This is a genomic window from Streptomyces griseoruber (assembly GCF_001514205.1).
Lineage (GTDB): Bacteria > Actinomycetota > Actinomycetes > Streptomycetales > Streptomycetaceae > Streptomyces > Streptomyces griseoruber.
In genome coordinates, this window is sequence record NZ_KQ948769.1 from 307,501 (window position 1) to 364,193 (window position 56,693).

At 73.1% G+C, this 56,693-nt stretch carries 51 protein-coding genes, 1 tRNA gene and 3 pseudogenes (1 of these 55 running past the window's edge); 23 read left to right on the plus strand and 32 right to left on the minus strand.

All coding sequences use genetic code 11. The features are described from left to right. Positions 1-283: 283 nt before the first annotated feature. The 3 genes and pseudogenes from AQJ64_RS20185 to AQJ64_RS20195 form a co-directional block, all read right to left on the minus strand. Positions 284-1,603 (minus strand): annotated as a pseudogene (locus AQJ64_RS20185) (O-antigen ligase family protein); the annotation flags it as partial. Between the two features lie 8 nt (positions 1,604-1,611). Continuing rightward, a complete protein-coding gene (locus tag AQJ64_RS20190; protein WP_211286494.1) occupies positions 1,612-3,042 on the minus strand; it encodes an exopolysaccharide biosynthesis polyprenyl glycosylphosphotransferase in 1,431 nt (476 codons plus the stop codon). Beyond that, positions 3,039-4,214 carry a glycosyltransferase gene (locus AQJ64_RS20195; RefSeq protein WP_059202836.1) on the minus strand — a complete coding sequence of 392 codons (1,176 nt, stop codon included), beginning with the start codon at positions 4,212-4,214 and terminating at the stop codon, positions 3,039-3,041. The genes AQJ64_RS20190 and AQJ64_RS20195 overlap by 4 nt, the downstream gene beginning before the upstream one ends. 447 nt (positions 4,215-4,661) lie before the next feature. Here AQJ64_RS20195 and AQJ64_RS20200 point away from each other — a divergent pair, with 447 nt between their 5' ends. The 7 genes from AQJ64_RS20200 to AQJ64_RS20230 all read left to right on the plus strand — a co-directional run bounded on the left by AQJ64_RS20200 (position 4,662) and on the right by AQJ64_RS20230 (position 8,699). Next, positions 4,662-4,901 (plus strand): chaplin, encoded by a 240-nt coding sequence (locus AQJ64_RS20200; protein ID WP_055635825.1) that lies wholly within the window; start codon positions 4,662-4,664, stop codon positions 4,899-4,901. 101 nt (positions 4,902-5,002) lie between these two features. After that, the gene (locus AQJ64_RS20205) at positions 5,003-5,293 is read left to right on the plus strand and encodes a hypothetical protein (protein WP_055635826.1); all 291 of its coding nucleotides are present in this window, start codon (positions 5,003-5,005) and stop codon (positions 5,291-5,293) included. A gap of 134 nt (positions 5,294-5,427) precedes the next feature. After that, on the plus strand, positions 5,428-5,931 hold the full coding sequence (locus tag AQJ64_RS20210; protein ID WP_055635827.1) for a DUF5949 family protein: 504 nt from the start codon (positions 5,428-5,430) through the stop codon (positions 5,929-5,931). Between the two features lie 5 nt (positions 5,932-5,936). Further along, complete coding sequence (locus tag AQJ64_RS20215) at positions 5,937-6,563, plus strand: vitamin K epoxide reductase family protein (RefSeq protein WP_055635828.1); 627 nt, start codon at positions 5,937-5,939, stop codon at positions 6,561-6,563. A gap of 119 nt (positions 6,564-6,682) precedes the next feature. Further along, positions 6,683-7,201, plus strand: a complete 519-nt coding sequence (locus AQJ64_RS20220) for a hypothetical protein (RefSeq protein ID WP_055635829.1) — start codon at positions 6,683-6,685, stop codon at positions 7,199-7,201. Between the two features lie 144 nt (positions 7,202-7,345). Then, positions 7,346-7,849 (plus strand): tyrosinase cofactor, encoded by a 504-nt coding sequence (locus tag AQJ64_RS20225; RefSeq protein ID WP_055635830.1) that lies wholly within the window; start codon positions 7,346-7,348, stop codon positions 7,847-7,849. After that, positions 7,833-8,699, plus strand: a complete 867-nt coding sequence (locus AQJ64_RS20230) for a tyrosinase family protein (RefSeq protein WP_055635831.1) — start codon at positions 7,833-7,835, stop codon at positions 8,697-8,699. Before AQJ64_RS20225 ends, AQJ64_RS20230 begins: the two co-directional genes overlap by 17 nt. A gap of 75 nt (positions 8,700-8,774) precedes the next feature. On the opposite strand, the gene AQJ64_RS20235 is transcribed toward AQJ64_RS20230, so the two are convergent. From AQJ64_RS20235 to AQJ64_RS20250, 4 genes are all read right to left on the minus strand, one after another. Then, complete coding sequence (locus AQJ64_RS20235; RefSeq protein WP_055635832.1) at positions 8,775-9,122, minus strand: chaplin; 348 nt, start codon at positions 9,120-9,122, stop codon at positions 8,775-8,777. A gap of 140 nt (positions 9,123-9,262) precedes the next feature. After that, on the minus strand, positions 9,263-9,541 hold the full coding sequence (locus tag AQJ64_RS20240; protein WP_055635833.1) for an acyl carrier protein: 279 nt from the start codon (positions 9,539-9,541) through the stop codon (positions 9,263-9,265). Beyond that, positions 9,538-10,623, minus strand: a complete 1,086-nt coding sequence (locus AQJ64_RS20245; protein WP_055635834.1) for an HAD-IIIC family phosphatase — start codon at positions 10,621-10,623, stop codon at positions 9,538-9,540. The genes AQJ64_RS20240 and AQJ64_RS20245 overlap by 4 nt, the downstream gene beginning before the upstream one ends. Beyond that, positions 10,620-12,476 (minus strand): GNAT family N-acetyltransferase, encoded by a 1,857-nt coding sequence (locus tag AQJ64_RS20250; protein WP_244902671.1) that lies wholly within the window; start codon positions 12,474-12,476, stop codon positions 10,620-10,622. Before AQJ64_RS20250 ends, AQJ64_RS20245 begins: the two co-directional genes overlap by 4 nt. Positions 12,477-12,866: 390 nt before the next feature. Between AQJ64_RS20250 and AQJ64_RS20255 the strand changes: the two genes are divergently transcribed. Then, positions 12,867-13,247, plus strand: coding sequence for an S-adenosylmethionine decarboxylase family protein (locus AQJ64_RS20255; protein WP_055639048.1), 381 nt, complete (start codon positions 12,867-12,869; stop codon positions 13,245-13,247). Between the two features lie 29 nt (positions 13,248-13,276). After that, a complete protein-coding gene (locus tag AQJ64_RS20260; protein ID WP_055639049.1) occupies positions 13,277-13,951 on the plus strand; it encodes a 4'-phosphopantetheinyl transferase family protein in 675 nt (224 codons plus the stop codon). A gap of 32 nt (positions 13,952-13,983) precedes the next feature. On the opposite strand, the gene AQJ64_RS20265 is transcribed toward AQJ64_RS20260, so the two are convergent. Beyond that, positions 13,984-14,056: transfer RNA gene (locus tag AQJ64_RS20265), tRNA-Arg, on the minus strand. Positions 14,057-14,377: 321 nt separating this feature from the next. On the opposite strand from AQJ64_RS20265, the gene AQJ64_RS20270 reads away from it, so the two are divergent. The 4 genes from AQJ64_RS20270 (at position 14,378) to AQJ64_RS20285 (ending at position 20,283) form a co-directional block, all read left to right on the plus strand. Further along, positions 14,378-15,985, plus strand: a complete 1,608-nt coding sequence (locus tag AQJ64_RS20270) for a dynamin family protein (protein ID WP_055639050.1) — start codon at positions 14,378-14,380, stop codon at positions 15,983-15,985. 3 nt (positions 15,986-15,988) lie between these two features. Then, complete coding sequence (locus AQJ64_RS20275) at positions 15,989-17,890, plus strand: YfjP family GTPase (protein ID WP_059202837.1); 1,902 nt, start codon at positions 15,989-15,991, stop codon at positions 17,888-17,890. 229 nt (positions 17,891-18,119) lie between these two features. Next, positions 18,120-18,602 carry a single-stranded DNA-binding protein gene (locus AQJ64_RS20280; protein WP_055634493.1) on the plus strand — a complete coding sequence of 161 codons (483 nt, stop codon included), beginning with the start codon at positions 18,120-18,122 and terminating at the stop codon, positions 18,600-18,602. Positions 18,603-18,873: 271 nt separating this feature from the next. Continuing rightward, the gene (locus AQJ64_RS20285) at positions 18,874-20,283 is read left to right on the plus strand and encodes a thioester domain-containing protein (protein WP_055634492.1); all 1,410 of its coding nucleotides are present in this window, start codon (positions 18,874-18,876) and stop codon (positions 20,281-20,283) included. 59 nt (positions 20,284-20,342) lie between these two features. Here the strand turns inward: AQJ64_RS20285 and AQJ64_RS50970 are convergent. Next, positions 20,343-20,600 (minus strand): annotated as a pseudogene (locus AQJ64_RS50970) (AraC family transcriptional regulator); the annotation flags it as partial. A 420-nt stretch (positions 20,601-21,020) separates the two neighbouring features. On the opposite strand from AQJ64_RS50970, the gene AQJ64_RS20295 reads away from it, so the two are divergent. Next, positions 21,021-21,542: a hypothetical protein gene (locus tag AQJ64_RS20295; protein ID WP_055634491.1), complete on the plus strand. Its 522-nt coding sequence runs from the start codon at positions 21,021-21,023 to the stop codon at positions 21,540-21,542. A 298-nt stretch (positions 21,543-21,840) separates the two neighbouring features. Here AQJ64_RS20295 and AQJ64_RS20300 read toward each other — a convergent pair whose 3' ends face one another. Further along, entirely contained in the window at positions 21,841-22,461 is a 621-nt protein-coding gene (locus tag AQJ64_RS20300) for a hypothetical protein (protein WP_055634490.1), read from the minus strand. Positions 22,462-22,957: 496 nt separating this feature from the next. On the opposite strand from AQJ64_RS20300, the gene ettA reads away from it, so the two are divergent. The 3 genes from ettA to AQJ64_RS20315 are packed head-to-tail and all read left to right on the plus strand — an operon-like array spanning position 22,958 to position 25,713. Beyond that, positions 22,958-24,622, plus strand: a complete 1,665-nt coding sequence (gene ettA / locus AQJ64_RS20305) for an energy-dependent translational throttle protein EttA (RefSeq protein ID WP_055634489.1) — start codon at positions 22,958-22,960, stop codon at positions 24,620-24,622. Between the two features lie 6 nt (positions 24,623-24,628). Further along, positions 24,629-25,039: an acyl-CoA thioesterase gene (locus tag AQJ64_RS20310; RefSeq protein ID WP_055634488.1), complete on the plus strand. Its 411-nt coding sequence runs from the start codon at positions 24,629-24,631 to the stop codon at positions 25,037-25,039. Beyond that, on the plus strand, positions 25,036-25,713 hold the full coding sequence (locus AQJ64_RS20315) for a DUF8185 domain-containing protein (protein WP_055634487.1): 678 nt from the start codon (positions 25,036-25,038) through the stop codon (positions 25,711-25,713). The genes AQJ64_RS20310 and AQJ64_RS20315 overlap by 4 nt, the downstream gene beginning before the upstream one ends. 18 nt (positions 25,714-25,731) lie before the next feature. Here AQJ64_RS20315 and AQJ64_RS20320 read toward each other — a convergent pair. Continuing rightward, positions 25,732-25,977 (minus strand): annotated as a pseudogene (locus AQJ64_RS20320) (GntT/GntP/DsdX family permease); the annotation flags it as partial. A gap of 58 nt (positions 25,978-26,035) precedes the next feature. After that, complete coding sequence (locus AQJ64_RS20325) at positions 26,036-26,440, minus strand: globin (protein WP_055634494.1); 405 nt, start codon at positions 26,438-26,440, stop codon at positions 26,036-26,038. 104 nt (positions 26,441-26,544) lie between these two features. On the opposite strand from AQJ64_RS20325, the gene AQJ64_RS20330 reads away from it, so the two are divergent. Beyond that, entirely contained in the window at positions 26,545-27,564 is a 1,020-nt protein-coding gene (locus AQJ64_RS20330; protein ID WP_055634485.1) for a methyltransferase domain-containing protein, read from the plus strand. Between the two features lie 21 nt (positions 27,565-27,585). Here the strand turns inward: AQJ64_RS20330 and AQJ64_RS46135 are convergent, their stop codons facing one another. From AQJ64_RS46135 to AQJ64_RS20410, 15 genes are all read right to left on the minus strand, one after another. After that, positions 27,586-29,364 carry an FHA domain-containing protein gene (locus AQJ64_RS46135; protein ID WP_079061795.1) on the minus strand — a complete coding sequence of 593 codons (1,779 nt, stop codon included), beginning with the start codon at positions 29,362-29,364 and terminating at the stop codon, positions 27,586-27,588. 54 nt (positions 29,365-29,418) lie between these two features. After that, positions 29,419-30,765: a vWA domain-containing protein gene (locus AQJ64_RS20345; RefSeq protein ID WP_055634299.1), complete on the minus strand. Its 1,347-nt coding sequence runs from the start codon at positions 30,763-30,765 to the stop codon at positions 29,419-29,421. Between the two features lie 85 nt (positions 30,766-30,850). Further along, positions 30,851-32,143: a PP2C family protein-serine/threonine phosphatase gene (locus AQJ64_RS20350; protein ID WP_206189711.1), complete on the minus strand. Its 1,293-nt coding sequence runs from the start codon at positions 32,141-32,143 to the stop codon at positions 30,851-30,853. Further along, entirely contained in the window at positions 32,144-34,684 is a 2,541-nt protein-coding gene (locus tag AQJ64_RS20355; RefSeq protein ID WP_055634301.1) for a serine/threonine-protein kinase, read from the minus strand. 2 nt (positions 34,685-34,686) lie between these two features. Next, entirely contained in the window at positions 34,687-36,012 is a 1,326-nt protein-coding gene (locus AQJ64_RS20360; RefSeq protein WP_055634302.1) for a hypothetical protein, read from the minus strand. Positions 36,013-36,086: 74 nt separating this feature from the next. Further along, positions 36,087-37,118, minus strand: a complete 1,032-nt coding sequence (locus AQJ64_RS20365; protein ID WP_055634316.1) for a glutamate ABC transporter substrate-binding protein — start codon at positions 37,116-37,118, stop codon at positions 36,087-36,089. Positions 37,119-37,132: 14 nt separating this feature from the next. Continuing rightward, positions 37,133-38,491 carry a hypothetical protein gene (locus AQJ64_RS20370; protein ID WP_240512634.1) on the minus strand — a complete coding sequence of 453 codons (1,359 nt, stop codon included), beginning with the start codon at positions 38,489-38,491 and terminating at the stop codon, positions 37,133-37,135. Positions 38,492-38,632: 141 nt separating this feature from the next. Further along, positions 38,633-39,604: an N-acetylglucosamine kinase gene (locus tag AQJ64_RS20375; RefSeq protein ID WP_055634304.1), complete on the minus strand. Its 972-nt coding sequence runs from the start codon at positions 39,602-39,604 to the stop codon at positions 38,633-38,635. Continuing rightward, positions 39,595-40,860, minus strand: coding sequence for a 6-phospho-beta-glucosidase (locus tag AQJ64_RS20380; protein ID WP_055634305.1), 1,266 nt, complete (start codon positions 40,858-40,860; stop codon positions 39,595-39,597). The genes AQJ64_RS20375 and AQJ64_RS20380 overlap by 10 nt, the downstream gene beginning before the upstream one ends. A 6-nt stretch (positions 40,861-40,866) precedes the next feature. Beyond that, complete coding sequence (locus AQJ64_RS20385; RefSeq protein WP_055634306.1) at positions 40,867-41,760, minus strand: carbohydrate ABC transporter permease; 894 nt, start codon at positions 41,758-41,760, stop codon at positions 40,867-40,869. A gap of 1 nt (position 41,761) precedes the next feature. After that, the gene (locus AQJ64_RS20390) at positions 41,762-42,703 is read right to left on the minus strand and encodes a carbohydrate ABC transporter permease (protein WP_055634307.1); all 942 of its coding nucleotides are present in this window, start codon (positions 42,701-42,703) and stop codon (positions 41,762-41,764) included. 4 nt (positions 42,704-42,707) lie between these two features. Then, on the minus strand, positions 42,708-44,045 hold the full coding sequence (locus tag AQJ64_RS20395) for an ABC transporter substrate-binding protein (RefSeq protein WP_055634308.1): 1,338 nt from the start codon (positions 44,043-44,045) through the stop codon (positions 42,708-42,710). A 103-nt stretch (positions 44,046-44,148) separates the two neighbouring features. Beyond that, the gene (locus tag AQJ64_RS20400) at positions 44,149-45,360 is read right to left on the minus strand and encodes an ROK family transcriptional regulator (RefSeq protein ID WP_055634309.1); all 1,212 of its coding nucleotides are present in this window, start codon (positions 45,358-45,360) and stop codon (positions 44,149-44,151) included. A gap of 203 nt (positions 45,361-45,563) precedes the next feature. Then, complete coding sequence (locus AQJ64_RS20405) at positions 45,564-46,397, minus strand: hypothetical protein (RefSeq protein ID WP_055634310.1); 834 nt, start codon at positions 46,395-46,397, stop codon at positions 45,564-45,566. Positions 46,398-46,564: 167 nt separating this feature from the next. Continuing rightward, positions 46,565-47,668, minus strand: coding sequence for a mechanosensitive ion channel family protein (locus AQJ64_RS20410; RefSeq protein WP_055634311.1), 1,104 nt, complete (start codon positions 47,666-47,668; stop codon positions 46,565-46,567). Positions 47,669-47,991: 323 nt separating this feature from the next. On the opposite strand from AQJ64_RS20410, the gene AQJ64_RS20415 reads away from it, so the two are divergent. Then, on the plus strand, positions 47,992-48,528 hold the full coding sequence (locus AQJ64_RS20415; RefSeq protein WP_055634312.1) for an HNH endonuclease: 537 nt from the start codon (positions 47,992-47,994) through the stop codon (positions 48,526-48,528). Between the two features lie 45 nt (positions 48,529-48,573). On the opposite strand, the gene AQJ64_RS20420 is transcribed toward AQJ64_RS20415, so the two are convergent. The 5 genes from AQJ64_RS20420 to AQJ64_RS20440 are packed head-to-tail and all read right to left on the minus strand — an operon-like array spanning position 48,574 to position 52,838. Then, the gene (locus AQJ64_RS20420; RefSeq protein ID WP_055634313.1) at positions 48,574-49,179 is read right to left on the minus strand and encodes a hypothetical protein; all 606 of its coding nucleotides are present in this window, start codon (positions 49,177-49,179) and stop codon (positions 48,574-48,576) included. Then, positions 49,176-50,510: a hypothetical protein gene (locus AQJ64_RS20425; protein ID WP_055634314.1), complete on the minus strand. Its 1,335-nt coding sequence runs from the start codon at positions 50,508-50,510 to the stop codon at positions 49,176-49,178. Before AQJ64_RS20425 ends, AQJ64_RS20420 begins: the two co-directional genes overlap by 4 nt. Then, positions 50,507-51,292 (minus strand): ABC transporter ATP-binding protein, encoded by a 786-nt coding sequence (locus AQJ64_RS20430; RefSeq protein WP_206189712.1) that lies wholly within the window; start codon positions 51,290-51,292, stop codon positions 50,507-50,509. Before AQJ64_RS20430 ends, AQJ64_RS20425 begins: the two co-directional genes overlap by 4 nt. Positions 51,293-51,336: 44 nt before the next feature. Further along, entirely contained in the window at positions 51,337-52,254 is a 918-nt protein-coding gene (locus tag AQJ64_RS20435; protein WP_055634315.1) for a zf-HC2 domain-containing protein, read from the minus strand. Then, positions 52,251-52,838, minus strand: a complete 588-nt coding sequence (locus tag AQJ64_RS20440; protein ID WP_059202840.1) for an RNA polymerase sigma factor — start codon at positions 52,836-52,838, stop codon at positions 52,251-52,253. The genes AQJ64_RS20435 and AQJ64_RS20440 overlap by 4 nt, the downstream gene beginning before the upstream one ends. Positions 52,839-53,194: 356 nt before the next feature. Between AQJ64_RS20440 and AQJ64_RS20445 the strand changes: the two genes are divergently transcribed. The 4 genes from AQJ64_RS20445 to AQJ64_RS20460 all read left to right on the plus strand — a co-directional run. After that, a complete protein-coding gene (locus tag AQJ64_RS20445; RefSeq protein ID WP_059202841.1) occupies positions 53,195-53,425 on the plus strand; it encodes a hypothetical protein in 231 nt (76 codons plus the stop codon). Then, positions 53,426-55,486 (plus strand): 4-alpha-glucanotransferase, encoded by a 2,061-nt coding sequence (malQ, locus tag AQJ64_RS20450; RefSeq protein WP_055638254.1) that lies wholly within the window; start codon positions 53,426-53,428, stop codon positions 55,484-55,486. A gap of 60 nt (positions 55,487-55,546) precedes the next feature. Next, a complete protein-coding gene (locus tag AQJ64_RS20455; protein WP_055638255.1) occupies positions 55,547-55,813 on the plus strand; it encodes a hypothetical protein in 267 nt (88 codons plus the stop codon). 331 nt (positions 55,814-56,144) lie between these two features. Further along, on the plus strand, positions 56,145-56,693 hold the 5' portion of the coding sequence (locus tag AQJ64_RS20460; protein ID WP_244902672.1) for an AfsR/SARP family transcriptional regulator. The gene runs 2,541 nt beyond the window's last position; 549 of the gene's 3,090 nt are visible here — the first part of the coding sequence; it begins with the start codon at positions 56,145-56,147; its stop codon lies beyond the right edge, outside the window.

Here is a 56,693-nt window from a genome sequence, read left to right on the forward strand (position 1 = left end):
CTTCCCGGTCCGTCCCGGCTTCCCGGTCCGTCCCGGCTTCCCGGTCCGTCCCGGCCTCCCGCGCCTCCTCGGCCTCCCGGACCTTCCCGGTCTCCCGAGCCGGTCGGACGGGTCCGTCGGCCCAGGTGGGTTCGGTTGCCTGTGTTCTTTCGGCCTCCGCGAGGCGTTGGGGCTTCCGGGCTTTCAGGGGCTTCCCGGCCTGCCCGGCATTCCCGGCTTCCTGAGCCGGTCGGACGGGCCCGCCCGCCCAGGCCGGTCCGGCCGCCTGTGTCCTTTCGGCCTCGCCTGGGCGTGCGGGCTCGCCGAGGTGTGCGGGCTCCCCGCCCACCAGTGCCCACCACGCCACCAGCCCGAGGACCACGGCGGTCAGGACGGTCGAGGGGCCGCCGATGTCGGCGTACATGAAGTCGACGAGCTGCCAGACCAGCAGCCCGCAGGCGGCGAGGGCGCAGTCCGGTCCGGGGCCGGTGCGGTGGGCCCGGAACAGGCCGCGCAGGGCGAGGGCCAGCAGTGCCAGCCAGCCGCCCGCGAGGGCCAGCAGCCCGATCAGGCCCTGCTCGCTGAGGATCAGCAGGTACATGTTGTGCGGGGACAGCAGCGGCTGCCGTACGAAGCCGGAGCCCGCGCCGTCGGTGTCGCTGCCGGAGGACAGCGCGAGCGAGGCGTGCGCGTCGCGGTGCTCGGGGAAGCCCTTCAGCCCGACCCCGGTCAGCGGATGCTCGCGCCACATGCCGACCGCGGCCGCCCACATCGTGTACCGGTCGGTGACCGACTGGTCCGGGGCGTCCGTGACCTGCGTGATGCTGCCGACCCGCTCCTGGAGCATCGCCGAGCCCACCCCGAAGCCGCCGACCAGCACCACCCCGGCCGCGACCCCGACCGCCCCCACCTTCAGCGCCCGCACCGGCCCGGCCAGCACCAGCTGCACCGAGCAGGTCACCGCGGTCGCGATCCAGGCGCCCCGGCTGAAGGACAGCGCGAGCGGCACGCACAGGGCGAGCGCGGCCAGCGCGGCGACCGTCCGCCGCCGTACGCAGGTCCGGCCCAGTGCCAGCCCCACCGCGCAGACCAGCCCGAAGGACACCACCGTCGCCATGCCCATCACGTCCTGCGGCCCGAAGGTGCCGACCGCGCGGATCATCTCGCCCTGGTACGAGGCGCCGGTGCCGGTGACGAACTGGTGGACGCCCACCGCGCCCTGCCAGATCGCCAGCGCGACGAACGACCAGGCCAGCACCCGCAGGTCGCGCCGGTCCCGGACGAGCAGCAGCACCGCCGCCGGGACCAGCACGAACACCTGGAGATAGCGGCCGAGGCCGGTCAGTCCCTCGCCCGGCGAGGACGCGCCCGCCGCGGCGAGCGCGAGCCCCGCCACCGGCAGCCCGAGCACCACGGCGGCCGTGCGGGACAGCGGGCGCCGCCGCTGCCGTACCAGCCGGACCAGGCAGAACAGCACGACGAGCGCGGAGACCGCGTCCGCCGGCCCGGCGCCGCCCTCCCCGCCGGGCGGGACGGGCAGGGCCAGCAGGGCGATCACGGCGACGACCGGCAGCACCGGCGGCACGGACCGGGCGACGCCCGGGAGGGGCAGCACATGAGTCATGGGCGGGTTCAGCTCCCGGTCGGTCGCACGAGGGCGGCCGCGGTGCGCAGCAGGATGCACACGTCCTGCCACAGCGACCAGTTGTCGATGTACGCGTTGTCGAAGCGCGCCCGGTCCTCGATCGAGGTGTCGCCGCGCAGCCCGTACACCTGGGCGAGCCCGGTGATGCCGACCCGCATCCGGTGCCGGGCCGCGTAACCGGGGTAGGTCTGGCTGAACTGGCCGACGAAGAAGGGCCGTTCGGGGCGCGGCCCGACCAGGCTCATGTCGCCCCGCAGCACGTTCCACAACTGGAGCAGCTCGTCCAGCGAACTCTTGCGCAGGAACCGGCAGAACGGGTTCATCCGCACCTCGCCGGCCACGCTCCAGCGGGTCGCGGACTCGTGGTCGTCGACCGGGCGCAGGGTGCGGAACTTCAGCAGCGTGAACGGGAGCCCGTCCTTGCCGATGCGCTCCTGACGGAAGACCACCCCCGGCCCGTCGGTGCACCGCAGCACCGCCGCGCACACCAGCAGCAGCGGGCTGATCAGCAGCAGCAGCGCCCCCGACACCGAGACGTCGAGGAGCCGCTTGCCGAGGCTGCCCCACCGCTCGGACCCCAGGTCCAGCCGGCGGCAGGCGAACCCGGCGAGCCGCTCCCGGGCGGTGTACGAGGGCGAGTCGGCGTCGACCTCCCACACCGAGCAACCGGAGGCGGCCAGCGCCCGCAGCAGCGGGCCCTGCTTGGAGCGGACGGCGGGGTGGACGCACAGGACGTCCCGGACGCCGTTCTGGATGAGGGCCCGCTGCACCTCCTGGCCGGTGGTCAGCACGGGCAGCCCGTCGGGGCCGTCCGGCCGCTCCGCGACCACGCCCACCGGCCGCACCCCGCAGCGCGGGTGGCGCAGCAGCGCGGCGGCCACCCGCTGGGCGGTCGCGTCGGGTCCGATGACGAGCGCGGCGCGCGGATGCCGGACCATCGCCCGGCGGTGGCGCAGATGGACGAGCGCCCGCCCGGCGCAGGCGGTCAGGGCCTGCGCGGCGCAGCCGGTGGCCAGGGTGTGCGCGGTGAGCGCGTGCGCCGGGTGCCAGGCCGCGGCGAGCGCCCCCAGCGCCAGCCAGGCCACCGTGATCCGGCCGCAGACGGTGGGCAGCTCGTCCAGCACACCTCTCACGGGTGGCTGCCACCGGGGCCGCACCGCTAAGGCCAGCGCCGCCAGCACGGCCATCAGGGCCCGGTGATGGCCCGCCAGGAGCAGCACCGCCCCGCCCGCCAGCGCGGCGAGGCCGTCGGCGAGCAGCAGCAGCGGGGGCGCGGCGGGCCGGACCGGGGGACGCCGGGCGGGGAACCGGAAGCCCGCGCCGGTGCTTTCCGGCCGGGGGATGACCGACAGGGGCGGATAGCCGCCCTGGACGCCGGGCGGGGTGGCGGTCGATTGCGCAGTACTTTCCGCAGTCACGGGTGGATGGACTCCCTGGACTCGGTGGGCACGACCCGGGGCGCGGGCCTGAGGCACAGCAGGTCGCGGTACACGTCCGCGACTGCGGCTGCCGTGCGCCGCACATCGTGCGTGGACAGGACGTGACGGCGCCCGTGCTCGCCGAGCGAGGTCCGCAGCGGCGCGTCGGACAGCAGGGCGGCGACGGCCCGGGACAGCCCCGCCGGATCGCCGGCGGGCACCAGACAGCGGGGGACGAGCGCGGCCGGCAGGCTCTCCCGGGCGCCGTCCACCTCGGTCACCACCACCGGCCGCCCGCAGGCCAGCGCCTCCAGCGGGGCCAGCGCCATGCCCTCCCAGCGGGAGGGCAGCACCACCAGGTCGGCGGCCCGGTACCAGGGGACGGTGTCGTCGACGGCCCCCGCGAACAGCACCGACTCCGGCGCCCCGGCCCGCAGCCGCTCCGCGTCCGGACCGTCCCCGACGAGCACCAGCCGCGCCCCGGGCACCTTCCGCACGACGTCCGCCCAGGCCTCGAGCAGCACGTCCTGCCCCTTCTGCCGGCACAGCCGCCCGACGCACACCGCGAGCGGTGCGGCCGGGTCGACCTCCGGCAGGAGGGCGGCGCGTACGGCGTCGGCGGCACCGGGGTGGAAGCGCTCGGTGTCGACGCCGTTGGGGACGACGCTCCACCGGCCGGTGATCCCCGCGCCGAGCCCGGTCGTGCGTTCCGCCTCGCTCACGCACACCAGCCGGCCGGCCCAGCGTGCCCCGAACCGCTCCCACTTCAGGGCGAGCGCGGCGGTGGTCCCGCCGACCGCCTCGAAGGACCAGGCGTGCGGCTGGAACACGGTCGGGATCCGCCCCCGCACGGCGAGCCGGCCGGCCAGTCCCGCCTTCGCACTGTGGGCGTGCACCAGTGCGGGGCGTACCTGGTCGAGCAGGCGTACGAGTCGTCGTACCTCACCCGGCAGCGAGGGCCCGGGGGACCGGGTCGCCTCCCAGCGCCGCACCTGGGCGCCCAGTGCGCGCAGGCCGTCGGCGAAGGGGCTGTCGGGGCAGGCCACGGTGACCTGCAGCCCGGCCGCGAGCTGGGCCCGCGTCAGGTCGGTGACGACGCGGGCGACGCCGCCGTCAACCGGCTGGGTGAGATGCAGGACCCGGGTTCCGACGTCGGGTTCTGGCTGGTGCATCGCGCGGTTTCCTCGCTCACGGTGGCGCTCGGGACGGGCCGGAACGCGCCGACTTCTTCGTCCGTGTCCCGGTCGCCGCGAAGAGCGCCCCGGTCCACGCCGCGTCCCGGTGGAAAACGAGCCTGAACGTCCGCTGGTCACCACCGCGCCGCAACCCGCGCCGAGATCGAACACGTCACCGCAACGGCCCACGATGTCGGCCTGCGCCGGGACGTGCGCCGCCGGAGCCGCCCCGACCCGCTGATCACCGTGTTCAACACATCGTCGGATGGGCAGACCGGCTCGCCTGATGCCGAGGTGGGAGCGGTGCGACCGGGTGGCGGTCGAGCGCACGAGCGAATCAGTTCACTCCTTTGGCGGCACAACCCCGGGCGGCGCAGCGCGTTGACACAGCGCCGGGCATCCCCGCCCGGGTGTTGGTGTCAAAACCCCAAGGAGCACTTCTCCATGTCGCGTATCGCGAAGGGCCTGGTCCTGACCTCCGTTGCCGCTGCGGCCGTCGCCGGCGCCTCCGGCATCGCCGCCGCCGACAGCGGCGCGAGCGGTGTCGCCGAGCACTCCCCGGGCGTGCTCTCGGGCAACGTCGTCCAGGCCCCGATCCACATTCCGGTCAACGTCTGCGGCAACACCGTCAACATCGTCGGTCTGCTGAACCCGGCCTTCGGGAACACCTGCGTCAACGACTGACGTCACCTCACGTCCTCGTCGAACGGCCGCCCTCCCCCCGGGAGAGCGGCCGTTCGGCGTCGCCCATCCCCTTGATCAGTGATCCCTCTGGAAGGAACCCGATGAAGTCCCTCAAGGCCGCCGTCGTCGTCGCAGGGTCCGTCGTCCTCGCCGGCGTCGCCGCACCCGCGTTCGCCCACGAAGCCGCCGACCTCACGCCCACCAGCCTCAACGGTGCCGTGAACACCCTCACCAAGGGCGATCTCACCGCCCGGGACGTGATGCCGCTCCAGCAGCAGTCGAACGCGCTCGACACCGAGAACAAGGGCTCCCTCCTGAACACGGTCAACGGCGCGGCCGGCGCCCTCAACCAGCACACCCGGCTGCTCGGCGGGCTCCCCCTGAACGGCTGACCCACCCCTTCCGCGGGGCCGGTCCCGTACGGACGGGACCGGCGTCCCTCGTTCGTGTGGAGCACCCCCCGGGCGTCCCCCGGTCGGGTGAGAACACCCCCGGCCGCCCGCCGTAGCGCTTATAGGGTCGCGCGGTGACCTCAACCCCAAGCACAACCCGCCCCTTCAGCGTGGCCGACCTGGGCACCCTCGTCGTGATGCCGTGGAGCGGCGAGGCCCCCGACGGCAGCGACATGCCCTACCTGCTCGCCTACTCCCTCGGCGACGCCGCGGACGGCGGCGCGGAGACCACCGCCGTCGCCATCGAGCGGCTGCTCGGCGACAACGGTCTGCCCGTCGGCGGCGACCTCGTCGACGGCGCCGAACGGCCCAGCCTGCCGGTCACGCTGCTCGTCACGGCCGGCGCGGCCGTGCTGAACATGCCGATGCTCAACGCCCAGTGCGTGCCACCGCCCGAGTGGCTCGACGCCGTCGAGGCCCGCGGCTACGCCTACCTCGTCTTCACCACCCGTCCGTGGCCCGAGGCCGTCCCCGGCGAGCCCGTCGAGCCCGAGGCGCTGGCCGCGTTCGCGGGCGCCGAGGAGACCCTCACCGCGGCGGCCCACATCGTGCTGCCCGCCCGCAGTCTGCGCGGCTGACACCGGTGCCGGGGGCGGCCGAGCCGGAGCCCGCGGGCCCGGGGCCGAAGCCGCGGGCGGCGGGCGCCGGCCGCGGCTTCGCCGTGCTGCTCCTCCTGTGCGGCGCGGCCGGGTTGCTGGCCTCCTGGGTCATCACCCTCGACAAGTTCAAGCTGCTGGAGAACCCGGACTTCGTTCCGGGGTGCAGCCTGAACCCGGTGGTGTCCTGCGGCAGCGTCATGAAGAGCGACCAGGCCTCGGCGTTCGGGTTCCCCAACCCGATGCTGGGTCTGGTGGCGTACGGCGTCGTCGTGTGCGTCGGCATGAGCCTGCTGGCCGGCGCCGCCTTCCCCCGCTGGTACTGGCTCACCTTCACCGCCGGCTGCCTCTTCGGCGTGGGGTTCGTGACCTGGCTCCAGTTCCAGTCCCTGTACCGGATCAACGCGCTGTGCCTGTGGTGCTGTCTGGCCTGGATCGCCACCATCGTGCTGTTCTGGTACGTCGTCTCCTTCGACGTACGGCGGGAATTCCTGCCGGTACCGCCGGCCCTGCGCACCTTCTTCGCGGAGTTCACCTGGGTCCTGCCGCTGCTGCAGCTCGGCGTCGTCGGCATGCTGATCCTGACCCGCTGGTGGGATTTCTGGACGAGCTGACGATGTGCTCGTAGCACTACTGCGGCAGTCGGGGGAATTGTGAACTGGTGGCGATTTCCGACTCGTTACCGGCTACGGACGCACAGCCCCCAGAACCGACGAAAGGGCCCGTACCCGAGATGAAGCCGACCACCCGAGGAACCCTCGCCGCCGTGCTGACGTGTGTGGCCGCCGCGGCCGGAGCCGCCGTCGCGACCCCCGCCGCGGCGGTCGGCACGGTCCCCGTCCCCGTCCCGCTGAACGGCCTGGAGAACTCCCTCGGCATGGAACTGCCCGAGGTCGGCGGCGAGGTCCCGCTGCCGACGCCGGGCTCGCCCGAGGGCCCGCGCTATGCCGAGGGCCGGCTGATCCCCGAGCGGGCCGTCCCGCAGCTCCCCGTCAGCGCCGGTCTGCCCGGCGCCGGCGTCCGGGCACCCCTGCCGGAGCTCCTCGGCAGCGGCTTCCAGCACCTCGGCCTCGACGCCCCCGCCACCGACCTGCGCACCCTCGGCCCCGGCCTGGCCCTGGACGCCCCCCTCACCCCGCCGAACCCGGACAACTTCGGCCTGCCGGAGCCGAAGCTGCCCCAGGCGGGCGTACTCACCCCCGTCCTCCAGGCCGTACCGGTCGCGAACCTCGGCCTGGGGCAGGGCCTCTAGGCCACGGCGCCGACGACGGCGCGGCAACGGGCCCGGACGGCCCCCCGTCCGGGCCCGTCCGTGTGCTTCGGGTGCTTCGTGGTGACCCGGGGGGCCGCCGGGCGGTTACCGCTACGGACAACCGCACACGAGAAGGAGCACCCCATGGTCGTCGACGTCGACGGAGTACCCGTGTCCACGAGGCAGCCCGGGCCGGCGAGAGCCGGTACCCGGCGGGAGATGCTGCGCGGGCTGCTCGGCGTCGCCGCCGGCCTCGCGCTCGTCCCGGTCGTCGCCGCCTCCTGGCCCCCCGGCCCGCTGGACGGCGCGCACGGCACGGGCGGAGCGGGCGGCGCGGCCGGCACCGGCTTCGACGAGGTGTACCGCGGCCGCCGCATCCGGGGCGTCCTCACCCCGGCCGGCCGCTCGGCCGCCGACGGCGCGCAGTGGGAGGTCACCGTCGACGGCCGCCCGCTGCACCTGATGCGCCGGGCCGACGGCACCTGGCTGAGCATGGTCGACCACTACCGCTCGTACCGCACCCCGCTGGAGGCCGCCCGCGCCGCCGTGGACGAGCTCGGCCCGGGCGAGATGCTGCGCGGGAGCGACGCCCCGGCGTACGGCGACCACCCGCACGACATGGGGGGACGCCATGGTCTACACGCGTAAGGACGTCAGCACCCTGACCGCCGACGAACGCCGACGGTTCGTGAAGGCGATGCTGGAGGTCAAACGGCGGGGCGAGTACGACGAGTTCGTACGGATGCACATCGACCACTACGTCTCCGACGGCGAGGGCGGCCTGCGTACGGCCCACATGGCGCCCTCCTTCCTGGCCTGGCACCGGCGGTTCCTGCTGGAACTGGAGAAGGCGCTGCGCCGGGTCGACCCCTCGGTGACCGTGCCGTACTGGGACTGGACGCGCGACCGCACCGCGACCGCCGCGCCCTGGACCGCGGACCTCCTCGGCGGCAACGGACGCGCCTCCGACCGCCAGGTCACCACCGGGCCGTTCGCCTACGCCACCGGCAACTGGACCCTGAAGGAGAACGTCACCGACGGCGAGTTCCTCACCCGGGACCTCGGCCGCTCCGCCAACCCCATCGAGCTGCCCACCGCGGCCGAACTGGAATGGGCCCTGAAGGACCCGGTCTACGACACCGCGCCCTGGGACTCGACGGTCACCGAGGGCTTCCGCAACAAGCTGGAGGGCTGGGGCACCGGGCGGGGCAGCGCCGCCTGGCGCAACCACAACCGGGTGCACCGGTGGGTCGGCGGGGAGATGCTGGGCGGCGCCTCCGTCAACGACCCCGTGTTCTGGCTCCACCACGCCTTCATCGACCTGGTGTGGACCCGCTGGCAGGCCCGCCACCGCGTCCACCGCTATCTGCCCGCCGAACCGCCCGGCGAGGCGAGCCGGCAGTACCGCCGGGTCGTCGCCCGCAAGGAGAAGCTGCCGCCGTGGAACGTGACACCGGATCAGCTGGAGGACGTGTCGGGGATCTACCGGTACGCGTAGGCCCGTAGGCGGGACACGCGAGAGCCCCGGCGCTCGAGGTGCCGGGGCTCTGCCGATGCGTGGGGGACGCGTGCGTCAGTCGCCGTAGCCGGCGCCGCCGTGCCGGCCGCCGCCGTTGCTGGAGCTGCTGCCGTGGCGGTCGTGACCGTAGTCGCCGCCGTGCTCCTTGCCCTTGTCGTGGCCGCTGACGTTGGCGCAGGTGTTGCCGAAGGCCGGGTTCAGCAGGGCGATGACGTTGACGGTGTTGCCGCAGAGGTTGACCGGGACGTGGACCGGAACCTGGACGACGTTGCCCGACAGGACACCCGGCGAGCCAACGGCCGCACCCTGCGCACCCGCGTCCGCCATGGCCAGGCCGGCCCCGCTGACCACCGCGGCGCCGGTGCCCAGGGCAACGGCCGCCACCTTCGCGATGCGAGACATCACGTTCTCCTTAGTGATTCGGTTCGCGCGACAGCAGGGAACGCCGTCGCACACGCCGTTCAACGCGGCCACCCCGGCCGGGTCACGGCGCGTCGGTCCGGATCACCCTTTTTGAACAGGAGAGACCTACAGACGGGTGCCTAGACCGCCCGGAGGTGTGTCGCGACGAAGGCGGTGAGCGTGGCGACGGACTCCAGGCTGTCCAGGCTCAGGTCCAGCGCGGCGACGTCCACGCCGAACCGGGCGTCGATCGCGCCCAGCAGGACCACCCCGGCCAGCGAGGTGAGGGCGATCTCCGGGCCGAACAGGGGGGTGTCCGCGGGGAGTTTCCCCACCACGTCCGGATCCAGCCGGGCCGCCTCGGCGATCATCGAGCGCAGTTCCCGCTCCACCGCGGGCGGGTCCTGGATGTCGGTCACGCCTCGGCGTCCTCTCGGTCGGATACGTGCAGATAGGGGGGCGGCTTCGGAAGCTCGCCGTGCAGCGCGCGCCCGAGGACGGCCGAGTCGGGCGTCGCGCCCTCGGTGTCCTCCACCCGGCGCAGGCCCGCCTGGCGGAGCAGGATCCGCATCTCCAGGTTGGCGTCCGTCGGACGCAGGGTCACCCGGAACTCCTCGGCACCGGCCCGCCGGGCCCGTCCCATCAGCCAGAACAGGAAGGCCGCCGCCGCGCCCCGGCCGGCCACCCGGCAGGAGAGGGCGAGCAGCGGGACGGACCAGGTGCCCGTGCCCGTGCCCGCGCCGGTGCGGTCGACGAGTGCGGCGCCGATGACGCCGTATGCGCCGAAGCGGTCCGTCATCCGTGCCGTGTACAGCTCGTGCCCGTCCGAGGCGGCCAGCTCGCCCAGCCGGTCCGGGGTGAGGCCGGAGGAGTTCAGCCGGTGGGTGCGGGCGGCGAGCTCCAGGGCGCGCGGGACCTCCTCGGGCGTGGCCGTGCCGACCGTGAGCCGCATGGCGCACCAGCTCAGGAACTCCTCCCGGCTGCCGTGGAAGCGTTCGCCCTCGGCCCGGCGGGCCTCCTCGGTGCGGTAGCGGTCGACCCGGGCGCGTGACTCGGGGGTGACCTCCCGGCCCTCGAACGCGGCCAGCAGCGCGGGCACGTCCTCGGGGGCGAGGGTGCCCACGGCGGGCAGCAGGGCCTCGACCTCGGCGCGCTCGTAGGGCGAGTCGTCGACCAGGACGAGGGCGTCCACGGCGATCCCGAGGTTCTCGGCGATTCTGCGCAGCGACTCGCTCTTGTCCTGCCAGGACACCTGCGGGGCGAGGAACCGCTCGCGCACCTCCGGCCGGCCGGCCGCGAGCCGGTCGAGCACGGCGGGCGCGCTGCGGCTCGCGATGCTGCTGAGCACGCCGCGGGCCGCGAGCGCGTCGATCGCGGCCAGCATCTCGGGGCGGGGGACGGGCAGTTCGTCGGTGGGGGACTCGACGGCGATGTCGTCCCAGAGGGTGCCGTCGAGGTCCCAGACGACGCACTTGACGCGGTCGGCGTCGAAGGCGGTCATCGCTCACCCCGGGGCAGGAACAGCTTCATCGAGAGGCTGGTGGGGTCGAATCCGAACTTGCGGTAGACCGTGCGCATCGGGACGTTGCCTACATGGACCCGGCCGGTGACCTCGGTGATGCCGCCCGCCAGACAGAACTCCAGGCCCGCGGTGAGGAGGAGTTCGGCGACATCGCTGCGGTTGTCCACCGGGGAGACCGCCAGGGAGCGGAAGTTGGCGTAGCGGTCGCCGGTCATCGCGTTCTGGTTGATGCTCACCCAGCACCAGCCGACGGGCTCCTCGCCCGGACGCCCGGCGACGATCATGCCCTCCTTCGACTTCTCCATCGCCTTGCCGAGGCGGGCCGCCCAGCGGACCGGGTCGTCGATGGCGTCCTCGCCGAAGGAGACCCGGGCGATCTCGGCCTCGAACGCCCCGATCGCCGGAAGGTCGCGCTCGTCGGCCTGCCGGGTGACATAGGGGTGCGTGCGCTTCTCGAGGGCGGCACGGTCCTCGGGGGACGGGGGGTGCCAGCCGATCGTGCGGGTGCCGGGGGTGCCGGGGGTGCCGGGGGTGCCGGGGGTGTTGGGGGTGCCGGTACGGGCAGGTGCCGTCTGCTGGACGGGTGCCGCGGGCCTCTGCCCGGCCGGCGCGGGAGCCTGCTGCCGCGCCTCCGGCGGCTCCGGCGCCTCCGAGACCAGCCGTCCCGGCCGGAACGGCCCCTTCCCGCAGTTCGGGCAGCCCTCGGCGCGCAGGGCCGCGACCTGGCTCCAGCGGGCGCCGGGGCCGACGCGGACCTTGTGCCCGCAGGCCACGCACTCGTACTCGCGCTGCCGGGTCCGCTTGTCGCCCGTGTACAGGGGGCCGCTGTAGTCGCCCTGGCGGGAGGCGGTGGAGGTGGTGGTGAGCAGCTGCTGGAAGAAGCCGACACCGCCGAGGATGCCGCTGCCCTCGTACTCGTTGAAGTTGCGGATGTAGCCGTTGGTGACCAGGCCCAGGGCCATGATCTCCCGCTGGACCTCCAGCATCTCGTCCGGGCTCTTGCCGCCGAAGGAGAAGAAGACGCTGTGCGCGGGACCGGGCCGCAGGCCCTCCACGGCGCGGGACAGGAAGAGCCGGGCGCCTTCGGGGGTGTACGGCGGGTCGGTCATGGCGACGTCATGCTGCCCGTGCAGGTGCTCGGGCAGGGGCTGGCGCAGATCGTGCCGCACCGTCTCGACGCGGGTGCCGAGTCCCCCCGCCACCTTCTGGATGTAGTCGAGGATCTCGGCGGAGATGTCGACCACGGTCACCCGCTCGACGATCGGCCCGCCCAGCACGTCGCCCACGACGGCCACGGCCAGCGACACCAGGTCGTCGTCGCCGACGAGCAGCAGCGAGCCGCCCGGCAGCGCGCCCGCCGTCAGCAGCGCCAGCACCCGGCGCACCTTGGTCTCGGCCGTGCAGTGCGACTGGTCGATCGCCATGTCGGCGGCGGGACCGGACTCCATGAGCGCCCGCAGCCGTCGTACGGCCTCGTCCAGCACCTCGGGGATCACCAGCTCACGGCCGTCGCAGGTGCGGCAGGTGGCGTCCAGGGTGAGGTCCATGCCGAGCTGTGCGACGAGGTCCGAGCCGGCCTCGGTCAGCCGGGACGGGCGCTCCCTGGTGACGAGACCGCGGCGCCGCAGCTCGTTCCCCAGGGCGGCCACGATCGGCACCGGCAGGCCGGTGGCCCGGCTGAGGTCCTTGGTGGAGGCGGGGGCCAGACGGCGCAGCGCACGCAGCACGGACCGCACTCCGGGCGGGCCCTCCTGAAGCCGGACGGCGTCCGCGACTTCCGTGAGCAGTTGATCGGCGGTGGTACTCCGGGGGTGCCGACGCGCGTTCGTCACAATGCTGCTCCAGGGAAGCTGATGGATTCCGTGGGTATCGAGTATACGGGCTGGTAGGCGCCCCGATCGGACTCGGTACGGCGGCCGGGAATGCGAAGCGGGAAGAGGAATTCCGGCGACGGTCCCGCACTGCTGCGGCGGATGGCATTCCGCGCCCTCGGACGGAAAGGTTTACCGGAATTCACCACATCGTTTTCCGGCCGAATATGCCCCCGGTCTTCCCGCCCCCTTGACGGGACGCGCTCGCGAGCCCCATAGCGCCCCGGATGCTAGGCTTGGCCCGACCGAGCGCCCGTAACCGGCCTCGCGACCTTCCTCTTCAGCCGCGCGGACCAGCGCTGATCTATCTGAAAGGAGACGGGGGCAGCGGTTCCTCACCCCCGGTTCCCCATGACCAACTCCACCGACCTCGCCACCGAGGGCATAAACGTCGACGATCTGTGCTCTTATGCCGTCGACGTATGGGTGAGCGACCACAGCATCCTGACCGACGAGGAGCGCCTCCTCCAGGTGCTGCGCACGGCCGCCGAAAAGGGAAACGCCACGGTACTCGGTGAGGCGTCGCACGTTTTCCCGAACGGCGCCGTGACCGCCATTCTCCTGCTTTCCGCCTCGCATCTGAGCATTCACACCTGGCCCGAATTCAGCCTGGCGAACGTCGACCTGCTCGCGTACGGCCGGCTGAACGGCGAGCGGATGATGCAGAGCGTGGAGCTCGGCCTTTCGCCGACGAAGATCAACGTGACGCGCATGCTGCGCGCCGTGCACTGACGCGTCCCCGTTGTCCCGCTGACTCCGTCATGCATTCCGTGCAGGTCTCGTGGGCGCGCTCGGCCGACGCCCACGAGGGGCTGCTGGAAACGCTCGATCCCGTGGAGCGCGCCCGCTACACGGCGACGGTGGACCCCGCCGGCCGGAACCGCTTCCTCGTCGGCTGCGCGCTGAGCCGCCGGCTCCTGGGCGAGCGGCTCGGCGTACCCCCCGAGGACGTACCCCTGCGGCGGGTCTGCCCGACCTGCGGCGGCCCGCACGGCAAGCCCCGGCTGGCGGTCCCCGCCGGGTACGACTTCTCGGTCACCCACAGCGGCGACGTCGTGGGCGTGGCCGTGTGCCGGGGCGCCGAGGTGGGCCTGGACGTCGAGGAGGCCGGCACCGCTCTCGACGTCGACGCCGCGGCCCGTACGGCGCTCTCCGCCCGGGAGTCGGCCGCCCTCCACTCCCTCCCCCCGGACGAGCGGGGGCCCGCCTTCCTGCGGATCTGGACGCGGAAGGAAGCGGTGCTCAAAGCGCTCGGCGTGGGCCTGCGCGCGCCCCTGCGGGACCTGGAGGTGTCCGGCCCAGACGCCGCCCCGGCGGTACTGACCTGGCCGGACGCGCTCGCCGATCACCCGCGGACGACCCTGACCGACCTGACGGTGGACGGCGCCCATCCGGCGGCGCTGGCGGTGACGGCCGGAGACGGGCGAGTGGCGTGAAAAAGCCCTCCCGAAGGGAGGGCGGAGACTTGCGCCCCCGGCAGGACTCGAACCTGCGGCCAAGCGCTTAGAAGGCGCCTGCTCTATCCACTGAGCTACGGGGGCCGGGTGGGGTGGCCTCGTACGTGCTGCCCGGGTGTGGGGCGATCCGTGACGTTGCCGGGGACAAGGATAGGGCTCCCGGTTCCTTGTCCTGGTTGCTTCGCCTCCGTGGCTCAATGTGGAGGTTCGGTGAAGCGGTCCTGATAATCGCAGGCAGGTGCGAATCGTGCACCGCTTTTAGCGTCTCGCGACCCGGGTGTTGTGCACTCGTTATGCCTGAGCTGTGCCTGTGTCCCGCTCGTCCCCTCCGTCCCTTGTGTCCTATCGGCGCGCAGACATGCCTATATGCTTCATAAATCCCCTAAAATTGGGCATTCTTCGCATGTGGTGACCTTGGACGTACGGCCTCAACTGCTCGACGCACTCTCCGCCCTGCGCGACCGTGTCGCCGCCGCACGCTACCCGCTGCCCCTGGCGGGCGCGCCACGCGCGCGTGCCAACCGCGACGAACTGCTCGCCCAGCTCGACGACTACCTGGTGCCCCGCCTCAGACAGCCCGAAGCACCGCTCCTGGCCGTCATCGGCGGTTCCACCGGCGCGGGCAAGTCGACCCTCGTCAACTCCCTGATCGGACGCCGCGTCAGCGAGGCGGGCGTGCTGCGGCCGACGACCCGGACCCCGGTGCTGGTCTGCCATCCGGAGGACCATCACTGGTTCAGCGGCATGCGCGTCCTGCCCGGCCTCACACGTGTGTGGGTGCCCCACCAGGAGCCCACGGACGACCTGTTGCTGCCCGGCGAGGACGGCCGGCGCGTCCTGCGCATCGAGACCGCCGAGACCCTCCCGCCCGGCCTCGCCCTCCTCGACGCCCCCGACATCGACTCCCTCATCGCCGACAACCGCGCCCTCGCCTCCGAACTGATCTGCGCCGCCGACATCTGGGTGATGGTCACCACGGCCGCCCGCTACGCCGACGCCGTGCCCTGGCATCTGCTGCGCACCGCCAAGGAGTACGACGCCACCCTCGTCACCGTCCTGGACCGCGTCCCCCACCAGGTCGTCGCCGAGGTGTCCCGGCAGTACGGCGCCCTGCTCACCAAGGCCGGCCTCGGTGACGTCCCCCGCTTCACCGTCCCCGAACTCCCCGAGTCCGCCTGGGGCGGTGGGCTGCTCCCGGCCACCGCCGTGGCCCCGCTGCGGGCCTGGCTCGTCCACCACGCCCAGGACCCCGGCGCCCGCCACCACGTCCTCGCCCGCACCGCCCACGGCGTCCTCGACTCCCTGAAGTCCCGGATGCCGGAACTCGCCGGCGCCGCCGCCGCGCAGTACGCCGCCGCCCTGCGGCTCACCACGGCCGTGGAGAAGGCGTACGACAGCGAGTACGCGCGCGTGCGGGGCCGCTTGCAGAACGGCGCCGTCCTCGCCGGGGACGCCCTCAAGCGCTGGCGGGCCTTCCCGCTGGACTGCACCGCGGGCGAACTCCTCGACGCCCTCGCGGAGAGCCTGGCCGCCCTCCTGCTGTGCGCCGTCACCGCCGCCGACGAACGCGTCGACGAGGCCTGGCGCCGCGAACCCGCCTCCGCCGCAGCGGCCCTGACGGACGCCGAGTCCACCCCGGAACACGCCGAACACCGCATCGGGATGGCCGTACGACGGTGGCGGCGTGAGCTGGAGGAGTACGCGGAGGACGAAGTACGCGCCCTGGAACGCGGCGCCGCACCCGACCCCGAGGCGGTCGCCGCCCTCGTCGCCACCGCCCTGCTGGGCGGCCGCCGCGCCCGCACCGCGGGCGAGGGCCTCGCCGAACGGCTCGGCGCGCACGGCGCGCTGCGGCTGCGCGACCGCGGCGGACGGCTGCTCACCGAACACCTGGACCGCGTCCTGCACGCCGAACGCGAGCGCCGCCTCGCCCCCCTCGACGGACTCGACGTCCACGCCGAACCCCAGGCCGAACTCATCGCCGCGCTGTCCGTACTGCAGAAGGAGAGGTGACCGGTGACCGCCGTCACTGACGAGGACCACACGGACCACACGGACCACACGGATCACTCGGCCCACGCGGCCGGCCGCGTCGGCAGGGGGCCCGAGGACGGCGGCCCGGGCGGGGCGCAGGCGAAGGACGCTCCCGAGGGCGCCCCCGGGAAGACCGCATCCCGCGCGGCGGCCGGTGACGCCGGTGCCGACCCCGTCGCCGAAGCGGCCGGCGCGTGGGACGACGGTCTCATCGCGCGCCGGGTGAACGAGGGCGCGGGCGGCGAGCAGGCCGCCGTGGTGGAGATCCGCACCGGTGCCGCACCGGCCGCGGGCCCGCCCGTCTACGACGGCCCCCTGCGGTCCCGGCTCGACGCCCTGCGCGAACTCGTGGGCCTGTCCCGCACCCGCCTCGACAACAGGACGCTCGCCGAGGCCGGCCAGGTGCTCGACGAGGCGGCGGCGCGGCGCAAGCTCTCCGGCCAGCACACCGTCGTCGCCCTCGCCGGCGCCACCGGCAGCGGCAAGTCCCAGCTGTTCAACGCCCTCGCCGGGGTGCCCATCTCGGAGACCGGCGTACGGCGTCCGACCACCGCCGCGCCCATCGCGTGCAGTTGGAGCGACGGCGCCGCGAGCCTCATCGACCGCCTCGGCATCCCGGGCCGGCTGCGCCGACGGCCGGTGCAGAACGCGGAGGCGGAGGCCCAGCTGCGCGGACTCGTCCTGATCGACCTGCCCGACCACGACTCCGCCGCCGTACAGCACCGCGAACAGGTCGACCGCATCCTGAAGCTGGTCGACGCGGTCGTGTGGGTGGTGGACCCCGAGAAGTACGCCGACGCCATGCTCCACGAGCGGTATCTGCGGCCCCTGGCGGGGCACGCCGAGGTGATGTTCGTCGTCCTCAACCAGGTCGACCGGCTGCCCGGCGAGGCCGCCGAACTGGTCCTCGACGATCTGCGCCGGCTCCTCGACGAGGACGGCATCGCCCTCGGCGAGTACGGCGAACCGGGCGCCACCGTCCTCGCGATGTCCGCGCTCACCGGCGACGGTGTCGGTGAACTGCGCGAGCTGCTCGGCCAGTTCGTCACGGAGCGCGGTGCGGCGGGCCGCCGGGTCTCGGCCGACGTGGACGCCGCCGCGGCCCGGCTGCGGCCCGTCTACGTCACCGGGCAGCGCACCGGGCTGAGCGAGGAGGCGCGGGAGGAGTTCTCCGACCGGCTCGCGGACGCGGTGGGTGCCACCGCGGCGGGCGAGGCGGCCGAGCGGGCCTGGCTGCGCAACGCGGGCCGGGCCTGCGGGACGCCGTGGCTGCGGCTGTGGCGGTGGTGCCAGTCCGGCGGGGACCCGGTCACCGGGCGGTTCCCGGCCCGCGCCCAGGCCGACGAGGAGGCCACGGCCCGCCAGCGGGTCGAACAGGCGGTGCGGACGGTGTCCGAACGGGCCTCCGCCGGGCTGCCCGCGCCCTGGGCGCAGGCGGTGCGGGAGGCGGCCGTACGCGGCTCCCAGGGGCTGCCCGAGGCGCTGGACGAGCTGGCCGCGCGGGCCGGACTGCCGCCCGGGCGGCCACCGCGGCCGGGGTGGTGGCCGGTGGCGGTGCTGGCGCAGGCGGCCATGACGCTGCTTCAGGTCGTCGGCGGGCTGTGGCTGGTGGGGCAGATCGCCGGGGTCATGGACCCGAACCTGGGGGTGCCGGTGCTGCTGATGGTGGCCGGGATCGTCGGCGGTCCGCTGGTGGAGTGGAGCTGCCGGCTGGCGGCCCGCGGCCCGGCCCGGCGGTACGGGCAGGACGCGGAACGGCGTCTGCGGGAGGCCGCCGCCGGCTGCGGCCGGGCCCGGGTCCTGGATCCCCTGGCGGCGGAGCTGCTGCGGTACCGGGAGGTACGGGAGCAGTACGGGAGGGTGGTGGGGGCGGGGGCGCGCTGAGCGGGGAGTGATCCACCGGTTGATCTGCGTGGCTCACTCGTCCGGGTGGCGGAGTTGTCCACGGGCGGGTGGTGGTCCACAGGGCGCGGCGGGCTCGGTCCGGCGGCGGCAGTCTGGCGGTGCGGCGATCGCGACGGACGCGGTCGGCGCGGCGACCGCAGCCGTACGGGACGGGCCCGTACGCGTGTCCGCCCGGCGGGACGGCCGGGCGACGGGAGGGGTTCGAGACATGAACGAGACGATCGTGTGCGCGGTGGGGAACGTGGCGACGCAGCCGGTCTACCGGGAGCTCGCGGCAGGGCCGTCGGCGCGGTTCCGGCTGGCGGTGACCGCGCGCTACTGGGACCGGGAGAAGGGCACCTGGGCCGACGGGCACACCAACTTCTTCACGGTGTGGGCCAACCGCCAGCTGGCCGTGAACGCGGCGGCGTCGCTGAACGTCGGGGACCCGGTGATCGTGCAGGGCCGGCTCAAGGTGCGCACGGAGACGCGGGAGGGGCAGCAGAACCGGACCTCGGCCGACATCGACGCGGTGTCGATCGGCCACGACCTCGCACGCGGCACCTCGGCCTTCCGGCGCTCGGTCAGGCCCGAGCCGGCCGCCGTCGGCGCATCCGCACAGCCCGAACCCGACTGGGAGACGCCCGGGCCGGCGACGGACTCCGGCGGGCCGGAAGTCCAACAGCCGCGTGAGGCGGTGGCGGTGACGTGATGTCGGGTGGCGCCCCGAGTCGACGGGTGGACGGCTTATCGGCGGATCCATCCGCGTTGTCCGGTGGATTTGTCGATAAGCGCTGCCCATGGCCCGCCTGTTGGCGATCTTGGGGATAACGATTCCGAGTCGGATCACCCATCCGATGACATGACCGGGAAACCGGGTGCGCGGGCGTCTCTAGGATGCCGATCGTGGCTCACGGGGCTTCTGATTCTGCTGGCGGGACCGTACCCCCAGGTCAACGAGTCCTGCTCGAAGGGGAATTACGTTGATTTCTTCGTTCTCCGCGCCGTTCGCGCGTCGGCGCGGCGCTGCCCGCCTCGCCGCGTCGACGCTGGTCAGTGGACTCGTCGCGGCTGCGGGCGTGATCGCCGCCGCGGGCCCGGCCGCCGCCGACGAGACCACGCAGACCCCGGGCGGAGCCACCGCGACCATGGGCGGCCTCAAGACGTACGGCGCCGCGGTCCTCCATGACGGCAGCGGGGACCAGGAGATCTCGGCGGGCCTGTTCGAGATGTCCGTCGACGGCGGCGGCACCCTCCAGACCTACTGCGTCGACCTGCACAACCCCACCCAGCGGGACGCGAAGTACCACGAGACGCCGTGGAGCGGCACCTCGCTGGGCGCCAACGACGACGCGGGCCGGATCCGCTGGATCCTGCAGAACTCCTACCCCCAGGTCAACGATCTGGCCTCGCTGGCGACGAAGGCCGGCATCGCCGGCGGACTCACCGAGCAGGACGCGGCGGCGGGCACCCAGGTGGCGATCTGGCGCTACTCGGACGGCGCGGACGTGGACGCCGTCGACCCGCAGGCCGAACAGCTCGCGGACTACCTCCAGAAGGCCGCCCGCGACACGGCCGAGCCGGAGGCGTCCCTGACGCTCGACGCGCCGGCCGTCTCCGGCCACCCCGGTGAGCCCATCGGGCCGGTGACCGTGCACACCGACGCGAGCGCGGTGACGGTCACACCGCCGCTGGACGCCGGGATCACCGGGGTGCGGATCGTCGGCAAGGACGGCAAGCCGGTCACGACCGCGACGAACGGAACCGAACTGTTCTTCGACGTGCCCGCCGACGCCGAGCCGGGCTCCGCCGAACTCACGGTCCAGGCCTCCACGACCCTCCCCGTCGGCCGCGCCTTCACCTCCGAGAGCCGCAGCCAGACACAGATCCTGGCCGGCTCCAGCGAGTCGACCGTTTCGGCGACGGCGAGTGCGACCTGGGCGGAGCAGGGCGCCGTACCGGCCCTGTCGGCGGCGAAGAACTGCGCCAAGAGCGGTGTGGACATCACCGTGGCCAACCAGGGCGACCAGGCCTTCACCTTCGAGCTGATGGGCGCCGAGCACGCCATCCCGGCGGGCACCACCCGGACGGTGACGATCCCGCTCCAGGAGGACCAGCCCTACGACTTCACGATCACCGGCCTCCAGGGCGCCGAGACCCGCTTCACCGGCCTCCTGGACTGCCAGACCTGGACCGCGGAGACCTCGAACCTGACCACCCAGACCCTCAGCGACCCCAGCCCCGCCACCGTCGGCGGCACCACCGCCACCGACACCAACCTCGCCGAGACGGGCGGCTCCAGCGCCACCCCGATCATCGCGGGCACGGCCATCGGCCTGGTGGTGATCGGCGGAGCGGCCCTGGTGCTGGCGGGCCGCAAGGAGAACACCTGAGGGAGGACCGAGGCGGGCCCCGCCGCTGACGGCCCGACGGCCCGACGGCAGCGCAACGCGGCGGCCTCCCCGCTACGGACGGCCCGCAGGGCGCGTTCCACGGTCTCCTCGTTCTCCCCGACGGGGGCGACGTAGTCGAGGACGCCCCGGGCGGCGTCCTCACCGACCGTCCTGTCGATCACCCACGTGGCGAGGTACTGCGAGGCCAGACATCCGCCCGCCGTGGCGATGGTGCCCTCGGCGTGGAACGGCGCCTCCAGCACGGTGACCCCACAGGCCTCGACGAACGGCCGGCTCTTCGGGTCCGGGCAGGCGGGCGTTCCGAAGTGGTCGGTGACGGTGTCCCGGATCTCGTCGGTCGCACCCGGCGCGCCGTCCTGGATCCGGGTGGCGGCCTCGGCCAGGGCGAGGGCCGCGCGCTCCTCCTCGGAGTAGAAGGGCGTCTCGCGCCAGGCGGCCACTCCCGGAGTCGTCCCCTGGCACGAGGACGGCACCCCGCTCTCGGTCCTCGCGTTCACGGTCTCGGCGGGTCGGATCACCCGTATCACGGCCGTCGTCGACCCGGCCGAGCTCACCCTGATGAACCTCCCGGCCCCCGCCTGAACGGAGGCCGGTGCAACTGTCGGTGCGGGCGGGCCGTCGTATCCGCTGTGACTGGAGCATGCGCACACCGGAGGGGGAGGTGGTCGCCCGCCGTCGCCGCGGCTGCGGGCACCGGGGGTCCGGCGCTCGCCGCCGTGGCCAGCTGGAGCAGCCTCCTGCTGGTCGTGCAGGGGCGGGTGGTTCCCGGCTGGGGTCTGAGTGCGGCGTTCCTCGTCCTGGCGCTCGTCCTCCGCCGTGTCCTCACCCGGAGGGGCCCCGCGGGTGCTTCGGGGCTCTCGCGGCAGCGGGCCGGGTGGGTACGGCTGGGCGGCCGTCTGCTGATCGGCGCGGCGGTGCTCGGCATCGCCTGGGGAGCGCTGGACGACCTGGTCTCGGGGGCGAAGTACTACGTGCTGAGACCCGCGGGGCCCGAGGGCTGCACGGCCGTGGTGCGGGAGACGTCCTTTCTCGTGATCGGCACCGGCGAGGCCTACGCGGTGGGACGCACCGGCCTGGCCCTGGGCATGTCGGGACGCTGGACGGTCGACGACAACCGCCGGCCCGTCGAGGCGGGCGCATTCGAGCTGACCTGGGGGCGGGACGGCGGACTCCTGCGGGTCGACGGCACGGCCAACGATCCGGTCATCGGCGGGGGAGCGGCCGACATCGACTGCTGACGGCGGCACGGGGAGGAGAGGGTTCAATAGCGTGTTTTTTTCGTCGCATCGCAGGATGAAACAGGTGAGGAAATGAGAAAGGCGTACGCCTTTTTCCAGCGGTCGTGGCGGCGGCAGTCTCGGGTGACACGGTCCACACCAAGCACGGCAAGGAACACCGTCACCACCCCCAGCCCCACAGACCCCACTTCACCGTCCGTTCCTGTCCGGCCGTTACCGACGCACCACCGCGAAAGCCGAGGGTGGGTGCGGCGAGGGACAGGCACGCCTGAACGCTCGCCGCACCCACCGGAATGCTTCAGTCGAACCTGACGCAGTAGACGAACGGGACGTAGGCCGTGCTTCGACCCGATGTCAGATCCACCGCGCGAACCCGGGAGTTCGGGTTTCCGGGAGCGCACGGTCCGGTGAATCCGGGGATGAATCCGAAGCTCCCGCCGGCGTGTCCGGCGTGCCTGGTGGCCGTGATCGTCCAGGACCTGTTGACCGCGCCGGAGAACACGAGGCGGACCGGGCCGTTCACGTTGAAGTGGTCGCCGCTGACTTTGAGGGTGCCGTTCTCCGAAGTGATCCACAGCCGCACCGCCAACCGCCGGTCGTCGGCCTGACTGTTGTCGTACCGCGCCTGCGCACGGGTCTGCGGGGTCACGCAGGTGAGGTCGTCGGAGCCCCACGCCTCACGCCAGACATAGCCCTGCTTGCAGTAGCCGTTCGGGAGGGTCCGGCCGGGGGCCAGGGCATTGTCGTTGGCGGTGTCCGTACGGGTCTGCGGCGTGACACATACGAGATCACTGGCACGCGCGACCCGCCAGACATACCCCTGTCTACAGGTGCTGGGCCCGTAGTCCTGGGCGCCGGCAACCGACGGCGTGATCAGCCCACCACCGATCCCGGCGGCAACCACCGTCGCCGCAGCCATGAATCGCCTGAACACAGTCATACCTCCACAGTTCCGAGGTCGCTATGGTTCTATCGTCTGCTTGCGCTGCGGAATCATCAAATTCTGCGTATGGAAGTCTGGTCGGCCAATCGTGGAAAAGAATTCAACGGATTCGGCCGTCAAATGTCGAACTCTAATCAATTCCCGAAATCCCGGATTTCCCGCCTCGCCGCTGCGGTGGGCGTGCCGAGGAGGGCGACTCGTGGGTCCGAAGGGGGGCAGGGGTGCCACAGCCCTGTGCCCGGCTGGGTCGGCCTTGCGGCCCTGCGACGCCCGCGCCCGTGGCCGCGTACGTGCTCAAGGCTCCCCGAGGCCACTCGCCAGCGACCGACAGTGACGGACCACCCCCAGCCGTCAACCCCGAAACCCCAGGTCACAGCCCCCCGGCCGAACGGGTTTCCCCCCAGGGGTAGCCGTCCGGCAAGATGGGGTGTATCTGCCCACTGCCAGATTTCAAGCTGCCGGACGGTTTCTCTTGGCTGAGTACATCTACACCATGCGCAAGACGCGCAAGGCACACGGCGACAAGGTCATCCTTGACGACGTCACGCTGAGCTTCCTGCCCGGCGCGAAGATCGGTGTGGTCGGCCCGAACGGCGCCGGTAAGTCCACCGTTCTGAAGATCATGGCGGGGCTCGAGCAGCCCTCCAACGGCGACGCGTTCCTGTCGCCCGGATACAGCGTCGGCATGCTGCTCCAGGAGCCGCCGCTCGACGAGTCCAAGACCGTTCTGGAGAACGTGCAGGACGGCGCCGCCGAGATCATGGGCAAGCTCAAGCGCTTCAACGAGGTCGCCGAGCTGATGGCGACCGACTACTCGGACGCGCTCCTCGACGAGATGGGCAAGCTCCAGGAGGACCTCGACCACGCGAACGCGTGGGACCTGGACACCCAGCTGGAGCAGGCCATGGACGCCCTGGGCTGCCCGCCCGGCGACTGGCCGGTCACCAACCTCTCCGGTGGTGAGCGCCGCCGCGTCGCGCTGTGCAAGCTGCTGCTGGAGGCCCCCGACCTGCTGCTGCTCGACGAGCCCACCAACCACCTGGACGCCGAGTCCGTGCAGTGGCTGGAGCAGCACCTCGCGAAGTACCCCGGCACCGTCGTCGCCGTCACCCACGACCGGTACTTCCTCGACAACGTCGCCGAGTGGATCCTGGAGCTCGACCGCGGTCGCGCCCACCCCTACGAGGGCAACTACTCCACCTACCTCGACACCAAGGCGACCCGTCTCAAGGTCGAGGGGCAGAAGGACGCCAAGCGCGCGAAGCGTCTGAAGGAAGAGCTCGAGTGGGTGCGGTCCAACGCCAAGGGGCGTCAGGCCAAGTCCAAGGCCCGTCTCGCCCGCTACGAGGAGATGGCGGCCGAGGCCGACAAGATGCGGAAGCTGGACTTCGAGGAGATCCAGATCCCGCCGGGCCCGCGGCTCGGTTCCATCGTCGTCGAGGTCAACAACCTCTCCAAGGCCTTCGGTGAGAAGGTGCTCATCGACGATCTCAGCTTCACCCTGCCGCGCAACGGCATCGTCGGTGTCATCGGCCCGAACGGCGCCGGCAAGACCACGCTCTTCAAGATGATCCAGGGCCTCGAGACCCCGGACTCCGGCACCATCAAGGTCGGCGAGACCGTCAAGATCTCGTACGTCGACCAGAGCCGCGAGAACATCGACCCCAAGAAGACCCTGTGGGCCGTCGTCAGCGACGAGCTGGACTACATCAACGTGGGTCAGGTCGAGATGCCGTCCCGGGCCTATGTCTCGGCCTTCGGGTTCAAGGGCCCCGACCAGCAGAAGCCGGCCGGTGTGCTCTCCGGTGGTGAGCGCAACCGTCTGAACCTCGCGCTCACCCTCAAGCAGGGCGGCAACCTGCTGCTGCTCGACGAGCCGACCAACGACCTGGACGTCGAGACCCTCAGCAGCCTGGAGAACGCGCTGCTGGAGTTCCCCGGGTGCGCCGTGGTCGTCTCCCACGACCGGTGGTTCCTCGACCGGGTGGCGACCCACATCCTCGCCTACGAGGGCGACTCCAAGTGGTTCTGGTTCGAGGGCAACTTCGAGTCGTACGAGAAGAACAAGATCGAGCGGCTCGGAGCGGACGCCGCCCGTCCGCACCGCGCCACCTACAAGAAGCTGACCCGGGGCTGATCGATCTTGCGCCACATCTATCACTGCCCCCTGCGCTGGTCTGACATGGACGCGTACGGCCACGTCAACAACACGGTGTTCCTCCGCTATCTGGAGGAAGCCCGGATCGACTTCCTGACCCGCCCGGAGAAGAACTTCAAGCAGGGGTCCGTGGTGGCGCGCCACGAGATCGACTACAAACGACAGCTCGTCCACCGGCCCACACCGGTGACGGTCGAACTGTGGATCACCGAGGTCCGGGCCGCCTCCTTCACCATCACCTACGAGGTGAAGGACGGCGACCTCCTCTACGTCAGGGCGGCCACGGTCGTCGTACCGTTCGACTTCGAGGCGCAGCGGCCACGGCGGCTGACCACCGAGGAACGGGAGTTCCTGGCCGAGTACCGCGACGACGCCGAGGAGGCCGTCGCCGCATGACGGTGCTCCACCTCGCCGACGAGGGGGAGGCGGCGGACCTCGCGGCCTTCCTCTCCCGGCTGCTCCACTACGACCGTGGAGCAGCGGTGCGCCTCCAGGCGGCCGGCACGGCACTCGCCGTGTTCGGCCGGCCGCCCTCCTTCGAGGTGCTCGCGATCCGTGCCGTACGCCTCGCCAAGCCGTACGAGGACGGGCTCGACGTCACCCTGGACGCCACCGTGTCCGCGGGGGAGCTGCTGGAGACGGTGGACGGGACCGCGGTCACGGCCGCCGTGCCGCCCGCCGTCACCGGGCCGCCGTGGGCCGGGGTCCTGCCGCCGCGCGGCGGCTGGCGGTCCGAGGCCGGACTCCCGGCGCCCGACGCGCTGCGGGCGCTGGTCGGCGCGGCCGTCGCCGAGTTCCGGGGCCGTACCGAGGAACTCGCCCCCGAGGACCGTACCCGCGCCGCACTCGACCGGATCGGACGGGAGATCTGGTCCCGGACGGTCGGCGACACCGGCCTTCCGGTACGGGCCGTGCACGCGGCCCAGTCCCTGGGGTTCCTGCGTCCCTCGGCCGGGGCACGGGACCTGGCGCTGCTCTCGCTCGGGTCCTGGCTGCGCCTGCGCACGCCGTACGGCTCGATCGCGGTACGGCGTGCGGGGCTCGGGGCGCTGGACGTCAGCGTCCGCTGACCCCGGTCACCCTCCTGGTCACATCAGGGGCCACAGCGAGGCCGTCAGGCCGAAGCCGATGACGTCCATCGTGGTCGTCAGGACCCCGATCGCCTCGCCGATGCCGCTCGCCATCAGGATCACCATGGCGACGGAGGGGAGCGCGGAGCCCCTCACGTGCGCGATGTGCGTACGGTCCCAGCCGCGGCGCGCGCCGAGCAGGTACGCGCACAGCGCCACGTCGATCAGCAGGGCCACCACCGGGGCGCCGAGGACGGTGAGGACGGTGAGGACCGCGCGGAGCGTGGACCCCTCGGCGAGGAGGTTCTGCCCGGGGGAACCGTCAGCCGGCCGCGTTCACCATGGACGCGGCGGCGTACGTCAGGTAGTTCCACAGCGTCTCCTCGTGCTCCGCGGAGAGCCCGAGCGCGTCGACCGCGTCCCGCATGTGCTTCAGCCACGCGTCGTGCGCCGCCCGGTCGACCACGAACGGGGCGTGCCGCATCCGCAGCCGCGGGTGGCCGCGGTTCTCGCTGTACGTCGTGGGCCCGCCCCAGTACTGCATCAGGAACAGCGCGAGGCGCTCCTCCGCCGGGCCCAAATCCTCCTCGGGATACATGGGCTTGAGCAGCGGGTCCTCGGCTACCCCCTGGTAGAAACGGTGGACCAGCCGACGGAAGGTCTCCTCCCCGCCGACCTGCTCGTAGAAGGTCTGCTCCTGAAGCGTGCCGCGCCGAATCTCTTTCACCACCCCATGGTCTCAGACGGGGGGACCGAGGACGGAAGGCTTAGGACCGCCCGACGAGGCCCCGGCCGCTCGCCTCGCCGTACGTTCCGCAGCACAGTGGAGGCATGGATGGGCCCGGGCTCGACCGCGCTCTCGACGACCTCGCCGCCTCGGCGCGGGCCGCGATGGTGCGCGCCGTCGAGGCGAGCGGGGCCTTCGCCGCCGATCCGCGCTGGCGGGAGGCGTTCGGGGCGGTCCCGCGCCACCTCTTCGTGCCGTACTACTACGTCGGCGCCGCCGGTGGCGCGGGCGGGTTCGAGCGGTGCTGGGGCGAGAGTCCCGACCCGCGCACCCGTGAGCGCTGGGTGCGCGGCGCCTACGAGGACACCCCGCTGGCCACCCGGCTGCGCGACGGCGAGCTGCTCTCCTCCAGCAGCCAGCCCTCGCTCATGGCGCTGATGCTGGCCGAACTGCGGGTCGAGCCCGGTGACCGGGTGCTGGAGATCGGGGCGGGCACGGGCTACAACGCGGCGCTGCTGTCGTACCGGCTCGGCGACGACCACGTCACCACCGTCGACCTGGACCCGGAGATCACCGAGTCCGCGCGCCGCCACCTCGCGGCCGCCGGCTACCGCCCGACCATCGTCACCGGAGACGGTGCGCGCGGGGTGCCGGAGCGTGCCCCCTTCGACCGGATCATCGCGACCTGCCGGCTCGCGTCCGTGCCGCGCGCCTGGATCGCCCAGTGCCGGCCGGGTGCGCTGGTCCTGACCCCGCTGGCCACCGGCCTGGTCGCGCTGACGGTACGGGACGCCGGGCACGCCGAGGGGCACTTCCTGCACACCCCCGCCTACTTCGTCCCCCTGCGCGGGGCGAGCCGTCCCGCACCCGAGCCGGCCGCGCCGAGCGGGGTGCCGCGCCGGGCCGGGGAGAGCGACCTGTTCCGCTTCCTGCTCGCGCTCACCCGGGGCAGCCTCGAACCTCGGGAGGCGTACGCCCTCTGGGAGCGCGAGGGCATGCCGGACCGGCGGCGCTACGGCGTCACGGTCGGCGTACGGCGCGCCTGGGCGTGGCTGGACGAACCGGAGGGGCCGTACGCCTGGCCCCTGCCGGGCTCGTCGGGGGCGCGGCTCGTCGAACCGTAGCCCCCGACGGGAAGGCCGTGCTCAGCCCCGGCGGATCGTGATCGTCGTCCAGGCGCCCACGTGCACCCGGTCGCCGTCCTGGAGCGGCACGGGGACGAACGGCTGGATCGGCTCCTCGCCGCCGTTGACCGTCGTACCGTTCGTCGAGTTCTGGTCGACGACCGCCCAGGTGCCGTCCGGCTGCTGGACCAGGACCGCGTGCTGGTGCGAGACGCCCGGGTCCTCCGGCGGCACCGACAGGTCTATGTCGGGGGTCTCGCCGGTGGAGTGCCGGCGGCGGCCGATGGTGACCTGGTTGCCGGAGAGCGTGCGCTGCTGCTCGGGCGAGTACGCGGGCAGGTTGAGCCCCGCGGCCTCCGGGCCGGAGCGGTGCATCATCGCCATGAAGTACGCGCGGTCCGGGCCGATGGTCGCCGTCCAGGTCGCCGGCTGCTGCGGGAACGCCGGGCCGGGCGGGGGCGGTGTCTGCGTGGAACCGGGCTGCGGATAGCCGTAGCCACCGCCCTGGCCGGGACCGCCCTGGCCCTGGCCGGGGTGCGACGGCGGGGAGATCACCCAGTCGTCGTCGGCGCCGCCGAAGCCCGGGCCGCCGGGCTGCGGCCGGCCGGTCTCCTGCGGGAATCCGGGCGGGGCCGTCCGGCCCCCCGGGCCGGGAGGCTGGAAGGCCTGCGGAATCCCGGGACCACCGGGACCACCGGGACCGCCCTGTCCGGGCGGCGGGCCGGGACGCGAGGGGTCTGCACCGAACGCGGAAGGTCCGCCGGGACCACCGGGGCCGCCGGGACCTGCGGGTTCACGTCGGAAGGGATCCGCGGGCGGACCCGACGGCTCACGGCCGAAGGGGTCGGCGGAGGGCCGGCCACCAGGGCCGGAGGGCTCGCGTCCGAACGCGCCGGGACCGCCGGGACCGGACGGGTCGCGTCCGAACGCGCCTGGTCCGCCGGGCTCGTTCCCGTACGCGCCGGGCCCACCGGACGTCATTCCGGGCTCACGCCCGAACGCCCCGGGACCGCCGGCCGCACCGCCCGGCCCCGAAGGCTCACGCCCGAACGCCCCGGGACCGCCGGCCGCACCGCCCGGCCCCGAAGGCTCGCGCCCGAACGGGCCGGGACCGCCGGCCGTACCGCCGGGACCGGACGGGTCGCGTCCGAACGCACCTGGTCCGCCGGGCTCGTTCCCGTACGCGCCGGGCCCACCGGACGTCACTCCGGGCTCACGCCCGAACGCCCCGGGACCGCCCGGGCCACCGGGACCGCCCGGCCCCGACGGCTCGCGTCCGAACGCGCCCGGTCCGCCGGCCGTCCCTCCGGGACCCGGGGGCCGGGGCGGTTCGCCGCCGAAGGGCGGGATCGGCTCGGCGGGCCGGTTCACCTGAGAGGGCCGTGAACTCTGGTAGTCGAAGGAGTCGCTGCCGCCGAAGGACGGCGGCGGCCCCTGGAAACGCCCGCCGGGGCCACCGGGCCCGCCGGGCCCACCCGGGCCGGGGGCCGGCGGGCGCGGGGCGGCCGGGGTGTACGAGGTCGCCGTGTTGGTGAGGAAGTTCCACCGGCACTCCTCGCAGAACGGCGCACCGCCCTCACGGGGCGTACGGCACTGCGGGCAGAGCTCCGGCTCGCGGCCCGGCACGGAGGACGGATGCCGTCCGCCGCCGGGCTGGGTGCCCTGCGGGGGCGGGAAACCGTAGCCGCCCGCGGGCGGCGGGGGCGGCGGGGGCGGAGGTACGGCACCGGCCATGCGGTGACCGCAGACCTCGCACCAGTCGTCGGAACCCGACTGGTGTCCGTTCGGGCAGGTCGGCATGTCGGCGCGTCCCCCTCTCTCCTTCAGTGACCGCGTGGTCGTGGTCGTCTGACGTCACTTCTTTACACGAACAGTCTTTGTGGACCGGGTCTCGAGAGTCATCTCGTCGGCTTCCGCGACCTTCGCCTTCAGTCGCACAGTACCTGTCGTGGCGTCGACCACGTCCACCACCTTCGCAAGCAGTTTCGCAGTATCGGCGTTCCCCGAGACGCTCGCGAGCTGGACGGCACGGCCCAGTTTGGCCGTCGCTCCATCCATATCACCTGATTTACGCAGGTCCAGCCCCTGCTGGATGACCTGTGCCAGTTCGGCCTGACCCGTGTAGTGCGCGACCTGCGGATTGATCGACGTCGAGGCCGCCATGTCGTCGGTCCACACGGCCCGTACGAGCCCCTGCGCACCCAGGTTCTGGACCGTGCCGTCGGGCTGCGGGATCACCAGCGAGACCCGTGCGGCCAGCATCTCCTGGCCCACGCTCGCCACCGGGACCTCGACGCACACGTGGTAGTCGCGGGACTCGTCGCCCCAGGAACCGGTGGGGTAGTCGCCCGCGCGCGGGCCCGCCTCGGTGCGGCGGTCGGTGAGCTGCTCGACGGTCGGCGCGACCTGCTTGACGAACTTGATGGTGGTGCCGACCGGGGTCCACAGGCGCAGCGCGACGTCCGCGACCTCCTTGCCCATCGCCGTCTCCATCATCTGTGTGAAGTCGGCGGCGAGACCGGTCGGGTCGGCGACGATGTCGGCGGTGCCGAGCAGGGCGGAGGCGATCCCTGTGACTTCTTTCACTTCCCAGTCGGTGCCCACGCCACGGGCGTCACAGGTGAACCGGCCCGCGCAGTCGTCGAGGGCGGCCTTGAGGTCCTGCGGCGACTCGTGCTCGTTGCGGCCGTCGGTGAGCAGGATGCCGTGCCGGATGCCGGCCTCGGCGGAGGACAGCAGCCGGTCGGCCAGCCGCAGCCAGGTGCCGATCGCGGTGCCGCCGCCCGCACTGAGCCGGCGCAGGGCCTGCTTGGCCTGCTCGCGGGTGGTGGCGTCGGCCACCGCCAGCCGCCCGCCGCCCGGGTAGACCTCCTTGGCGACGTGCGTGCCGCCGATCACCGCGAAGTGCGTGCCGTCGCGCAGGGTGTCGACGGCGGCTGCGGTGGCGTCCCGCGCGTTGCGCATCTTGGCCGGCGGGTAGTCCATCGACCCGGAGCAGTCCACCATGATCGCCACGGCGGCCGACGGGCCCCGGCCGGGCGCGTACAGATGCGGTGCGGTGACCGCGGTGCCGACGGTGCCGCCGCCGGTCGCGGTCACCGTGACGATCGCGTTGACCTCGCGGCCGTCCTCCGGCAGGTACTCGTTCTGGTAGACGTCCACCGAGAACTGCGGCACGTTCGATTTCGAGAAATTGGCCATGGCTGATCGAATCCCCCTCGCAAGGTGCGGACCGGTCCCCTCCGGCCCGTGGGCGTGTCACCCGTGGATGTCCCCGTTTGCGCCCTCAGGCGTTTCCTGCCCCCTGAGGCGGCGCGGGGAACGGCACGACGGCCACTGTTACGTTGTCGTGGCCCCCGCCGTCCAGGGCGTGGCCGACGAGGACCTGGGCGCAGTGCAGCGGTCGTACGGCGGCGTCGAGCGGGACGACCTCGGCCATCTCCTCGGCCGCCTCCGCGTAGTTCCACAGGCCGTCGGTGCACACCACCACCACACCGGGACGGTCCGGCTTGAAGGAAGCGGTGTGCGGCTCCAGTTCGTAGGCGTCGGCGCCGAGCCAGCCGGTGATCGCGTGGGCGCGCTCGTCGGCGTAGGCCTCCGCCTCGCTCATCAGGCCCGCGGCGACCATCTGCGCGGCCCAGGAGTCGTCCTCGGTGAGCCGGGCCGGCGGGGTGGCGCGGTCGGCCGGCACCCAGTAGGCGCGGCTGTCGCCGACCCAGCCGACGACCAGCAGTCCCGGGGTGACGACCGTGCCGACCAGGGTGCAGGCGGGGGAGTTCTGGTGCGGGGCGTGCTCGCGGGCGGTGGCGGGCTCGCCGGCCAGCGCGTTGACCGCGTGCGAGGCGGCGACGATCGCCTCGTGCATCGCCGCCTGCGGATGGGCGCCCTGCGGCAGTGCCGCCAGCAGCGACTCGCCCGCCGCCCGCGCCGCGGCCATCGAGGCGTCGTCGGGGCGGGTCGCCGAGGAGACGCCGTCGCAGACGACCGCGACGAGTGCCGGGGAGCCGTCGGGCAGCGTGGCGCGGCCCAGGCTGAAGGAGTCCTCGTTGCGGTGGTGGCGCAGCCCGCGGTCGCTGACGGCGGCCACCGGGCCCGACTCCAGCTCCATGTGGTCGCGTTCCCGCGGCTGGGCGTGTCCGCAGTTCTCGCAGTACCCGTCGTCGTCGACCCGCCCGGCCCGGCAGGCCACGCACACCTTGACCGCGCCGGCCTCGGCGGCGACCCGCGGGTCCGGTGCCTGCAACGGATACTCCTCGGGCTCGGCGGGCCGGTCGAACCGCACACCGGCGGTGGGCGGTACGGATGTGTCCGCGTCGACTCCCGGTGCCCGTACGGGTGTCGGGGCGCCGGTGTGGGGCGCCGCCGCGGGTGTGGCCCACGCCGCGAGGGCCTCCGGAGCGGCCGGTGCCGCCGGAGCCGCCATGCCGTTCATCGCGAGGGTCGGGTGGTCGTCCGTGCGGCGCGGCACGACCGACAGGTCGAACCCGCACGCGCCGCAGTAACGGTCACCCGCGTCGAGCGGCTCCGCGCAGCTCGGACACGTCGGCAGGGCGGCCTGCCGGGGCATCTGGGACATCAACTACACCCACGTCCGGGGGCGGTAACGGTTGGCACGTTCCACCAGGTCGATCCTCTCCTCACCGCGCGTCGCCAGCCGGGCCAGCGTGCGGTACGAGCGCTCCAGGCCGAAGCGCAGCCCCCGCTCGTCGAGTTGAGCGCCGAGCAGCGGCCGCCGGGCGTCCGGGCCGGCGCCCTGGCTGCCCCCGGAGAGTATCCAGTCCAGCGCGCAGCCGAGGACTTCCGCGGACAACTGCTCCCGCCGCGTGGGGTCCAGTCCGTACGCGTCCAGCGCCTCGACCTGCGCCGCCGCCGCGGTGAGGTCCTCCTGGAAGGGTACGTCGGCGGCGACCGCCGTCCGCTGCCTGAGCCGGGCCCGCACCGCCGCGACCCGGGCGGCCGTGTAGTGGATGGACGCCTCCGGCACCGACTCCAGTGTCCGTACGGCACCACGGCGGTCCCCGGCCGCGAGCTGCACGCGCGCGAGGCCGAACGCCGCGCTCACATAGCTCGGATCGGTCGACCACACGAGCCGGTAGTACTCGGCCGCGTTGTCCAACTGGCCCAGCACCTCGGCGCACAGACCGAGCGCCAGCTTGGGCGCGGGTTCGCCCGGGAAGGCGTCGTAGAGGGCGTCGAAGGCGAGCGCGGCGCCCGCGTGGTCGCCGGTGACCAGCGAGGCCACGCCCCGGTACCAGACCACCCGCCAGTCGTCGGGCCGTTCGCCCTCCAGGGTGGCGAGGGACTGCAGGGCCGCCTGGTGGTCGCCGTTCTCCAGCCAGGCGCGGACCTGCCGCAGCCGGGTCTCCACGGACGGGGCCGGCGCGGCCGTGAGGGCCATGATCAGCTCACCCGGCGCGGACGCCGAAAGGCCGGCCAGGAAGCCCGCGTTGGGGTCGGCCGGGTCCACGTGCGGCACGGGCAGCGCGAGCCCGGCGGCGGGGGCGGCGACGGTCGTCACCAGGGTGCCGGAGCTCCCGGACGCGGAAGGAAGGGCCGGGGCGGGAGCACCGGCGACGGAAGCGCTCGGGGCCGGGGCACCGGGAGCCGAACCGCCGAACAGGCGCCGTGGGACGACGGTCCGTGTGCCCAGCCGTGACACCTCCCCGTCCAGTTTCGGGAACAGCTCGCTGTCCGTGACCCGCACCTCGGGCCCGAACAGCGTCGACAGGGCCGGCCGGGCCTTGCCGCTCTGCACCGAGACGACCTCCCGCAGCACCCCCGTGAGCTGCTCGGCCATCTCCTGCGCGGAGGCGAACCGGCGGGCCGGGTCGGGATCGGTGGCGCGCACCAGCAGCCGGTAGAAGGACTCGTACCGGCGGAAGACCTCGATGGTGTCGGGGTCGGGCAGCGAGTCGGCGTAGACCGTCGTGTAGCCCTGGAAGTCGAAGGTCAGGACGGCCAGCGTGCGGCCCACGGTGTAGAGGTCGCTGGCCACCGACGGGCCGACGTCCGCCACCTCCGGCGCCTGGTAGCCGACCGTGCCGTAGATGGCCGACTCCTCGTCGTCCATCCTGCGCACCGCGCCCATGTCGATCAGCTTGAGCTGGTCCTCGGTCTGGATCGCGTTGTCGACCTTGAAGTCGCAGTACAGCAGGTTGCGGCTGTGCAGGTGCCCGAGCGCCTCCAGGGCCTCGATGCCGTACGCGCACGCCTGTTCCACCGGCAGCGGGTCCCGCTTGCCGTCGGTGGTGCGGCGGGTGTTCGCGATCTCCTTGAGGGACTTGCCGCCGACGTACTCCATGACGATGTAGCCGTCGAGCGAGCCGGTCCGCTGGTCGAGGTGTTCGACGAAGTTGTAGATCCGCACGATGTTGGCGTGCTCGATCTCGGCGAGGAAGCGCCGCTCGGAGATCGCGGCGGCCATCGCGTCCTGGTCGCCCGTGTCCAGCAGGCCCTTCAGCACCACCCAGCGGTCCGCGACCGCCCGGTCCACCGCGAGGTAGATCCAGCCCAGACCGCCGTGCGCCAGACAGCCGGCGACCTCGTACTGGCCGTGCACGACGTCCCCGCCCCGCAGCTTGGGGACGAACGAGTACGGGTTGCCGCACTTGGTGCAGAAGCCCTCCGTGCGCCCCGCCAGGTCACCGCGCGAACGGCCCACCGGCGCACCGCAGTCGGAGCGCGAGCAGAACCGCTTGCGCTCGGGCACCTCCGGGTCGTCCAGCACCATCGCGCGCGGGTCGGGACGCGGCACCTGCGGCACCGTCACCAGACCGACCCCGAGCCGCGCCCGCCCGGAGGAACCCGCCGACGAGCCGGAGCTGCGCACCGACACCGAGCGGCCCGTCGACGTGCCCGACAGGGAGCGCGAGAGCCGTCCCGACACCGAACGGCGCGACTTCGCCGACTGCGACGACGTACGCGCGCTGCGCGCGCTGCGGGAACTGGCCGGGGTGCTGGAGCTGCCGCGGTTGCCGCCGGTGCCGGGCGAGCCGTCCAGGCCCCCCGCCGAGACGACGGGGGCGAGCCCGCACGTGTCGCAGTACAGCTCGCCGCCGCCCACGTCCTCGTACGACCCCTCGCAGCCCGGCCGCTGACACGCCTGCCCCGCCTGACTCATGGCTACCGCTCCCCCCTGTGGTCCTGAGGCCCGCCCTGCTCCGGTACGCGCGGGGCGGACAGCAGTTCGGCGGCCGCCCGCTGGTAGCGCAGGACGGCCTGTTCGGCGACGCGCAGATCGCAGGGCGCGCTCCACAGCATGCGGCGCGCCGCGTCGTAGCGCTCGATGAGGAACGGGTCCTCGGCGAGGCCGTGCCGGGCCACCTTCGCCTTGTACGCGTCGAGCCGGCCGCGCAGCTCCGCGCGCACCGCCAGCGGCGCGGTGACCGCCGTGAGCGACTCGCGGGCGCGCAGCAGCTCGTCCTCCGCCTTCTGCTCCAGCGACTCCAGGAGCGGGGACAGCCGGTGCCACTGCGCGTGCCGGCGGTACTCGGCGGCCGTCGCGAGCTGCTCCTGGAGCACCGTCGGCGGGCCGCTGACCACCGGCACCTCCGTCGCCGCGATCTTGGCGAGGACCTCCCCGCGCGCGGTGCGCGCCTCGGCCAGGGTGCGGTCGGCCCGGCTGAGCACGTCCCGCAGTCTGACCAGCCGCTGCTCGGCGTCCTGGCGGACCGTCAGCACGGCGTCGATCTCGCGCCGTACGTCCTCCAGGGCACGCGCCTCACGGTCGTACACCGTGGTGTCCGGTCGGCCGCCGCCGGGCGCCGAACTGCCCTGCGTCGGCACCCAGTACGCCAGCGGGTCCGACACCACCTCCTCGCGCAGCCGCGTCAGCGTGCCGGTGATGCGCTCCAGGTCGTCGCCCGCCGGATGCTCGCCCGGGCGCACGCCCACCGAGTGCGCGAGCTGCCGGGTGCGCTGGAGCTCCGCGGCCAGTAAATCGATCCGCGCGGGCAGCGCCGACCACACCGCGTCGGCGGCGACCACCATGTCGAGTGACGAGGCGTACAGCTCGTTCATCGTGTCGACGAGGGCGGCGAGGGAGAAACTCTGGCTCAGCTTGCCGGTGCCGACCAGAGTCGGCGCGTTCGCCGCGGCCGTGGCCGAACCGGCGACCGTGACGGACTCGCCGCGCAGCAGCTCCGTCAGCTCCACCAGGTCCTCACGGCTGGACCAGCGGCGGCGCGACCGGATCTCCCGCGCGGAGCGCAAGGCGTCCGTGTACGCGTCGAAGTACGCCCACAGCAGGGTGATCTGCGCCTCCGCGGCCCCCCAGCGCCGCTCGGTGACCCCGGTCAGCCGGGCGCCCTCCAGGAGCCGTCGGCCCGCGTGGTCCTGCAGGGCGAGGAGCGAGGTCTCGATCGCCTCGTGCTCCGCGCCGAGCCGCGCCAGCGCACGGTCGACCTCGTCCCGGTCCATCACCGGCCCGGGGGCTCCCGTGACGCCCATCGATCACCTCTTTCGCTGCCGTGCGGGTCGTTGCCCCGGTCCGTTGTCTGTCTGTCTGTCTGTCTGCCGGTCCGTCAACTCGTGCGCAGATAGACCGGAGCGGGCGGCTTCGACAGCCCCGCGTCCCGGTCCAGTGTCGCCGACAGCCACTTGTCGTACGACGCCTGCCAGCCGTTCGCCCGGTACTCCACGAGGATCTGGTTGACCCGGCTGACCAGGTCGCTCGCCGTCAGGTTCATCGCCACCCCGTAGTACTCGGTCGTGAACGGGTCTCCCTTGAGCTCCACCGTCGGGTCCTGGGCGGCCTGGCTCGCCGCGAGCGCGCCGTCGGTGACGACCGCGTCGACCTCGCCGAGCTGGAGCCGCACCAGGCAGTCCAACTGGCTGGGGACGACCGTGCCGATGTCGACGCTCTTGGGTATGCGGCCCGAGGCCTTGTCCGCGGTGAGCCGGAGGAGGGCCGTCGAACTGGCCGCCGTGCAGATCTTCTTGCCGGCCAGGGTGCCGTCGTACCCCTTGATCGTGGAGGACTTGGGGGCGAGGACCTGCTGGCCGGTCTTGAAGTAGGGCGCGGAGAACGCGACCTGCTTGATGCGGTCGCAGTTGATCGTCATGGTGCGGACGACCATGTCGACCTGTCCGTCCTGGAGGGCGGGGATGCGCTGGTTGGTCGGGATGGCCTTGAACTGGACCGCCTTCGGGTCGCCGAGGATGTCCTGGGCGATCCGGTGCACCAGGTCGATGTCGAAACCCTCCAGTTCCGCGCCCGCGTTGTTCGGGTCGCGGTAGCCCCAGCGGTAGCTGTTCTGGTCGACGCCGACGATCAGCTTGCGCTTCTCGCCCTTGCGGGCCTTGATCGCGTCGATCGTCTTTCCGTCCGCGTTCGACGGCGGCAGGGTCTGCTTCTCCGGGTCCGTGCAGTCGGAGTCCGCCGCCGGGGTCCCCTCGGCGATCCGCGGTCCCGCCAGGCCCGTCGAGCCGTCGCCGCGGGGGCCGGTGGTCAGCGGCAGCAGCAGCACACAGGTCAGCGCGAGGGCGCAGAAGACCGCCATCGCCCCCACGCCGCCCCAGCCCCTCAGGCCGTCCCGCACACGTCGTGCGCGCATCGTCACGCCCCCTCTCACCGGTACTCCGACAGCCTGCGGCCGATGCCGAGGACCGCGCCCGCCGCACCCAGCACCGCGAGGACCGCCGCGCCGGCCGTCAGACCGGTCATCGCGTCCAGACCGTCCCCGGCCGCCTGCTGGAACTCCCTCTGCTCGTGCGCGAGCGCCTTCTCCAGGTTCTTGTCGACGCTGTCGAAGCACTCGGCGGTCGCGCCCCTGTCGCCGATCACCAGGGCCAGCGCCTGCTCGTAGTTGCCGTAGTCGTCCTGCTCGCGGGCCGCGGAGTGGCGTTCCTTCCACACCGTCATGTTGCCCTCCGCCGAGGTGACCGGCTTCTCGCCCGCCTGGTCGTCGGCGAGCTTCGCCGCCTGCGCGAGGCCCGTGCGGAGGTGTTCCATGTCGGTGGTGAAGTCGTCGTCGTACTTGTCGACCGTCTTGTCCTTGCCGTCGACCGTGACCTTCTTGGTCTCGGCGCCGCGCGCCACCAGCGTGAGGTTCTCGTTGCTGCGCGCCTTCAGGGACGCGATCCGCGCGTCGTGCAGCACGTTCAGCGAACGGACGCCGTGGTCGTAGGAGTCGTCCAGCCCCGCGCGGGCCACGCTGTGGCCGACGACGAGCCACAGCAGGACGACGGTGGCGGCCGCCGTGGCCGAGACCAGGCCGTGGTTCAGGACCCGGTTCGTACGGCGGTAGTTGCGGTGCTGCGCCCACGCCAGGGCGGCCAGCGCCAGGACGCCCAGCGCGATCGCCGCCCACGGGTAGGGGGTGGCGTCGGCGTAGTCGTCCTCGAGGCGCTGGTTCTCCTTGGTGTAGAGCTTCTCCGCCTCCGGGAGCATCTCGTCCTGCATCTTCTGGTTCGCGTAGCGCAGATAGGCGCCGCCTACGGGGAAGCCCTGACGGTTGTACGTCCGCGCGCGCTCGACCAGGCCCTTGTACTCCGGGAGCAGCGTGTTCAGCTTGGTGATGGCGTCGGCGGAGGGGGAGTCCGGGTCGGAGCTGCCCGCGGCCCGCACCAGCTCGGCGGCCGCCTTGTCGATGTCGTCCTCGTACTGCTTCCGGGAGGCGGCCGTCTCCTGGCCGCCCGCGAGGAAGCCGCTGGAGGCGGCGGTGTTGGCGTCGGCCAGGGAACGGTAGATGTCGGCCGCGGCCGCGCTCAGCGGCTGGCTCTTGTGCAGCACGTCGTCGGCCGCGGCGGCGCGGTCGGCGGTCTGCCAGGCGGTGACGGCGCCGAAGGCGACCACGAGGAGGGCGAGGACGGCGCCGATGATCCGGAGCCGTCCCGGCTCCGTCGTCGCCGCGGCGCGGGCCTTGTCCACCCCCTCCGCGAACGCCGTACGGCGTGTCGGTGGAGTGGCTGTTGCCGGTTCTGCCACGTTTCTGACCTCCCCCATGGTCATGCCTCGCCGCAAGTATCGCTGGCGGGGGTGACATTGCACACCGGCCTTCACTGGATCTTGATCAGATCGCAGTCACCCCTGTTCATGAATACGTCGTGGGCGTGTGTTCGGTTCCTTTCACGCCTCGAAGAACTCGCGTACCCTCGCCTGCGCCTTCGGGCCCGCCACCACGCGGTCCAGGCCGAGCAGCGCCGCCCCCAGCACCGGGCGCGCGCGGACCACCCGGGGCACCGCCTTCGGCGCCCGCGCGGTCAGGCGTTCCCGTATGCCGTCGTCCAGTTGGTGGTGACCCGCCGTCAGGACGCCCCCGCCCAGCAGGACCGGGGTCTCCTCCTCCAGGAGGTCCAGGCGGGTCAGGGCGACCGTCGCCATCGTGACGACCTCCTCCGCGAGGCGGTCGACGATCCCGCGGGCCACGGCGTCTCCCCGGGCCGCCGTCTCGAAGAGGACCGGGGTCAGTTCGTGGCGGCGCAGGTCCGGGATGCGGTCCAGGTGGAGGGCCTCGATGAGGGCGTACATGTCGGGGCGGTCGAAGTGGGCGGGGAGGGTGCCGGCCAGGGCGGTGGCGGGGCCTCTGCCGTCCTCCGCGCGGGCCGCGTGCCAGATCGCCTCCTCGGCCAGGCCCCAGCCGCCGCCCCAGTCGCCGGAGAGGCGGCCCAGGGCCGGGAAGCGGGCGGTGCGGCCGTCGGGGCGCATGCCGACGCAGTTGATGCCGGCGCCGCAGACCACGGCCACGCCCCGGGGGTCGGGCACGCCGGCCCGGAGGATGGCGAAGGTGTCGTTGCGGACGTCCACGGCGGCGCCCCACGCGCGTGCGTGCAGGGCCGCCGCCAACTGCTCCTCCTCCACCGGCAGGTCGGCGTTGGCCAGGCAGGCGGAGACATGGGTCACCGAGGTGACGCCGGCGGAGGCGTACGCGCGCGTGACGGTGTCGGCGAGGGCGTCCACGGCCGCCGTGACCCCGACGGCGGGCGGGCGGAAGCCGGCGCCGCGGGCGGTGGCGAGCACCTCCCCGTCGGCGGCCACCACCGCCACGTCGGTCTTGCTGTTGCCCGCGTCGATGGCGAGGACGCTTGCGGTCAGGCCCACGCGAGGTGCTCCCGGTTGTGTGCGATCAGTCGGTCGGTCAGCTGGTCGGCGTACGCGTGCTGGGCGATCAGGGGATGGGCGAGGAGGGCCTTGAACACGCGGTCCCGGCCGCCGCGCAGGGCCGCGTCCAGGGCCAGGTCCTCGTACGCCGTCACGTTCGCCATCAGACCCGCGTACAGGGGGTCCACGGGCGCCACGGGCAGCGGGGAGGGTCCCTTCCGGCCCACCGCCGCCTGCACCTCGATCACCGCGTCGTCGGGGAGGAAGGGCAGCGTGCCGTCGTTCAGGGTGTTGACCACCTGGTACGGGCTGCCGGCGCCGGTGAGCAGCGCGGCCGCCAGGTCCACGGCCGCCTCCGAGTAGAAGGCGCCGCCGCGCTTGGCGAGGAGCTCCGGCTTCTCGTCGAGGGCCGGGTCGCCGTACATCTCCAGCAGCTGCCGCTCCATCGCCGCCACTTCGGCCGCCCTGGACGGCTTCGTGCGCAGCTCTCCCACGACCTCGTCGTGGGCGTAGTAGTAGCGCAGGTAGTAGGACGGGACCACGCCGAGGAGGCGCAGGAGGGGGAGGGGCAGGCGGAGGTCGCCGGCGATCGTGTCGCCGTGCGCGGCCAGCAGACCCGGCAGGACGTCCTCGCCCTCCGGGCCGCCCAGGCGCACGCCGGTCTCCCAGGTGAGGTGGTTGAGGCCGACGTGGTCCAGGTGGACGTCCGCCGGTGTGACGTCGAGCAGGGCGGCGAACCTGCGTTGCAGTCCGATTGCCACGTTGCACAGGCCGACCGCCTTGTGGCCCTCCTTCAGCAGGGCGCGGGTGACGATGCCGACCGGGTTGGTGAAGTCGACGATCCAGGCGGCGGGGTTGGTACGGCGGACGCGTTCGGCGATGTCCAGGACCACGGGGACCGTGCGCAGCGCCTTGGCCAGGCCGCCGGCGCCGGTGGTCTCCTGGCCGACGCAGCCGCACTCCAGGGGCCAGGTCTCGTCCTGTTCGCGGGCGGCCTGGCCGCCGACGCGGAGCTGGAGCAGGACGGCGTCGGCGCCGTCGACGGCCGCGTCCAGGTCGGAGGTGGTGACGATCCGGCCGGGGTGGCCCTGCCGGGCGAAGATCCGCCGTGCCAGTCCGCCCACCAGGTCCAGGCGTTCGGCGGCCGGGTCGACCAGGACCAGCTCCTGGAGGGGCAGGGTGTCGCGCAGTCGTGCGAAGCCGTCGATCAGCTCGGGGGTGTAGGTCGAACCGCCGCCTACCACGGTGAGTTTCATGCCTTGTTAACCCTTCACTCCGGTGAGGGTGACACCTTCGACGAACGCCTTCTGGGCGAAGAAGAACACGAGGATCACGGGAGCCATGACCAGCACGGTGGCCGCCATGGTGAGGTTCCAGTCGGTGTGGTGCGCGCCCTTGAAGGACTCCAGGCCGTAGGAGAGGGTCCATGCGCCCGGGTTCTCCGAGGCGTAGATCTGCGGGCCGAAGTAGTCGTTCCAGGCGTTGAAGAACTGGAAGAGGGCGACGGCGGCGATACCGGGCTTCGCCATCGGCAGGACGATCTTCAGCAGGGTGCGCAGATCGCCGCAGCCGTCCACCTTTGCCGCGTCCACGTACTCGTTGGGGATGGTCATCAGGAACTGGCGCAGCAGGAAGATCGAGAACGCGTCGCCGAACGCCAGCGGGATGATCATCGGCCACAGGGTGCCCGAGAGGTCGAGCTGCTTCGCCCAGAACAGGTACATCGGGATGACGACGACCTGCGGCGGCAGCATCATCATCGAGATCACCAGCATGAGCGTCAGATTGCGGCCCCGGAAGCGGAACTTGGCCAGCGCGTACGCCACGGGGATCGAGGAGACGACGGTGAGGACCGTTCCCAGTCCCGCGTAGATCAGGGTGTTCTTCCACCAGGTGAGGAAGCCCGGGGTGTCGAAGACCCGGCGGTAGTTGGCCCATTCCCAGGTGTGCGGGATCAGGTCCCGGCTGAGCGCCTGCGAGTCGCTCATCAGGGACGTCAGGAACACGAACACGAAGGGCAGGGTGAAGAAGAGGGCCGCGGCCACGCCGAGGGAGTGGACCGCGATCCATTCCAGGAGCGCCTTGCGGCGCGCGGTGCGCTCGGCGGGCGTGGCGGGACTCCTCAGTTCCACCGGCCGCTCCAGTACTTGGGTCATGTCAGTCACCTGCCTGGATGAGACCGCCCCGGCGCCGCATCAACAGGGCGGTGAACGCCATCGACAGGGCGAACAGGACCAGGGCCACGACACAGGCGGAGCCGTAGTCGAAGCGCTGGAAGCCGAGGTTGTAGACGAGCTGGGGGAGGGTCAGCGTGGAGTGCTCGGGGTAGCCGGGCTCGAACATGGTCCCGGCGCCCTGGATCACCCCGGAGGCGACCTTTCCGGCGACCAGGGGCTGGGTGTAGCACTGCATCGCGGCGATCACGCCGGTGACGACGGCGAACATGATGATCGGCGAGATGTTGGGCAGGGTGACGAACCGGAACCGCTGCCAGGCGGACGCGCCGTCCAGTTCGGCCGCCTCGTACTGCTCCTTCGGTACGTCGAGCAGCGCGGCCATGAAGATGACCATCAGGTCGCCCACGCCCCACAGGAACATCAGCGTGAGGGCCGGCTTGGACCAGTCCGGGTCGTTGAACCAGCCCGGGGCCGGGATGCCGGTCTTCTCCAGGATGGAGTTGACCGGGCCCGTACCGGGGTTGAGGAGGAAGGCGAAGGCCATGGTGGCCGCCACCGGCGGGGCCAGGTAGGGCAGGTAGAAGAGGGTGCGGAAGACCCCCGTACCCGTCTTGATCTTCGTGATCAGCATCCCGATGCCGAGGCCGAACAGCACCCGCAGGGTCACCATGATCACGACGAGCCAGAGGGTGTTGCGCAGGGCGGGCCAGAAGAACGGGTAGGACTCGAAGACGTACGTCCAGTTCTTCGTTCCGCTCCAGGTCGGCGGCTTGAAGCCGTCGTAGTGCATGAACGAGAAGTAGACGGTCGAGATCATCGGGTACGCGAAGAAGACCGCGAAGCCGATCAGCCAGGGGGAGAGGAAGGCGAGGGTGCGAAGCGCCGAGCGCCGGCGCTTCGTCCGCAGCGTGAGGGTGGTCATCCGACTACTTCGCCTGCGCGATGTCCGTGTCGATCTGCGCGGCGGCCTTCTTCAGGCCCGCCGACAGGTCGGTGAGCCTGCCGCTCTCGTAGTCGTAGCCGAGCTGCTGGAGGGTGGTGAGGTAGACGCCGCCGTTGACCGAGGCCGGGGAGGTGGTCGAGTTCGGGTTCGCGGCGATGTCCAGGAACGTCTTGAAGCGCGGGTCGTACGTCAGCTTCGGCGACTTCAGCGCGTCCAGCGTCGAGGGCACGTTGTGGATGGCGTTGGAGAAGCCCACCACCGCGTCGGTGTCGGTGGTGACGTACTTGACGAACTCCCAGGCCGCGTTCTGCTTCTTGCTGGTGGCGGCGATACCGGCGATGGTGCCGGTGATGTAGCCCTTGCCGTACTGGTCCGCCTGGTCGTCGGCGACGGGCAGCGGGGCCACCCCGATCTCGAAGTCCGGCTTGGTGGCGAGCGCCATGCCGAGGCGCCACTCGCCGTCCAGCTGCATGGCCACCTGGCCGGTCTGGAAGGGGTGCTTGGGGCCCCACTCGTCACCGAGGCCGGAGCGGAACTTCTCCAGCTTCGTGAAGCCGCCGAGGTCGTCGACGAGCTTCTTCTGGAGTTCGAGGGCGTCGGTGACGGCCGGGTCGGTCGCGACCGTCGACTTGCCGGACTTGTCGAAGTAGGTCGGCGAGAACTGGCCCATGTAGTGCTCGGTCGTGGTCTCCCAGCCGTGGTAGTCCGGCATGAAGCCGAGCTGCTTGTACGTGTCGCCCTGGGGGATCGTCAGTTTCTTGGCGTCGGCCTCGAACTCGGACCAGGTCTTGGGCGGGCTGCTGATGCCGGCCTTCTCGAAGGCGGTCTTGTTGTAGTAGAGGCCGTAGGCGTCACCCAGCAGCGGTACCGCGCAGCGGTCGAGCTGGTACTGGGTGTACTCGTTCATCGCCTTGGGGAAGGTCGTGTTCGGGTCGATGCCCGACTTCTTGAAGAACGGGTTGAGGTCGATCAGCGCGCCGGAGGAGCAGAACTTTCCGACGTTGTTGGTGGTGAACGACGAGATCACGTCGGGCGCCTTGCTGCCGCCCGCGCGCAGGGCCTGGTTGATCTTGTCGTCGGTCATGTTGCCGACGACGTTCACATGGATGTTGGGGTGCGCCTTCTCGAAGCCGGCGACCAGCGCCTTCACGGCCTTGACCTCGTTCGGCGCGCTCCAGGCGTGCCAGAAGGTGATGGTCTGCTCCTTGGACGCGTCGTCGCTCGCGCCGGAGGCGGCTTGGCCGGTACAGGCGGTGGTGCTGAGGAGCAGGGCGGTCGAGGCGGTCAGGGCAAAAGCCGCTTTACGGACTACTTCGGGCATGCGTGCAGACATGACGGGGCCTCCCGGGGCAGGGCGGGGTGAGGTGAGGTGATCTGCGAAGAGGGGTGGCGGAAAGGAGAGGGGTGGTGGAAAGGGGGAGCGTCTAGCGCGAGGTGTCGAAGACCTCGTCGCGGGTGGCCGCCAGCGCGCTCTCCAGCGCGCCGCGCAGCACGGGCCGTTCGGTGACGTCGCCCAGGACCAGCTGGGGCCGGGACGCGGCCAGTTCCTCCAGTTCGGCCTGGACGAGGGCGCGCAGCACCTCGCCGCCGGCGGTCAGGGAGGCGCCGCTGAGGACGACGAGTTCGGGGTCGAGGACGGAGACGAGCGAGGCGAGACCGGTCGCGAGCCGGGTCGCGTACGTCTGGAGCAGCAGCCGGTTCAGGACGGTGTCCTCGGCTGCGGCGCGTTGCAGGAGTGCGGCGGCGACCTCGGCGTACGGGCCGTCGGGGATGCCGGTCATGCCGAGTTCGCGGGCGAGCCGGGGGATGGCCTGGGAGCCGGCCAGTTCCTGGTAGCCGCCGCTGTTGGCCTTGGTGACGTGCCGGACCAGGGGTGCTCCCGGAACCGGCAGGAAACCCACCTCCCCCGCGCCGCCGGTCCAGCCGCGGTGCAGCCGGCCGCCGAGGACGAGGGCGGCGCCGAGTCCGCCCTCGTTCCAGACGAGGACGAAGTCCTCGTGTCCGCGGGCCGCGCCGAGGCGTTGTTCGGCGACGGCGACGAGGTTGACGTCGTTCTCGTACTCGACCGGCATCGGCAGGGCTGCGGCGAGTTCGTCGAGCAGCGTCGGCGCGTGCCAGCCGGGGAGGTGGGAGGCGTAGCGCAGCCGGCCGGTGGTGGGGTCGAAGGCGCCGGGGGTGGCGACGACGAGCCGCCGTACGTCGTCCCGGGTCAGCGCCGCGGCCTTCACGGCGCCGTCGAGGGCTTCGGTGACCTGCCGTACGACGGTCCCGGCGGCCCTTCTGCCGGGGGTGGGCACCTCGTACGTGCCCACGGTCCGGCCGGTGACGTCGGCGATCGCGGCGAGGACGCGCTCGGGGGTGACGTCCAGGCCGGCCGCGTAGGCGGCGGCCGGGTTGACCTCGTAGAGCTGGGCGTTGGGGCCGGGTCGTCCCTCGGTGGTGCCGGTGGCGAGGACCAGGCCCGCCGCCTCCAGGCGGGCGAGCAGCTGGGAGGCGGTCGGCTTGGACAGGCCGGTGAGCTTGCCGATGCGGGTGCGGGACAGGGGGCCGTGCGCCAGGAGGAGGTCGAGGGCGGCGCGGTCGTTCATGGCGCGCAGGACGCGCGGGGTGCCCGGCGTACCGGCGGTTCCTGCCATGGGGATCGACACCTGCCTTTCTGGACTGCCCAGCTTTTCAGTGACGCGGGAGACAAGTCCACTTCCGGTCACTGTTAGGAAAGTTTCCTATCGATGGAAGGGAAGGTAAGCCCGGTATGAAGCGGGCGTCAAGGCAAGAAAACGGAAACCGCCCCCGAGGCAACGCAGTCGTTACCTCGGGGGCGGTTCGGGTACCGCTGTGCCTACTTCACGTCGACGTAGTCGGCGGCGGCCGTCTTGGCCGCCGTGGTGGCCGTACCGGCGAAGGTGAAGCGGTAGTAACCGTCCTTGCCGGCCTTCACGGTGGTGGACAGGGCGCCACCGGTGCCGGAGGTGATCGTCTTGACGGTGCTGTAGGAGCCGGCGCCCTTGGCCTTGAACTGAAGGGTCACCTTCTGGCCCTTGTAGCCGGTGTAGGTGCCGTCCTCCCAGTTCGCGCGGGTCAGCTTGCCCTTGACGGTGAGCGTCCTGCCCTTCTTGACGGGTTCGGGCGTGGCGTTGACGGTGAGCTTCGCGGCGCGCTGGATCTTCGCGGTCGCCGAGTCGGCCCACATGTCGTAGCCGAACTCGAAGCTGATGTGGCCGTCGGAGTCGTCGAGGTCCGTGGCGCCGTGGCCGTAGAAGCCCGCGGCCTTCCAGGTGCCGGCGTCGGCGGCCTCGTAGAGGCTGTCCCACGGGTCGATGACCAGGGTCTCGGTGCAGGACGCGGTCACCGTGGTGGCGGTGGTGGCGGTCGTGGTGCAGGCCGGCGCGCTGTCCGGCTCGATCGAGTTGTCCTGCTCGGCGAGGGAGCCGCGGTAGAGCAGGACGCCCGCGAAGTTGTTCTTGTAGTCGATCGTCAGGTCCGCCGGACGGGTCAGCGTGTAGGTGACCGGCACCTTCACCTTGGCGGTGGTGCCGACGACGATCTTCTTCCCGTTGTTGACCTTCACACCGGCGAACGTCAGCGCCGGCGAGTCCGCCTGCGCGGCCGGTGCGGCCAGAACCCCCAGAGCCAGGGCACCGGTGAGAGCGGTGCCTATGGCGAGCTTCCTCATGTATCCCCACATTCGAGCGGGCCCCTGGGCGTTGCGCTCCAGAACAAGGGCCCGGTATCAGGGTGACGATATGGGGTGGTGTGGTGCGGGGGAAGGGTGGGGCCCCTGTGAAGATCATGAGCATCCGCGCCGGCTGTCGGCCGCCCGGCTCCTCACCGCGGTGCCCCCTACTTGGGAGAAGGTGTCACCGCCCGCTGCGGCGTGATCGGTGACGCCGCCGCCACCTGCGGGGAGTCCGCGTTGGAGAAGGCCGACGGGGCCGCGACGACCGCCGTCGGGTCGGTGGGCTCGGTCTCGGCGGGGGCGGTCGCGCCGCCGACGATCCGGATGTCCGCCGCGTCGAACGCGCGCTTGATGCGCCAGCGCAGCTCGCGCTCCACCGTCAGGGCCTTGCCCGGCATGGTCTTCGCCGAGACCCGGACCACCATCGAGTCCAGCAGCACGCTGTCCAGGCCCAGCACCTCGATCGGGCTCCACAGCAGCTCGTTCCAGGGCTCTTCCTTGCTCATCTTCTCGGCGACCTCGTCCAGCGTGGCCTTCACCCGGTCCAGGTCCTCGGACGCCTTGACGGTGACGTCGACACCGGCCGTCGCCCAGCCCTGGGAGAGGTTGCCGATCCGCTTGACCTCGCCGTTGCGGACGTACCAGATCTCGCCGTTGTCGCCGCGCAGCTTGGTCACCCGCAGACCGACCTCGATGACCTCGCCGGTGGCGACGCCCGCGTCGATCTGGTCGCCGACACCGTACTGGTCCTCCAGGATCATGAAGACGCCGGAGAGGAAGTCCGTGACCAGGTTGCGCGCGCCGAAACCGATCGCCACGCCCGCGACACCGGCCGAGGCCAGCAGCGGGGCGAGATTGATCTCGAAGGCGGACAGCGCCATCAGCGCCGCCGTGCCGAGGATCACGAAGCTCGCCACCGAGCGCAGCACCGAGCCGATCGCCTGCGAGCGCTGCCGGCGCCGCTCGGCGTTGACCAGCAGACCGCCCAGCGTGGAGCCCTCGGGCGACTCGACCGTGCGGTTCATCCGGTCGATGAGCTTGGTGATCGCCCGCAGCACGAACTTTCTGAGCACCGCCGCGATCACGACGATCAGCAGCACGCGCAGACCGATCGCGAGCCACGTCGACCAGTTCTGCTCGACCCAGCTGGCCGCGTTCGTCGCGCTCTCCTGGGCGTCCTGGAGCGACGGGACCGTCACGGTCGGCGACTCCGAGGGGGTCGGCGAGGGCGAGGAGCCGGCGGCCAGTAGGGCGGCGGGCAAGGACACGGCAGGTACCTCCAGGTGCAGCGGTCCGCCTCCGGTGCGATGGTCAGGGTCGTCAAGGTCGTCGAGGTCACGAAAGGGTCACCGGACGGGCAGAACCACCACACTAACGGGGCACTGTGTGTGGGTCCGTCCGATGCGGCAAGGAGAGACCGTCCTCACGTGCGCTTGAACAGGCCGTGATCCGGGGGATGTATCCGGGTGTGGTCGAAAACACTCCCAGCCCGTTACCGGGACATGGTGGCGCGTCCGCCGGGCCAGAGGAGAGACTGACTGCAGATCGTCCCGGCGCGAGCCACGCGCCGCCGACGCCCAAGGAGGCATCCGTGCCGCATGTCCTGGTCCTCAACGCGTCGTACGAGCCGCTCGGCGTCGTACCGCTCCGCCGCGCGCTCGTCCTCGTCCTGGAGAACAAGGCGATCTCCCTGGAAGAGTCAGGCGCCTTCATGCACAGCACGACCGTCACAGTCCCCGCACCCAGCGTGGTCCGGCTCAAGCGATTCGTCCGGGTTCCCTATCGGGGGCCCGTTCCTCTCACCCGTCGGGCGCTCTTCGCCCGGGACGGGGGCCGGTGCATGTACTGCGGTGGCGTCGCAACCAGCGTCGACCACGTCGTCCCGCGCAGCCGCGGGGGCAAGCACGTGTGGGACAACGTCGTGGCGTCCTGCCGTCGCTGCAACCACGTCAAGGCCGACCGTCATCTCGTCGAGATCGGCTGGCGGTTGCGCCACAAACCCGCTCCGCCCACCGGCCTCGCCTGGCGCATCATCGGCACGGGCCACAGGGACCCGCGCTGGCTGCCCTACTTGCAGCCGTACGGCGCGGACGACGCCTTGGCCCGGATCGACGGCATCTCCGCCTGACGATCCGGGCTTCTTCATGCCCCGTGGCACCGGCGCCCGCCCGGCTCAGCCACGGGGCCCTTCGGGGCGCGCTCCTCGTACGGCGTACAGGGCCGTGCCCAGCGCGAACGCGCCCCCCGCCGCCACCCAGGACGCCGGCACGTCCCCCGGCTGCGCCGGCCAGCCCCACAGGGCGACCGCCCGCCCGTGCACCCCGTCCGACGCCAGGCACACCGCGCCCACCCAGCCTCCCGCCGGCAGCCAGCTCAGCCGGGCGCCCACCAGGACGGCCGAGGCCGCGACCAGGCCCGTACAGCCCAGCAGATTGCGCAGTACGGCCGGCCCGTCCCCGAGCACCGCGAGCGGCAGCAGGACCGCCGCGAGCGCCGTCGGACCGAGCAGCAGGCCCAGCCGGCGCGGCCACCAGGGGCGTACGGCCGTACGGTCCAGTTCCTCCGTGGCGGAGCGCAGGCCCGCCCCGGTCACCGCCGCCGCCAGCAGCGGGGCCAGCGCCACGACCGGCAGCAGCCGGCCCGGATCCGCTCCGGAGCCCGTCCGGGCCGCCGCCCCCAGGGCGAGGACGGCGGTCCCGGCGAGCGCCGTGAGCGTGCCGGGGACGGCCCGGGAGCGGGCGTACAGCAGGAGGCCGACGGCCGGCCGCGGCGCGCTCACAGGACCGGCACCCCGTTCGCGGCGTCGCAGTCCCCGACCGTGGCGAAGTACGCCGACAGCCAGTCCCGGCGGGCGTCCGCCCCCATCGAGGCCAGCCGCTCCCGGGCCGCCCTGCGCTCCGCCAGCCCGGCGCGCCGCTCCGCGTCGCCCCGCGCGTCCAACGCGTCGAAGTACGCCTCCGCCGGGCTCGCCGCGAGGTAGTGCTGCACGGCGTCGTCCGCCACGGTCACCCGCCGGGCCGGCTCCCCGCAGTCCCCGCGGTCCTGGAGCATCGTCACCGCCTCCCACGCGTACTGCGCCGGATCGGTCAGCCGCCCCCGCACCACCGACCGGCCGATCGGCGTGAGCATCGGCAGCTGCGCCTCCCCCGCGCGCGGCTCACCCACGCGGTCCTCGAACCGCACCGGCAGGTTCCGGACCCCCTCCAGCTTGCCGGTGATCCCCGACAGGGCCGCCGTGACCTGCGGCAACAGCTCGGCGTAGCGGGCGTTGACACAGATCTCAGGGGTGGTCGAGGTCGTGCACACCTGCGCGCGCTCGGCCGGGTTCGGGCGCCACAGGCCGTCCCCCGTCCGCACCAGCAGCACGCCCGCCGCGATCGCGGCCGCCAGCGGCACCAGGGCCGTCCACCGGCGCCGCGCCGCGTACGCCAGCACCGCGGCCGACGCGAGCCCCGCCACCCACACCGCCATCGCCCACGGCTGCCGGCCGATCGGCACCAGCCCCTCCGGCACCGCGAAAGCCGGGTTCAGGAAGCGCCCCGGGCCGGTGCCCGCCCGCCCCGACAGGCCCAGGACCACATAGCCGCCGAGCGCCAGCAGCGGGGCCGCGAACCGCCAGGGGACCAGCCGCCCCACGACCTGACCGGCCGGCACGACGGCCGCCAGCGCCACCACGTCCACCGGCAACAGATCCGCGTAGGGCCCGTCCCCCGTGGCGTACGGCCAGGTCGCGAGCAGCGCCCCGGCCGCCGCCAGCGCGTATCCGCCGGTCACCCACAGCGTGACCGGCAGCGCCGACGCCAGGAACCGCGCCAGCGGCCCGCGCACGGCCGTCCCCCACAGCTCCTCGGTGCGCCGCCGGCGTTCCCGCCCGCCCTGCCAGCAGCCCGCGGCCGCCCCGAGCGGCAGGACGAGCAGCAGCACACCGTGCAGCTCGGTCCGGGTCTCCGCCCAGCCGCCCTGCCAGCGGTCCGCCACGAAGCCCAGCACCACGGCCGGCAACAGGAAGGCCACGACCCCGGCGAACGGCGCGAAACCCCGCGCCGCCTCGGCCCGCAGCGGATGCGTCAGGACCGGCCGCAGCGCCGTCCTTTCCCGTACGAGGGTCATCGCGTCGCCTCCAGACCGGTGCGGTGGGCCCGCAGGGCGGCGGTGTAGCCGCGCTCGATGACGCTGTCCCCGACACCGGGCGCCTCGCCGAGCGCGCCGAGCGACTCCGGGGTCCCCCGATAGGCGACCCGCCCCTCGTCCAGCAGGGTGACCTCGGTGCAGGCGGCCGCCACGTCCTCCACCAGGTGGGTGGAGACGATCACGGTCGAGGTGGAGCCCAGCTCCCGCAGCAGTGCGCGCAACTCCACCCGCTGCTCCGGGTCGAGGCCCGCTGTCGGCTCGTCGAGCAGCAGCACGTCCGGGTCGTTGACGACGGCCTGCGCGATGCCGACCCGGCGGACCATGCCGCCGGACAGCGTCCGCAGCTTCGCGTCGATCCGGTCCCCGAGCCCCACCCGCTCGACGGCCCGCTCCACGGCGGCCGCGGTCCCGGCCACCGGCATCTCCTTCAGCCACGCCACGTACGCGACGAACTCGCGCACCGTGAAGCCCGGGTAGTGGCCGAACTCCTGCGGCAGATAGCCGAGCCGGGCGCGGACCGCACCGCGCCGAGCGGGCTCGCCGACGTCCTCGCCGAGGATCTCCACCCGCCCGGCGTCCGGCCGCGCGACGGTGGCCAGCATCCGGATCAGGGAGGTCTTCCCGGCGCCGTTGGGGCCGAGCAGACCGTGCACCCCGACGCCGAGATCCAGATCCACGGCGTCCAGGGCGACGGTCCTGCGGTGCCGGACACGCAGTCCGCTCACCCGTATGGTGCTCACTTCACGATCTCCAGAGTTCATGGGTCGGCTCATGGGTCGGCTCATGCCGCGGCTCCTGGTGCGGCTCACTGCCGGTCCAGCCCGTCGTAGGCGGCGCGGCGGGCGGCCAGCACGGCGGCGCACAGCACGGCCGCGGCCGCCCACGCGCCCTGCGCGGGGGCCCCGTCCAGACAGCGCGAGAGCTGCTCGGCGAGCCGGGTGACCGGGGTGCCGCCGGGCGACGCCAGCACGGGGGCGAGGACGGCGGCCAGCCATCCGCCGCCGGTCACGGCCGTCGCCGTACGGCAGCCGACGTACCCGGACAGGGCGAGCGAGGCCAGGGTCAGCGCGAGGCCCGGCAGCAGCCAGGCCGCCGCGCCCGGGGCGCCGGAGGCGGGCAGGAGCAGGCCCGTCACGGTGAGCAGCGGCACGCTGACCCCGAGGACGGCGGCCGTCCGGGTCAGCGCCAGCCGCAGCCCCCCGGAGGGGGTGGCCGCCGCGATCTCGTGCAGCGGATCGGCGTACCGGCCGTAGGACACGGCGACCCCGGCCACGGGCACCACCGGCGCGAGGGCGAGCAGCAGGGGCCGTACACCGTCGACGTCCGCGCCGTACGCCAGGCCGAGCGCCCCCAGCGCGACCAGCACCACCGCGGGCAGCCAGCCCCCGCGCACGGCGGGCCCGGCGGCCCACAGGGCCCGTGCGAGGAACGAGGACCAGAGGCGGGCACGGGGGGCGGGCGGCACGGGCGCGGGCACGTCCTGCGGTACGGCCTCCCGCGCCCGCGTCTCGTTCAGCACGGCCTCCCGGACCTCCGCGAGGGCCAGGGCCGGCACCGGCAGCCGCCGTACCGCCCCCGAGACGCGCGCCGCGCACCCCCCGCACCGCTCCACATGGCTCTCCAGGGACCATGCGTCCGCCTCCGGGAGGGTGCCGTCGGCGTAGCGGGCGGCGAGGTCGTCGGACACGTGCCAGTGATCGTTTTTTGTCCGGCCGGTGCTCATGCCAGGCCTCCCGAGGCCGGTGCGGTGCTCAACTGGGCCAGGGCCGCGCGCAGTTCCGCTCGCGCCCGCATGGCGCGGGTCTTGACCGTGCCCTCGGGGATACCGAGCAGCCGGGCCGCCTCCCGGGTGGTGAGCCCGTCGACGACGGTCGCGCGCAGCACCTCCCGCAGTTCGGGCGAGATCCGGTCCAGGGCGGTGCCGACGTCACCGAACTCCAGTCCGGCCAGCACCCGTTCCTCGGCCGACGGCGCCTCGGCGGAGCTGGTGGAGGTGTCGAGGGGAGCCGTCTCGATCCGCCCGGCCCGCTCCTGCGCCCGCCGGGTGTCGACGAGCCGCCGGGCGGCGATGGTCCACAGCCAGCCGCCCGCCTCCCCGCCCCGGTGTGCGGCCGCCGACCGCCACACGGTCACGAAGGTGTCCTGAAGCACTTCCCGCGCCACCTCGGCATCCGCACACCGGCGCACGAGCCGGGCGTACACCCACCCGGCGTGCCGGTCGTACAGCGCGGCCAACGCCCTCGCGTCCCCGTCCGCCACGGCCCGCAGCAACGCCGCGTCCGTGTCGCTCTCCCCGTGGCCCCTCATGGGGCGGAACAGTCTCACACCCCGTCTATCGACGACGGTCCCGCGGCCGGTTCACGGGCGGGGGAGGGGCGTACGGGAGCGACCGTGTCCCGGCGCGGGGATCACGAGTTGGACGGGACGTGCACGAGAACGACGAGAACAGGGCGAGGGCGGTGACCCGCGGCGCCCGGACGGGATACGCCCACATCCCGGGCCGTACCCCTCTGACAGCGGAGGCCCCGCAGCACCGGGCTCCGCGCGGTGCTGCGGGGCGGCGGTGCGGCGGTGCCGCGGTGCACGGAGTGTCAGTCCTGAATGACGGAACGCGTGTGACGCGGTCGGGACGTCTGGCCTCGCGCCCGCTGGGTAGGCCTGCGATGACCGATACCCCACCCCACGAGGAGCCCACCGTGATCGCGCCCGCCCCCTCCAAACGCCCGGCGGACCCCTCCGCCGACCCCCTCGAAGAGCCCCGCCTCCGCGCCTTCAGCGCCGAAGGCGCCTGCGCGGAGGCCCCGCTGACCAGTGAGCCCCCGTTGCCCGACGCCGAGCCCCTCACCAGCGAGCCGCCGCTCGCCGCCGTGGACACCGACACCACGAGGCCCTAGATGACCGCACCCCTCGGCGAGGAACTCGCCCGGCTCGCCGCGCTGCACGGTGTCGCCACCTCCTACCGGCCGGCCCCCGACCGCACGGTCACCGCCTCGCCCGCCGCCGTCACCCGCGCGCTCGCCGCGCTCGGCGTCGACGCGGACACCCCGCAGGCGGTGCGGGCCGCCCTCGACGTACGGGAGCGCGAGCTGGCCGCGCGCCTGCTGCCGCCGACGGTCGTGAGCTGGAGCGGCGGCCCGTGCGACGCGCTCGCCGCCCTCCCCGGAGGCACCCGGCTGCGCGTCGAGACCGAGCGGGGCGAGGTCCGCGACACCGCCGAAGGGCTGCCGGGCGGGGTGCACCGGCTGACGGCCACCACGCCCGACGGCCGCACCGCCCGCGTCCACCTGGTCGTGGCCCCGCCCCGGCTGCCCACGCCGCCGCACCGCTCGTACGGAATCCTCGTCCAGCTGTACTCCCTCCTCTCCCGCCGCTCCTGGGGCATGGGCGACCTCGGTGACCTCGGGGAGCTGGCCGACTGGGCGGGACGGGTGCTCGGCGCCGGGTTCGTGCAGGTCAACCCGTTGCACGCGGCCGTACCGGGGGCGCCGACCGATCCGTCGCCGTACCGGCCGTCCTCGCGGCGCTTCCCCGACCCCGTGCATCTGCGCGTCGAGGAGGTGCCCGAGTACGCGTACGTCGAGGACCGCGCCGCGGCGGAGCGCGGGGCGCGGCTGCGGGAGGCCGTGCTGGAGAAGGGGGAGCTGATCGACCGGGACGCCGTGTGGGAGGCCAAGCGGCAGGCGCTGGAGCTGGTCGCCGCGGTGCCGCTCGGGCCCGGTCGGCGGGCCGCCTACTGCGACTTCCTCGCCGACCAGGGGCAGGCCCTGGAGGACCACGCCACCTGGTGCGCGCTCGCCGAGGTGCACGGGGCGCGGTGGAGCCACTGGCCGGAGGAGCTCAGGGACCCCCGCTCGGCCGGGACGGCCCGCGCCCGGCGCGAGCTGATGGACCGTGTCGACTTCCACTCCCGGCTCGCCTGGCTCACCGACACCCAGCTCACCGCCGCCCAGCGCACCGCGCGCGAGGCCGGGATGGGGATCGGGATCGTGCACGACCTCGCGGTCGGGGTGCACCCGTCCGGCGCGGACGCCTGGGCGCAGCAGGAGTACTTCGCCGCCGGGATGTCCGTCGGCGCCCCGCCGGACGCCTTCAACGCGCGCGGCCAGGACTGGGGCCTGCCGCCGTGGCGCCCCGACCGGCTCGCCGAGTCCGGCTACGCGCCGTACCGCCGCCTCCTGCGCGGCCTCTTCCGGTACGCCGGCGCCCTGCGCATCGACCACGTCATGGGCCTGTTCCGGCTCTGGTGGGTCCCGCAGGGGGAGGCGCCGACCGAGGGCACGTACGTCCGCTACGACGCCGAGGCCATGCTCGCCGTCCTGGTGCTGGAGGCCTCGCGGGCGGGCGCGGTGGTGATCGGCGAGGACCTGGGCACCGTCGAACCGGGCGTCCGGGAGGCGCTGCGCGCCCGCGGGGTGCTCGGGACGTCCGTCCTGTGGTTCGAGCGGGACTGGGACGGCGACGGGCGCCCGCTGCCCCCGCAACGCTGGCGCGCCGACTGCCTCGCCACCGCCACCACCCACGACCTGCCGTCCACCGCCGCCCGGCTCACCGGCGAGCACGTCGAACTGCGCGACCGCCTCGGCCTGCTCACCCGGCCCCTCGAGGAGGAGCGCGCGGAGGCCGCCGCCGACACGGCGGAGTGGCTGGCCCTGCTCACCCGCCTCGGGCTGCTCTCCGGAAGCGCGGGCGGCGGGGACCCCTCCTCCGAGGAGGCCGAGATCCAGGCCCTCCACCGCTTCCTGCTGCGCACCCCGGCCCGCATGATCGGCGTCTGGCTCCCGGACGGCGTGGGCGACCGCCGCCCGCAGAACCTGCCGGGCACCTGGGACCAGTACCCGAACTGGCGCCTGCCGATCGCCGACGGCCGGGGCCGCCCGATGCCCCTGGAGGACCTGGCAGCCGCACCCCGTCTGCACACCCTCTTCGACGTCCTCCGGGAGGCCGCGCGGGACTGACGGACTCCCGTACGGCACCCCGGGCGCGCGGCCCCGCGAGGCGTTCGCTACTTTTGCTCTGTGGACAAGAAGAACGCCCTGCGCGCCGGCGCCCTGGCTGCCGGTACGACGCTGATGATGCTGCTCATGTCGTCCCCCGCGCTCGCGCTGACCCGCGACGACGGCGACGACCCCGGCACCGGCCTGAGCGTCGGCGCGACGCTGGGCCTCTATGTCGTGCTCCCGATCGTGATCTTCCTTGCCATCACCGGCCTGGTCATGGTCCTCGACAAGTCCAACCCCGACCACCGCGTCTTCAAGCCGGGCAAGGCCAAGGCCAAGGCCTGACCCTGCACCGCCCCTAGGCACCACACCACACCTGAGGCCGCCGCCCCCCCACCGACCGCGCATCGCACGCGACCGGGATACGGGGGCGGCGCCTTTTGCGTGGGGGGAGAGAGCAGCAGCGTGCCGTCCCCCGTACGGCACGCTGCTGCTTCGCGGGGCCGGGGAGGGCCGGCCGCCTCCTCGGTGCGGTGTTGACAGGGACACCATGGCGGGGGGAGATGGCCGGGAAGCTTGCGGGAATCTTGCTTCGCAGGTGGCCGGGTGGTTGGGTGACGCCCGGTGGGGAACGCGCGGTGGGCGCGGGGCGGGGCAGCGGGGCAGGGGAGACGGCGTGACGGGATTTCGGCTGCTGGGGCCCGTGGAGTTATGGGTGTCGGGCCGGCCGGTGGAACTGGGTCCCGCCAAACGGCGCACGCTCCTCGCGGCGCTGCTCGTGGACGCGGGCCGCTGGGTGTCCGCCGAGACACTGATCGACCGGGTCTGGGGCGAGGAGCCGCCCGCCCAGGTACGGGCCACGCTCTACGCCCATGTCGCCCGGATCCGCCGGGTTCTCGCGGAGACGCTTCCGCACCTCGGCGACGGTGACGGCGCCGGGGCCCCCTCGCAGCCACCCCTGTCGCGCGGCTCGGGGGGCTACCGGCTCGACATCCCGCCGGACCTGGTCGACGCGCACCGGTTCCGCGGCCTGGTCACGACGGCCCGGCAGACCGGCGGATCCGACGCGGCGCGGGTGGCGGCGCTGCGGGAGGCGATGGGGCTGTGGCGGGGCGAGCCGCTCGCCGGACTGCCCGGCGACTGGGCGGCGCGGACCCGGGAGAGCTGGTCGCAGCAGCGGATCTACGCCGTCCTGGACTGGGCGGCCGCCGAACTCCGCGTCGGC

Excerpts from the sequence above, each read along its gene's own strand:
- AQJ64_RS20195 (WP_059202836.1), bottom strand. The coding sequence starts at position 4,214 with ATGCACCAGCCAGAACCCGACGTCGGAACCCGGGTCCTGCATCTCACC.
- AQJ64_RS20200 (WP_055635825.1), top strand. The coding sequence starts at position 4,662 with ATGTCGCGTATCGCGAAGGGCCTGGTCCTGACCTCCGTTGCCGCTGCG.
- AQJ64_RS20205 (WP_055635826.1), top strand. The coding sequence starts at position 5,003 with ATGAAGTCCCTCAAGGCCGCCGTCGTCGTCGCAGGGTCCGTCGTCCTC.
- AQJ64_RS20220 (WP_055635829.1), top strand. The coding sequence starts at position 6,683 with ATGAAGCCGACCACCCGAGGAACCCTCGCCGCCGTGCTGACGTGTGTG.
- AQJ64_RS20225 (WP_055635830.1), top strand. The coding sequence starts at position 7,346 with ATGGTCGTCGACGTCGACGGAGTACCCGTGTCCACGAGGCAGCCCGGG.
- AQJ64_RS20230 (WP_055635831.1), top strand. The coding sequence starts at position 7,833 with ATGGTCTACACGCGTAAGGACGTCAGCACCCTGACCGCCGACGAACGC.
- AQJ64_RS20235 (WP_055635832.1), bottom strand. The coding sequence starts at position 9,122 with ATGTCTCGCATCGCGAAGGTGGCGGCCGTTGCCCTGGGCACCGGCGCC.
- AQJ64_RS20245 (WP_055635834.1), bottom strand. The coding sequence starts at position 10,623 with ATGACCGCCTTCGACGCCGACCGCGTCAAGTGCGTCGTCTGGGACCTC.
- AQJ64_RS20255 (WP_055639048.1), top strand. The coding sequence starts at position 12,867 with ATGACCAACTCCACCGACCTCGCCACCGAGGGCATAAACGTCGACGAT.
- AQJ64_RS20260 (WP_055639049.1), top strand. The coding sequence starts at position 13,277 with ATGCATTCCGTGCAGGTCTCGTGGGCGCGCTCGGCCGACGCCCACGAG.
- AQJ64_RS20280 (WP_055634493.1), top strand. The coding sequence starts at position 18,120 with ATGAACGAGACGATCGTGTGCGCGGTGGGGAACGTGGCGACGCAGCCG.
- AQJ64_RS20300 (WP_055634490.1), bottom strand. The coding sequence starts at position 22,461 with ATGGCTGCGGCGACGGTGGTTGCCGCCGGGATCGGTGGTGGGCTGATC.
- AQJ64_RS20315 (WP_055634487.1), top strand. The coding sequence starts at position 25,036 with ATGACGGTGCTCCACCTCGCCGACGAGGGGGAGGCGGCGGACCTCGCG.
- AQJ64_RS20330 (WP_055634485.1), top strand. The coding sequence starts at position 26,545 with ATGGATGGGCCCGGGCTCGACCGCGCTCTCGACGACCTCGCCGCCTCG.
- AQJ64_RS46135 (WP_079061795.1), bottom strand. The coding sequence starts at position 29,364 with ATGCCGACCTGCCCGAACGGACACCAGTCGGGTTCCGACGACTGGTGC.
- AQJ64_RS20345 (WP_055634299.1), bottom strand. The coding sequence starts at position 30,765 with ATGGCCAATTTCTCGAAATCGAACGTGCCGCAGTTCTCGGTGGACGTC.
- AQJ64_RS20355 (WP_055634301.1), bottom strand. The coding sequence starts at position 34,684 with ATGAGTCAGGCGGGGCAGGCGTGTCAGCGGCCGGGCTGCGAGGGGTCG.
- AQJ64_RS20360 (WP_055634302.1), bottom strand. The coding sequence starts at position 36,012 with ATGGGCGTCACGGGAGCCCCCGGGCCGGTGATGGACCGGGACGAGGTC.
- AQJ64_RS20365 (WP_055634316.1), bottom strand. The coding sequence starts at position 37,118 with ATGCGCGCACGACGTGTGCGGGACGGCCTGAGGGGCTGGGGCGGCGTG.
- AQJ64_RS20380 (WP_055634305.1), bottom strand. The coding sequence starts at position 40,860 with ATGAAACTCACCGTGGTAGGCGGCGGTTCGACCTACACCCCCGAGCTG.
- AQJ64_RS20385 (WP_055634306.1), bottom strand. The coding sequence starts at position 41,760 with ATGACCCAAGTACTGGAGCGGCCGGTGGAACTGAGGAGTCCCGCCACG.
- AQJ64_RS20390 (WP_055634307.1), bottom strand. The coding sequence starts at position 42,703 with ATGACCACCCTCACGCTGCGGACGAAGCGCCGGCGCTCGGCGCTTCGC.
- AQJ64_RS20395 (WP_055634308.1), bottom strand. The coding sequence starts at position 44,045 with ATGCCCGAAGTAGTCCGTAAAGCGGCTTTTGCCCTGACCGCCTCGACC.
- AQJ64_RS20400 (WP_055634309.1), bottom strand. The coding sequence starts at position 45,360 with ATGGCAGGAACCGCCGGTACGCCGGGCACCCCGCGCGTCCTGCGCGCC.
- AQJ64_RS20405 (WP_055634310.1), bottom strand. The coding sequence starts at position 46,397 with ATGAGGAAGCTCGCCATAGGCACCGCTCTCACCGGTGCCCTGGCTCTG.
- AQJ64_RS20425 (WP_055634314.1), bottom strand. The coding sequence starts at position 50,510 with ATGACCCTCGTACGGGAAAGGACGGCGCTGCGGCCGGTCCTGACGCAT.
- AQJ64_RS20430 (WP_206189712.1), bottom strand. The coding sequence starts at position 51,292 with ATGAACTCTGGAGATCGTGAAGTGAGCACCATACGGGTGAGCGGACTG.
- AQJ64_RS20435 (WP_055634315.1), bottom strand. The coding sequence starts at position 52,254 with ATGAGCACCGGCCGGACAAAAAACGATCACTGGCACGTGTCCGACGAC.
- AQJ64_RS20440 (WP_059202840.1), bottom strand. The coding sequence starts at position 52,838 with ATGAGGGGCCACGGGGAGAGCGACACGGACGCGGCGTTGCTGCGGGCC.
- AQJ64_RS20445 (WP_059202841.1), top strand. The coding sequence starts at position 53,195 with ATGACCGATACCCCACCCCACGAGGAGCCCACCGTGATCGCGCCCGCC.
- malQ (WP_055638254.1), top strand. The coding sequence starts at position 53,426 with ATGACCGCACCCCTCGGCGAGGAACTCGCCCGGCTCGCCGCGCTGCAC.